The 56,323-nt window shown below is 68.6% G+C and carries 52 protein-coding genes, 4 tRNA genes and 1 pseudogene (1 of these 57 cut by a window edge); 22 read left to right on the forward strand and 35 right to left on the reverse strand.

What is annotated here, in order from left to right:
• Positions 1–184: 184 nt before the first annotated feature.
• Both ABD225_RS03415 and ABD225_RS03420 read left to right on the forward strand, forming a co-directional pair.
• A complete protein-coding gene (locus ABD225_RS03415; RefSeq protein WP_344081311.1) occupies positions 185–853 on the forward strand; it encodes an SGNH/GDSL hydrolase family protein in 669 nt (222 codons plus the stop codon).
• Positions 854–962: 109 nt separating this feature from the next.
• Positions 963–1,331, forward strand: a complete 369-nt coding sequence (locus ABD225_RS03420; protein WP_344081313.1) for a sterol carrier family protein — start codon at positions 963–965, stop codon at positions 1,329–1,331.
• Between the two features lie 112 nt (positions 1,332–1,443).
• Here ABD225_RS03420 and ABD225_RS03425 read toward each other — a convergent pair whose 3' ends face one another.
• Both ABD225_RS03425 and ABD225_RS03430 read right to left on the reverse strand, forming a co-directional pair.
• Complete coding sequence (locus ABD225_RS03425; RefSeq protein WP_344081316.1) at positions 1,444–2,478, reverse strand: Gfo/Idh/MocA family protein; 1,035 nt, start codon at positions 2,476–2,478, stop codon at positions 1,444–1,446.
• Positions 2,475–3,983: a M1 family metallopeptidase gene (locus tag ABD225_RS03430; protein ID WP_344081319.1), complete on the reverse strand. Its 1,509-nt coding sequence runs from the start codon at positions 3,981–3,983 to the stop codon at positions 2,475–2,477. The genes ABD225_RS03425 and ABD225_RS03430 overlap by 4 nt, the downstream gene beginning before the upstream one ends.
• A gap of 103 nt (positions 3,984–4,086) precedes the next feature.
• Between ABD225_RS03430 and ABD225_RS03435 the strand changes: the two genes are divergently transcribed.
• The 8 genes from ABD225_RS03435 to purM all read left to right on the forward strand — a co-directional run bounded on the left by ABD225_RS03435 (position 4,087) and on the right by purM (position 14,164).
• Positions 4,087–4,311, forward strand: coding sequence for a hypothetical protein (locus ABD225_RS03435; RefSeq protein ID WP_344081322.1), 225 nt, complete (start codon positions 4,087–4,089; stop codon positions 4,309–4,311).
• 164 nt (positions 4,312–4,475) lie between these two features.
• Positions 4,476–5,573, forward strand: coding sequence for a channel-forming protein ArfA/OmpATb (gene arfA / locus ABD225_RS03440; protein ID WP_344081325.1), 1,098 nt, complete (start codon positions 4,476–4,478; stop codon positions 5,571–5,573).
• Positions 5,574–5,580: 7 nt separating this feature from the next.
• A complete protein-coding gene (arfB, locus tag ABD225_RS03445) occupies positions 5,581–5,733 on the forward strand; it encodes a channel accessory protein ArfB (protein ID WP_344081328.1) in 153 nt (50 codons plus the stop codon).
• Positions 5,733–9,116: a channel accessory protein ArfC, sunset domain variant gene (gene arfC, locus ABD225_RS03450; protein ID WP_344081331.1), complete on the forward strand. Its 3,384-nt coding sequence runs from the start codon at positions 5,733–5,735 to the stop codon at positions 9,114–9,116. The genes arfB and arfC overlap by 1 nt, the downstream gene beginning before the upstream one ends.
• Positions 9,117–9,335: 219 nt before the next feature.
• The gene (gene purF / locus ABD225_RS03455) at positions 9,336–10,835 is read left to right on the forward strand and encodes an amidophosphoribosyltransferase (protein ID WP_344081334.1); all 1,500 of its coding nucleotides are present in this window, start codon (positions 9,336–9,338) and stop codon (positions 10,833–10,835) included.
• Between the two features lie 57 nt (positions 10,836–10,892).
• The gene (locus ABD225_RS03460; protein WP_344081337.1) at positions 10,893–11,273 is read left to right on the forward strand and encodes a DUF6394 family protein; all 381 of its coding nucleotides are present in this window, start codon (positions 10,893–10,895) and stop codon (positions 11,271–11,273) included.
• Between the two features lie 8 nt (positions 11,274–11,281).
• Positions 11,282–13,027 carry a potassium channel family protein gene (locus ABD225_RS03465; protein ID WP_344081340.1) on the forward strand — a complete coding sequence of 582 codons (1,746 nt, stop codon included), beginning with the start codon at positions 11,282–11,284 and terminating at the stop codon, positions 13,025–13,027.
• 9 nt (positions 13,028–13,036) lie between these two features.
• Positions 13,037–14,164 carry a phosphoribosylformylglycinamidine cyclo-ligase gene (gene purM, locus ABD225_RS03470; protein WP_344081343.1) on the forward strand — a complete coding sequence of 376 codons (1,128 nt, stop codon included), beginning with the start codon at positions 13,037–13,039 and terminating at the stop codon, positions 14,162–14,164.
• An 11-nt stretch (positions 14,165–14,175) separates the two neighbouring features.
• Here the strand turns inward: purM and ABD225_RS03475 are convergent, their stop codons facing one another.
• The 6 genes from ABD225_RS03475 to ABD225_RS03500 all read right to left on the reverse strand — a co-directional run bounded on the left by ABD225_RS03475 (position 14,176) and on the right by ABD225_RS03500 (position 18,981).
• Positions 14,176–15,366: a hypothetical protein gene (locus tag ABD225_RS03475; RefSeq protein WP_344081346.1), complete on the reverse strand. Its 1,191-nt coding sequence runs from the start codon at positions 15,364–15,366 to the stop codon at positions 14,176–14,178.
• Complete coding sequence (locus tag ABD225_RS03480; RefSeq protein ID WP_344081349.1) at positions 15,363–15,980, reverse strand: phosphatidic acid phosphatase; 618 nt, start codon at positions 15,978–15,980, stop codon at positions 15,363–15,365. Before ABD225_RS03480 ends, ABD225_RS03475 begins: the two co-directional genes overlap by 4 nt.
• A gap of 9 nt (positions 15,981–15,989) precedes the next feature.
• Positions 15,990–16,532, reverse strand: a complete 543-nt coding sequence (locus tag ABD225_RS03485) for a cysteine hydrolase family protein (protein WP_344081352.1) — start codon at positions 16,530–16,532, stop codon at positions 15,990–15,992.
• Positions 16,529–18,046: a purine-cytosine permease family protein gene (locus ABD225_RS03490; RefSeq protein ID WP_344081355.1), complete on the reverse strand. Its 1,518-nt coding sequence runs from the start codon at positions 18,044–18,046 to the stop codon at positions 16,529–16,531. Before ABD225_RS03490 ends, ABD225_RS03485 begins: the two co-directional genes overlap by 4 nt.
• A 125-nt stretch (positions 18,047–18,171) precedes the next feature.
• Positions 18,172–18,369 carry a DUF3073 domain-containing protein gene (locus ABD225_RS03495; RefSeq protein ID WP_344081358.1) on the reverse strand — a complete coding sequence of 66 codons (198 nt, stop codon included), beginning with the start codon at positions 18,367–18,369 and terminating at the stop codon, positions 18,172–18,174.
• A gap of 96 nt (positions 18,370–18,465) precedes the next feature.
• Positions 18,466–18,981, reverse strand: a complete 516-nt coding sequence (locus tag ABD225_RS03500; protein ID WP_344081361.1) for a hypothetical protein — start codon at positions 18,979–18,981, stop codon at positions 18,466–18,468.
• Here ABD225_RS03500 and ABD225_RS03505 point away from each other — a divergent pair.
• Together ABD225_RS03505 and ABD225_RS03510 are read left to right on the forward strand one after the other, a co-directional pair.
• Positions 18,965–19,549 carry a L,D-transpeptidase family protein gene (locus tag ABD225_RS03505; protein WP_344081364.1) on the forward strand — a complete coding sequence of 195 codons (585 nt, stop codon included), beginning with the start codon at positions 18,965–18,967 and terminating at the stop codon, positions 19,547–19,549. The two genes, ABD225_RS03500 and ABD225_RS03505, sit on opposite strands and share 17 nt — an antisense overlap.
• Positions 19,550–19,697: 148 nt before the next feature.
• The gene (locus ABD225_RS03510) at positions 19,698–20,651 is read left to right on the forward strand and encodes a sigma factor (protein ID WP_344081367.1); all 954 of its coding nucleotides are present in this window, start codon (positions 19,698–19,700) and stop codon (positions 20,649–20,651) included.
• A gap of 12 nt (positions 20,652–20,663) precedes the next feature.
• Here ABD225_RS03510 and ABD225_RS03515 read toward each other — a convergent pair whose 3' ends face one another.
• The 4 genes from ABD225_RS03515 to ABD225_RS03530 are packed head-to-tail and all read right to left on the reverse strand — an operon-like array spanning position 20,664 to position 24,764.
• Positions 20,664–21,767, reverse strand: a complete 1,104-nt coding sequence (locus ABD225_RS03515) for a glycosyltransferase (protein WP_344081370.1) — start codon at positions 21,765–21,767, stop codon at positions 20,664–20,666.
• Positions 21,768–21,770: 3 nt separating this feature from the next.
• The gene (locus ABD225_RS03520; protein WP_344081373.1) at positions 21,771–22,628 is read right to left on the reverse strand and encodes an ABC transporter ATP-binding protein; all 858 of its coding nucleotides are present in this window, start codon (positions 22,626–22,628) and stop codon (positions 21,771–21,773) included.
• Positions 22,615–23,505: an ABC transporter permease gene (locus ABD225_RS03525; RefSeq protein ID WP_344081376.1), complete on the reverse strand. Its 891-nt coding sequence runs from the start codon at positions 23,503–23,505 to the stop codon at positions 22,615–22,617. The genes ABD225_RS03520 and ABD225_RS03525 overlap by 14 nt, the downstream gene beginning before the upstream one ends.
• Entirely contained in the window at positions 23,502–24,764 is a 1,263-nt protein-coding gene (locus tag ABD225_RS03530; protein WP_344081379.1) for a nucleotide sugar dehydrogenase, read from the reverse strand. The genes ABD225_RS03525 and ABD225_RS03530 overlap by 4 nt, the downstream gene beginning before the upstream one ends.
• Before the next feature lie 215 nt (positions 24,765–24,979).
• Between ABD225_RS03530 and ABD225_RS03535 the strand changes: the two genes are divergently transcribed.
• From ABD225_RS03535 to ABD225_RS03560, 6 genes are read left to right on the forward strand one after another with little or no spacing between them, the layout of a single operon-like run.
• Positions 24,980–26,095, forward strand: a complete 1,116-nt coding sequence (locus ABD225_RS03535) for a glycosyltransferase (RefSeq protein ID WP_344081382.1) — start codon at positions 24,980–24,982, stop codon at positions 26,093–26,095.
• Entirely contained in the window at positions 26,092–26,682 is a 591-nt protein-coding gene (locus ABD225_RS03540; protein WP_344081385.1) for a hypothetical protein, read from the forward strand. Before ABD225_RS03535 ends, ABD225_RS03540 begins: the two co-directional genes overlap by 4 nt.
• A gap of 34 nt (positions 26,683–26,716) precedes the next feature.
• Positions 26,717–27,685, forward strand: coding sequence for a glucosyl-3-phosphoglycerate synthase (locus ABD225_RS03545; protein ID WP_344081388.1), 969 nt, complete (start codon positions 26,717–26,719; stop codon positions 27,683–27,685).
• Complete coding sequence (gene folP, locus ABD225_RS03550; protein ID WP_344081391.1) at positions 27,682–28,545, forward strand: dihydropteroate synthase; 864 nt, start codon at positions 27,682–27,684, stop codon at positions 28,543–28,545. Before ABD225_RS03545 ends, folP begins: the two co-directional genes overlap by 4 nt.
• Positions 28,542–29,219 (forward strand): class III extradiol ring-cleavage dioxygenase family protein, encoded by a 678-nt coding sequence (locus ABD225_RS03555; RefSeq protein WP_344081394.1) that lies wholly within the window; start codon positions 28,542–28,544, stop codon positions 29,217–29,219. Before folP ends, ABD225_RS03555 begins: the two co-directional genes overlap by 4 nt.
• Positions 29,220–29,278: 59 nt before the next feature.
• Positions 29,279–30,043 (forward strand): SDR family NAD(P)-dependent oxidoreductase, encoded by a 765-nt coding sequence (locus tag ABD225_RS03560; protein WP_344081397.1) that lies wholly within the window; start codon positions 29,279–29,281, stop codon positions 30,041–30,043.
• Between the two features lie 173 nt (positions 30,044–30,216).
• On the opposite strand, the gene ABD225_RS03565 is transcribed toward ABD225_RS03560, so the two are convergent.
• The gene (locus ABD225_RS03565) at positions 30,217–31,128 is read right to left on the reverse strand and encodes an acyl-CoA thioesterase (protein ID WP_344081400.1); all 912 of its coding nucleotides are present in this window, start codon (positions 31,126–31,128) and stop codon (positions 30,217–30,219) included.
• Positions 31,129–31,262: 134 nt separating this feature from the next.
• Here ABD225_RS03565 and ABD225_RS03570 point away from each other — a divergent pair, with 134 nt between their 5' ends.
• The gene (locus ABD225_RS03570) at positions 31,263–32,426 is read left to right on the forward strand and encodes a thiolase family protein (protein ID WP_344081458.1); all 1,164 of its coding nucleotides are present in this window, start codon (positions 31,263–31,265) and stop codon (positions 32,424–32,426) included.
• A gap of 308 nt (positions 32,427–32,734) precedes the next feature.
• Here the strand turns inward: ABD225_RS03570 and ABD225_RS03575 are convergent.
• From ABD225_RS03575 to ABD225_RS03615, 9 genes are all read right to left on the reverse strand, one after another.
• Positions 32,735–32,808: transfer RNA gene (locus tag ABD225_RS03575), tRNA-Phe, on the reverse strand.
• A gap of 309 nt (positions 32,809–33,117) precedes the next feature.
• Positions 33,118–35,067, reverse strand: a complete 1,950-nt coding sequence (locus ABD225_RS03580) for a SulP family inorganic anion transporter (protein WP_344081403.1) — start codon at positions 35,065–35,067, stop codon at positions 33,118–33,120.
• 212 nt (positions 35,068–35,279) lie between these two features.
• Positions 35,280–35,353, reverse strand: a tRNA-Asp gene (locus ABD225_RS03585).
• 20 nt (positions 35,354–35,373) lie between these two features.
• Positions 35,374–35,446 (reverse strand) — tRNA-Glu (locus tag ABD225_RS03590).
• Positions 35,447–35,562: 116 nt separating this feature from the next.
• On the reverse strand, positions 35,563–36,618 hold the full coding sequence (locus ABD225_RS03595; RefSeq protein ID WP_344081406.1) for a PHP domain-containing protein: 1,056 nt from the start codon (positions 36,616–36,618) through the stop codon (positions 35,563–35,565).
• 7 nt (positions 36,619–36,625) lie between these two features.
• Positions 36,626–37,459 carry an SDR family NAD(P)-dependent oxidoreductase gene (locus ABD225_RS03600; RefSeq protein ID WP_344081409.1) on the reverse strand — a complete coding sequence of 278 codons (834 nt, stop codon included), beginning with the start codon at positions 37,457–37,459 and terminating at the stop codon, positions 36,626–36,628.
• Between the two features lie 177 nt (positions 37,460–37,636).
• Positions 37,637–38,848: a cysteine desulfurase-like protein gene (locus ABD225_RS03605; protein ID WP_344081412.1), complete on the reverse strand. Its 1,212-nt coding sequence runs from the start codon at positions 38,846–38,848 to the stop codon at positions 37,637–37,639.
• 44 nt (positions 38,849–38,892) lie between these two features.
• A complete protein-coding gene (locus tag ABD225_RS03610; protein ID WP_344081415.1) occupies positions 38,893–40,329 on the reverse strand; it encodes a GuaB1 family IMP dehydrogenase-related protein in 1,437 nt (478 codons plus the stop codon).
• Positions 40,330–40,374: 45 nt separating this feature from the next.
• Entirely contained in the window at positions 40,375–41,181 is an 807-nt protein-coding gene (locus ABD225_RS03615; RefSeq protein WP_344081418.1) for a maleylpyruvate isomerase family mycothiol-dependent enzyme, read from the reverse strand.
• A 135-nt stretch (positions 41,182–41,316) separates the two neighbouring features.
• Here ABD225_RS03615 and ABD225_RS03620 point away from each other — a divergent pair, with 135 nt between their 5' ends.
• A complete protein-coding gene (locus ABD225_RS03620) occupies positions 41,317–42,561 on the forward strand; it encodes a DUF445 domain-containing protein (protein WP_344081461.1) in 1,245 nt (414 codons plus the stop codon).
• A gap of 27 nt (positions 42,562–42,588) precedes the next feature.
• On the opposite strand, the gene ABD225_RS03625 is transcribed toward ABD225_RS03620, so the two are convergent.
• The 3 genes from ABD225_RS03625 to ABD225_RS03635 form a co-directional block, all read right to left on the reverse strand.
• Positions 42,589–43,911, reverse strand: coding sequence for a hypothetical protein (locus tag ABD225_RS03625; protein ID WP_344081421.1), 1,323 nt, complete (start codon positions 43,909–43,911; stop codon positions 42,589–42,591).
• A 636-nt stretch (positions 43,912–44,547) separates the two neighbouring features.
• Positions 44,548–45,132 (reverse strand): hypothetical protein, encoded by a 585-nt coding sequence (locus ABD225_RS03630; RefSeq protein WP_344081424.1) that lies wholly within the window; start codon positions 45,130–45,132, stop codon positions 44,548–44,550.
• 62 nt (positions 45,133–45,194) lie between these two features.
• Positions 45,195–45,560, reverse strand: coding sequence for a TFIIB-type zinc ribbon-containing protein (locus tag ABD225_RS03635; RefSeq protein ID WP_344081427.1), 366 nt, complete (start codon positions 45,558–45,560; stop codon positions 45,195–45,197).
• A 111-nt stretch (positions 45,561–45,671) separates the two neighbouring features.
• Here ABD225_RS03635 and ABD225_RS03640 point away from each other — a divergent pair.
• A tRNA-Lys gene (locus ABD225_RS03640) sits at positions 45,672–45,743 on the forward strand.
• 613 nt (positions 45,744–46,356) lie between these two features.
• Here ABD225_RS03640 and ABD225_RS03645 read toward each other — a convergent pair.
• The 8 genes and pseudogenes from ABD225_RS03645 to ABD225_RS03680 form a co-directional block, all read right to left on the reverse strand.
• Positions 46,357–47,397: pseudogene (locus tag ABD225_RS03645) on the reverse strand (recombinase family protein); the annotation flags it as partial.
• 181 nt (positions 47,398–47,578) lie between these two features.
• On the reverse strand, positions 47,579–47,806 hold the full coding sequence (locus ABD225_RS03650; RefSeq protein ID WP_344081430.1) for a hypothetical protein: 228 nt from the start codon (positions 47,804–47,806) through the stop codon (positions 47,579–47,581).
• A 4-nt stretch (positions 47,807–47,810) separates the two neighbouring features.
• The gene (locus tag ABD225_RS03655) at positions 47,811–48,350 is read right to left on the reverse strand and encodes a hypothetical protein (RefSeq protein WP_344081464.1); all 540 of its coding nucleotides are present in this window, start codon (positions 48,348–48,350) and stop codon (positions 47,811–47,813) included.
• Positions 48,351–48,387: 37 nt separating this feature from the next.
• Positions 48,388–48,828 (reverse strand): single-stranded DNA-binding protein, encoded by a 441-nt coding sequence (locus ABD225_RS03660; protein ID WP_344081433.1) that lies wholly within the window; start codon positions 48,826–48,828, stop codon positions 48,388–48,390.
• An 80-nt stretch (positions 48,829–48,908) separates the two neighbouring features.
• A complete protein-coding gene (locus tag ABD225_RS03665; protein ID WP_344081436.1) occupies positions 48,909–50,687 on the reverse strand; it encodes a TraM recognition domain-containing protein in 1,779 nt (592 codons plus the stop codon).
• On the reverse strand, positions 50,684–51,229 hold the full coding sequence (locus ABD225_RS03670) for a hypothetical protein (protein ID WP_344081439.1): 546 nt from the start codon (positions 51,227–51,229) through the stop codon (positions 50,684–50,686). The genes ABD225_RS03665 and ABD225_RS03670 overlap by 4 nt, the downstream gene beginning before the upstream one ends.
• Positions 51,226–52,710: an ATP-binding protein gene (locus ABD225_RS03675; protein ID WP_344081442.1), complete on the reverse strand. Its 1,485-nt coding sequence runs from the start codon at positions 52,708–52,710 to the stop codon at positions 51,226–51,228. The genes ABD225_RS03670 and ABD225_RS03675 overlap by 4 nt, the downstream gene beginning before the upstream one ends.
• Positions 52,707–53,540: a hypothetical protein gene (locus ABD225_RS03680; protein WP_344081445.1), complete on the reverse strand. Its 834-nt coding sequence runs from the start codon at positions 53,538–53,540 to the stop codon at positions 52,707–52,709. The genes ABD225_RS03675 and ABD225_RS03680 overlap by 4 nt, the downstream gene beginning before the upstream one ends.
• 159 nt (positions 53,541–53,699) lie before the next feature.
• On the opposite strand from ABD225_RS03680, the gene ABD225_RS03685 reads away from it, so the two are divergent.
• The gene (locus tag ABD225_RS03685) at positions 53,700–54,467 is read left to right on the forward strand and encodes a hypothetical protein (protein WP_344081448.1); all 768 of its coding nucleotides are present in this window, start codon (positions 53,700–53,702) and stop codon (positions 54,465–54,467) included.
• 77 nt (positions 54,468–54,544) lie between these two features.
• Here ABD225_RS03685 and ABD225_RS03690 read toward each other — a convergent pair whose 3' ends face one another.
• Together ABD225_RS03690 and ABD225_RS03695 are read right to left on the reverse strand one after the other, a co-directional pair.
• Entirely contained in the window at positions 54,545–55,168 is a 624-nt protein-coding gene (locus ABD225_RS03690) for a hypothetical protein (protein WP_344081451.1), read from the reverse strand.
• Positions 55,169–55,421: 253 nt separating this feature from the next.
• Positions 55,422–56,323: the 3' portion of a PrgI family protein gene (locus tag ABD225_RS03695; protein ID WP_344081454.1), read on the reverse strand. The gene runs 568 nt beyond the window's last position; only the last 902 of its 1,470 coding nucleotides appear in the window; its start codon lies off the right edge, out of view; the stop codon is at positions 55,422–55,424.

Genomic DNA, 56,323 nt, shown 5'->3' on the forward strand with positions numbered 1-56,323 from the left:
CGTGCTCAACCTCGACGGCGACTCCTACCGGCTCCGCGCTCACCACGCCCGAGGCGAAGCCCTCCGAGCGACCACCACCGGCACCCGCCAACCACTACGCTGACCCCGCCACCAGGTGAGGACAATCAACGATCAGACCTGGGGACATTCGATGAGCGCCATCACCTGCGCGCTACCCTCGTGGATGAGCAACTGTTATGGCGCGATCGACAAAGCAAATGCCTACATCAACAACACCCTGCCCAGTGCCCTGAACACGCTGTATGCCAGCATCCGCGCCCGCTCGCCGCAGGCGAAGGTCACCGTCGTCGGCTATCCGCGAATCTTCAATGGCGAGGACTGCAACGCCTTCACGTGGTTCTCGCCGACCGAGGAGTCGCGCCTGAACGCGACCGCCGATCTGCTTAACAGCAAGCTCGCCAGCGCGGCGGCGGCTCGAGGCTTCGCCTTCGCCAATCCCACCTCCCGGTTCGTCGGCCATGCTGTCTGCGACAGCCCGGAGTGGATCAATGGGCTGTCGAACCCGATTTCGGAGTCCTACCACCCCAAGGTTGACGGCCACGCCTACGGTTATCTGCCGACCGTCAGTCCCTATGTCACTGGCTCGGCGCTGCGGATGTCCGCCGGCCTCAAGGCGACCGCGGCCGCCTCCGCCGATCGGCTCGCTCGCCAGCAGAGTGCGTATGCCGCCGCCGACCGCCGCATCCAGCCCAAGTCGTTTGTTGCACCGGACCTGAGCACCCCTGCCGCGAAGGCCGCTGCCGCCCGCGCCGGGGTGGACTTGTCCTCGCGCGCGAGCATCGACGCCGCCGACGCTGCGTATGACGTCCGCCAGCGGGCCGCCTTGCGCTGAGGATCCTCGCTGACGCTCGCCCGCGCGGCCGGGAAGGTGGCTGGCATCGGCCACCCTCCCGGCAGGCGGGCAGGCCGAGCCCTTCCGTGATGACTGGGAAGATGTGCACATGCCTCCTCGTCGTCGGATCCGTCCCGCAGACGGCCAGGCGGCTGTGCAGCGGGTCAAGGCTGCGGCGACGGAGACGGATATGGAGCGCGACGACCTGGCTCTGGCGGTGCGCTACACGCTCGAAGAGCTCGCGCAACGCCATCCCGGACGCAGCGTCGAGGTGCGCGTTCCGCCCTTTGGGGCGGTGCAGTGCATCGACGGCCCCGTCCACCGGCGCGGCACGCCGCCCAATGTCGTCGAAGCCGATGCGTCGACCTGGCTGGACTTGGCCGTCGGAGCCCTGACCTGGCAGGACGCCGTGGAGGACGGCAAGGTGCGCTGGAGCGGCACGCGTGCCGATCTCTCCGAATACCTGCCCCTGCAATGAGCGCTTTGCAATGGGCGCCCCCCGGCCATGAGCCGGAGTGCACCCCGGCCCTAACACTCAATGGCGAGGGCGGCATTCGAATGTGATGCCGCCCTCGCCGATGACGTCCCGGCTATTCGCCCGGATAGGCGACACCGATCTGAGCCCGGACCTCATCGAGCGTGCGCATGATCGACAAGGTGTCGCGCCAGGGCATGATTGGGCTCTCTAGCTCGCCAGCCGAGAGCCGACGGGCCGCCTCGGCGGCTTCATACCGCAGCCCCACATGGCGACTCCCGAGGTCGTAACCCCAGGTCCCCAGCACCGCACCGTCGGGACTGACCAGGCGAACCTTGTTCGGCATATAGAAGTCGCCGTCAATCTCGATCCTGGCCTGATCGCCTGCCACGCAGGCGGTGGTCGGGGTCTTGGCAGCCATGGTGGCGTTGAGGATCGCCTGGGCGCCCCCGTCACCGCCCCGGGCCACGATGCTCACCGTCGCATCGACGCCCTCCGGGGTCAACGTCCCGATGGCCTGGACGTCGCTCAGGTCGCCGAGCACCATCTGCGCGAAGGACGCCGGATAGATGCCGAGATCGAGCAGCGCCCCGCCAGCGAGCGCTGGATCGGACAGTCGCTGGGGACCGCCCGGCCACAGCCGCTGGCCGTGATCGGCAAAGACAGTGTGTACCGTGCCGAGATGCCCGCCTTCGACAAGCTGGCGAACGACGTCATAGTGCGGCAGGAAGCGGGCCCACATCGCCTCCATACAGAACAGGCCGGCAGCCCGTGCGGCGCCGAGGAGCCGCGAGGCTTCGTCCGCGTTGCGGGTGAAGGCCTTCTCGACCAGCACCGGCTTGCCAGCCTCCAATGCGAGCAAAGAGTGCTCGAGGTGCGCCGAGTGCGGGCTGGCGACGTAGACAATGTCCACGTCCTGTGCCGCCACCAACTCTGCATAGCTGCCCACGCTGCGGGCCACCCCATGCTCGGTCGCGAAGCGGGCCGCGGATTCGGCGTTTCTCGACCCCACGACGGCGAGAGTGGACCGGGTGCCGGAGCGCACGGCATACGCCATGGCCCCGGCAATCAGACCGGTCCCGAGGATGCCCCACCGGACCGGTGGGGCATCCATCGGGTCGGGGACCCGGCTCTGCGGCAGTTCGCTCACCGCGCCCCGCGCATCATCGCGTTGCGCGCAATGATGTCGGCCGATGCCGGACGGATGCCGTCGAAGCGGGCCGGCAGGAAGCCGTTCTCGGCGGTCTTGGCCGGCTTGGTGCGGGCGGTCAGCCAGTTGTAGAAGAACGGGCTTAGCTCCTTGCCGGAGATCCGCTCGGCCATGGCGGTGAACTCCGGAATGCTGGCATTGCCGCCCTTCTTGGCCGCAGTCCACGCCTTGAGCAGCTTGGTCATGTCCGCCTCACCGATGACATTGCGCAAGGCTGCGAGAGCCATCCCGCCGCGCAGATAAACCGCGCCATTGAATTCATTCTTGGCGCCGGGATTGGAGATCGGGACCTTCCAGAAGGTGGGGTCGCCGCCGAAAGCCCCGTAATACTCCTCTAGGAGCTGGTTGGTCGTGCCCTCACCCTTCTTGTCCGACCACAGGAACTCGGCATAGGTGGCGAAGCCCTCGTTGAGCCAGATGTCGCGCCAGTTGCGGATGCTCACCGAGTCGCCGAACCACTGGTGGGCGTTCTCGTGGACGACGACATACATATTCGTGCCGCCCTCCCAGAAGTCGGGGGTGTAGACGGGCCGCTGCTGAGTTTCCAGGGCGAAGCCGAAACTCTGGTTGGCGATGACGCCGCCGACCTGCTTGAAGGCATACGGACCGAACTGTGAGGCGCCCCAGTTGATGACCTCGGGCGTGCGCAGCACATCGGCCTTCGCGCGGGTGATCGCCGAGTCCGAGCGCGTCGTGGTGATCGCCGTGGTGTACGGCCGTTGGTTCATCGTGCCCGTCAGCACATCGAACTGCCCGACGGCCATGAAGGCGAGATAGGTCGCCATCGGCTGGGACGAGGACCACTTCCAGACGTCCTTGGTGGTCCCGCTGGTCTTGCCCACGAAGTCCCCGGCGCCGATGGCCTCAAGGCCCTTGGGTACCGAGAAACTCATCTGGTATGTCGCTTTGTCGCGCGGGTGGTCGTTGCTGGGGAACCACCACGCGGCGATCTCGGGCTCGCCGAGCGCGATCGCCTCGGTGCCGCTGCCGATCCACGGGCTGACCCCGTTATAGCTGAGCCGACTCGGGATGCCGGTGTAGGTCACCTTGACGACCATCGTTGAGCCGTTCGCGAGCGGCAGCGTCGGCTTCACGACGAGCTCGTGCGGGTCCGGCTTGGCGAACTCGGCGGGCTTGCCGTTGACCGTCACCGTCTTGGCATCGAGCATCAGATCGAGGTTGAAGGACGAGAGGTCCTGGGTGGCCTTGGCCGTGATGATCGCGGTGCCCGTGATCCGGCCGGAGGTCGGGACATAGTCGACGAACAGGTTGTAGTTGGAGACGTTGTAACCGCCATTGCCATAGGCGGGGTAGTAGGGATCGCCGATCCCGCCCGCGCCGGGGGTTGGGGCGGCGTTGGCGGCGGTCGCGACGAGCATCGCGACGGCGGTCCCGGTCGCGGCGCTCCCCATGAGCCGGTGGCGGGTGGTGGTTGAAAGGGTCATAGCCTGGTCCTCTCCCTGGTCGTCCATGGCCAGTGACACACTAGGACCCGGGACCGACAACCGCATGGGGTCGGCCCGAGATTCTGCGAAAGGGCGGTTGTCGATGACCCGCAAAGCAGTGGTTCGTCGGGAACCGCGGGTGGCGACCTTCATCGTCACCGGCGCGCTCGTGGGCTTTCTGGCCGGCTCGGCCATCTACCTTCTCAATGACGACAACGGCCTGTATGACAACCAGACGGCCTTGGGCTATCTCGCGATCCTGGGCCTTTTGCTCGGTGCGCTGGGGGGTGCCGCGGTGGCGGCTTTGGTTGCTGGCGGGCGCCGCTGACATACCCCGGTCTCGGGTCCGGCAAACCCCCGTGAGCAGCCGCGCTGGGCGCAGGTGATGTATGCCGCCTACCCCACCTCCCGCTCGTCCCGCGCGCTGTCGGTCCGGCACCGTATCTTTGTGCTCGCGAAGCGCGGCAGACGCTTCTAGCGAACGGAGTGGCAATGGCATACGACGGGTCCGGCGAATATCGCGAGGACGGCGACGAGGTCTGGGAAGGCGACGGCGAAGGCCGCATCGTCGGCCATGAGCGCGTCGCGACCTGGGCGGAGGAGACGCGTCGCTACCGGCGCAATCCCGGTGGCTGGTGGTGGGGCGCGCTCCTCGGGGTGCCGGCTGTCTTAGCCGCCGCGGGTCTGGCGTTCGGCGGCTCTGGCACGACCGCGAACTCCGGATCGGCAGGCAAGACCTCCCCGACCTCCACGACGTCCAGCGCGGGGCAAACCTCCGGCAGCTCATCGACGTCCAGCTCGAGCGATTCGAGTTCCTCGTCGTCATCGGGCTCGCCGGCCACGGGCGACGGCACGGTCGCCAGCAGCGCTTTCGCCATTACCCGCGCCGGTGATGCCGTCACCGTCCGCGCCGATGTGCCAGACGAGGCGGCCAAGACCGCGCTGATCGACTCCGTGAAGTCCGCCCTCGGCGTTTCCACGGTCGTGGACAAGGTCACCGTGGCCGCGAGTGCGGCGGGGCCGGCGCCCGCTGCCGTCGGGAGCGCGCTTGCCGCCTTGAAGGATGCCGGCGACTTCGGCCTCGCCTGGGACCTGAAGTCCCTGGTGGCAACCGGAACGGTCGCCGCCGAGGATGCCAAAACCAAGGTGGCCGACGCGCTCGCCGCGGCCTGGCCGGGCGCGTCCGTGAGCAATGGCATCACCGTCGGCACGGATGCAGCCGCCGCCTGCGCGAACCTCGGCGACTCGATCAAGGTCGCGCTCGCCGACACCAAAATCACCTTCGTCAAGTACGGCACCGACCCCAATGACGACTCCGTTGCCGTTCTCAAGAGAGTCGCCGCCATGGCCTCGAAGTGCGCCGATGCCCGGCTGACGGTGACGGGTTATACCGACTCCTCGGGCTCTGATGCCGAGAACAAGCGGCTCAGCGAACAGCGCGCACAGTCGGTGCGCAAGGTGCTCGTGAGCAATGGCGTCGCGGACACCCAGGTCACGGCCGTCGGCAAGGGCGAAGCGGACCCGATCGCCTCCAACTCCACTCCGGCGGGTATCGCCGCCAACCGTCGCGTCGAGATCACGGTGAACTGAGGAACTCATGGAATTCGTTACTGCCTGGCTGTGGTATCTCCTGGCCTTCGCCCTCGGAGCCCTCGTCGCCTATCTCGTCGCGCGGATGTCCGTCGGCCCCACCAATGAGAACGAGGCCTTCGCCGACGTTCCCGAAACTCGTGCGATCGGAGACCTGTGATGAAGTGGTGGCTCTTTGTCCTGGCATTTGTGCTGGGCGCCCTGCTGACCTGGATTTATATGGTGCGCCGCGCCACCCGCGAGGTGCGCATCATCCAGGAAGTGCCGATCCGCTCCCGTGAGGGCGGCCTGGCCGCCGGTGCTGCTGCGGCGAGCGCGGTCGGCGCTGCCGCGGTCTTGGACGACGACGATGTGGATGCCGAGTATGCCGAGGCGGACCTCGATCTCGCGGCGGCCGATACCGCTGTGGACCTCGAGCCTGCCCTGCCGGCGGTGGACGTGGACAAGACTGTTGTTCGCGAGCACCCTGCCGTCGACCTCGACGGCCCAGCCGCGGATATCGACCTGGACGGGGGCGTTGACCTGGATGCGCCGGACGTGGACTTGGATGCTCCGGACGCGGGGATCGATCTGGATGCTCCCGCTGCCGACATTGCCTCCCCGGCCGTAGATCTGGATGCCCCGGAGGAGGGCATCGATCTGGATGGTGGTTTGGATCTCGACGCTCCGGTCGTCGATCTCGATGTCCCCGCGGTGGACCTCGACGCCGCAGGCGGCGGTATCGACCTGGACACGCCCGCCGCCGACATCGCGGTCCCGGCCGCTGACCTCGACGCTCCGGATGCTGGCATTGACCTGGATGCCTCGGCCGTGGACGTCGCGGCGCCGGACGCGGGGATCGATCTGGACGTCCCCGATGCTGGCATTGACCTGGATGCCCCGGCGGCGGATGTTGCGGCGCCAGCCGTGGATCTCGACGCGCCGGATGCCGGGATCGATCTGGACGCGCCGGATGCGGGGATCGATCTGGATGCCCCTCCTGCGGATGTTGCAGCGCCAGCCGTCGACTTGGACGCGCCGGACGCTGGGATCGATCTTGATGCTCCGGCGGAGGATGTTGCGGCGCCAGCCGTCGACTTGGGTGCTCCGGATGCTGGGATCGATCTGGACGCGCCGGATGCTGGCATTGATCTTGATGCTCCGGCGGCGGATGTTGCGGCGCCAGCCGTCGGCTTGGATGCTCCGGATGCTGGGATCGATCTGGACGTGCCGGATGCCGGCATCGACCTGAATGCCCCGGCGGTCGACGTTGCGGCTCCTGCCGTGGATGTCGATGGGCCAGCGCTCGATGCGGACGCTGCAGAGGACTCCGTCGGTCGGCACGCGACCGTCGACCTCGATTCGGGTGACGCCCCGGCCATCACCGGTCCAAGTTATGCACCGGTCGTGGCCGTCGATGCGACGGATGCCGATGTGGACGCCGACTCTGGCCTCGACCTTGGCGCCCTAGACCAAACGACCGACGACCAAACTGTCACCAGCCAGGCCGGGCTGTTGGACGACGACACTCCAGTGATCGCTGAGGTCGACGATCAGTCCACTGAGCTGCCGGACTACGACAGCACCCCAGCGATTGCCCAGGAAACCGAGGTCGAGTCCGAAACCGTGGACGCCGGCGTCGACCTCGATGCCAGTGCGTCGGCCGTTGACGCCGAGCTCGACTTGGACTCCACCCAGGTCGACGGTGACGCGGCAGAAGCAGCCGTTGAGGAAGAGCTCGACCTGCCTGCCGCCGACGTGGTGGAACCGTCCGATGACCCAGAGCCAGAACTGGCCGGTGCCGATGCCGCGGGACTGGACGTCGATGCCCAAGAAGCAGCGTCAGAGGCCGCTGATGAGGAACTGGACTCGGGCGTCGCTGCGGGTCTTGGCCTAGCCGGCTTTGCCGCTGCCGCCTATGGCGCGGGATCAGTCCTGCCTGCTCGCGACGGATCCGGTCCGGAGGGCTGGGAGGTCAAAGGCAACGAGGACTCGATGCTTTTCCACACCCCGCAGAGTCCGTCATATGCCCGGACCAAGGCCGAGGTGTGGTTCGAGGACGAGGCCACGGCAGCAGCCGCCGGCTTCGCGGCCTGGAATTGGCGCACCCGATCGGCTCCGTCTGAGGCGGCCGCCGTTCCGAGTGGGGACGAGGTTCAGCCCGGCTCCGAGGACGGGACCGTCGAGGCGACCCCGGCTGACGATGCCCAGGCTGCCTTCGCCGGTCTGGACATTGATGCCACGAACGACCTCGCCTCCGAAACCGCCGAGGGTGAGCCGGCCTCGGCCGCCCGAGGCGAGTCCGAGTTGGTGGCCGAATCGGCCGTCGAGGACGGGACCGTTCAGGCGACTACGGAAGCCGATGCACGGACCGCCTATGCCGACGTGGACAGCGATGCGCCGGACGACACGGGGCCCGAGACGGCCGGGGCCGCGGCCGAGCCGCTCGCCGAGGTCGAGCCCGCGAGTGCCGGTGCGCTCGATGAGGTTGCTACTGAGCTCGAGCCGGAGCCCGAACCCGAACCGGAGGCTGAGCCGCTGGCTGAACCCGAGCCGGTTGTCGAGCCGGAGCCCGAACCCGAGCCCGAGCCGGTCGCGGAGCCCGAACCGGTCGCGGAGCCCGAACCCGAGCCCGAGCCGGTCGCGGAGCCGGAGCCAGATCCGGAGCCCAAACCCGAGCCGGAGCCGGTCGCCGGGCTGGAGGGGGTCGTTGAGCCGGAGCCGGAGACCGAGTCGGTCGTTGAGGCGGCCGCGGCCCCGCACGTCGCCTTCTCGCTAGCCTCCTATGGCGCGGGCTCGGCGGTGCCGGCGTCCGATGGTTCCGGGCCGCAAGGCTGGTCGGTCAAGGGCAACGAAGACTCGATGCTCTACCACACCACCGAGTCGCCGCACTTTGAGCGGACGATCGCGGAGGTCTGGTTTATCGATGAAGCCACGGCGGCCGCCGCAGGCTTCTCGCCCTGGAACTGGAAGACGCGGCGTCCAAGCCCGTCTGCCGACACCCCGGTGACTGGCACCCCGGCGGCGACCGACGTCGACACGTCAGAAGACGCGACGAGCGATGTTGAGCCCGACGAAGCGCAGACCCTCGAGGTCGAGACCGTCGCGACGGACACCGCAATCGAATCCGCGGCGCCGGACTCGACCACGTCCGATCTGGAATCCCCCGACGACCTGCTGGATATGGGCTCAATTCACGCCCCGGCCACGCGAGCTAGCGCGCTCGTGGACACCGAGCCGGCCACTTTGGCAGGGCTCGAACTCCCCGGTGCCGCAGCCGAAGAAATGGAGGTCCCGGCAGCGGCCCCCACCGCAGAACCGGCGGCACCGGCACCTGTCCCGCTGAGCGAGGTCGACGAGGGGCCATACGGCCGCGGTTCGGTCAAGGCCGGCCCGCGCGGCAAGGGTCCGGACGGATGGACGATCAAGGGTAACGAGGACAGCATGCTCTTCCACACGCCGGAGAGCCCGTGGTTCAAGCGCACCCGCGCCGAGGTCTGGTTCTTCGATGAGGAGAGCGCGGTGGCCGCTGGGTTCACCCGCTGGGATCGCAACAAGGATTGATCCCGCAGCCCGCCCGACCCCCGTCGGGTGGCACCGGACGCGCCCTAGGTGCACGAGGACCCCGTCTGCTCCAGCAGACGGGGTCCTCGCTTTGGCGCGCAGTTTCGCGCCGAAGCGCTCAAATGCCAGCCGAGCGCAGGTATAGCTGCGCTCGGCCGCAATTTCAGGGCTCCGCGACGAGGACGCTGTACCCGTCCGACGCTGTGGGAGACTAAGGCCGTGCCAGGAGGAGACGGCCAGCTCACCCACGACCTACTGCCCGGGGAGCGCGGCCCGCAGGATGCGTGCGGGGTGTTCGGGATCTGGGCGCCGGGCGAGGATGTCGCCAAGCTGACCTACTTCGGTCTCTATGCCCTGCAGCACCGCGGCCAGGAATCGGCCGGCATCGCTGCCTCCGACGGCCGCCGCCTGCTGGTTTACAAGGACATGGGCCTGGTCTCGCAGGTCTTCGACGAGCGCTCGCTGTCCGGGCTGGTCGGGCATATCGCCGTCGGGCACTGCCGCTACTCCACGACCGGCGGCTCGACCTGGGAGAACGCCCAGCCGACGCTCGGCGGCCATAGCGGCTTCACCGTCGCCCTCGCCCACAATGGCAACCTGATCAACTCCGCGGAACTGCGCGAGCTCGTCATGGAGCGCGCCGACGCGGGATTCGATGTGCACGCCGGGGAGTTGCGTCGCGGCAACACGACCGACACCGCCCTCGTCACAGCGCTCCTTGTCGACGACCCGTCCCGCAGCATCGAGGAGCGCGCGCTGGAGCTGCTGCCCCGGCTGCGCGGCGCATTCAGCTTCGTGTTCATGGATGAGCACACGTTGTATGCCGCCCGCGACCCGCAGGGGATCCGTCCCCTGGTCCTGGGTCGAGTCGAGCGCGGGTGGGTGGTCGCCTCCGAGACCGCCGCCCTGGACATCGTCGGCGCCTCCCTGATTCGTGAGGTCGAGCCCGGTGAACTGATCGCCATCGACGAGGACGGCCTGCGCTCGAGCAAGTGGGCGATTCCGGAGCCCAAGGGTTGCGTCTTCGAGTACGTCTATCTCGCCCGGCCGGACACCACGATCCGCGGCCGCGTCGTGCACGAAGCACGAGTGCAAATGGGCCGCACGCTGGCCCGTGAGCATCCGGTCGAGGCGGACCTCGTCATACCCACCCCCGAGTCGGGCACGCCCGCAGCCATCGGCTACGCGCAAGAGTCCGGGATCCCCTACGGCCAGGGCCTGGTCAAGAATGCGTATGTCGGGCGGACCTTCATCTCGCCGAACCAGACGATTCGCCAGCTCGGTATCCGGCTCAAGCTCAACCCGCTGAAGGACGTTATCCACGGCAAGCGGCTGGTCGTCGTCGACGACTCGATCGTGCGCGGCAACACCCAGCGCGCGCTCGTCCGCATGTTGCGCGAGGCCGGTGCAGCCGAAGTGCACGTGCGCATCTCCTCGCCGCCGGTGCGCTGGCCGTGCTTCTACGGCATCGACTTCGCGACCCGTGCCGAGCTGATCGCGACGGGCATCGGGGTCGATGATGTCTGCCGGTCGATCGGCGCCGACAGCCTCGGCTATATCAGCGAGGCCGGCATGGTAGCGGCCACGAACCAGCAGCCCGATCAGCTGTGCAGCGCTTGCTTCACCGGCACCTACCCGATTCCGTTGCCCTCGGAGGACAAGCTCGGCAAGGGCCTGCTCGAGATGCAACTGCCGATGGACCTCAGGCCGCTCGACTGAGCAACCAAGAGCTCCGGCCCACAACGCAAGCGGGGCCGAGGCGGTAGTTTCGGCTCTGTGAGTCTTGAGAAGGTCGTCTTCGGCTTCTTCGTCGTCCTCGCGGCGACCTTGAACTTCGGGTACTTCATCGGCGAGTTGACCGACCCGAACGTTCACAACAAGTACGAACTCTTCGCGGCGGTCGTCGTCAATATCATCGCGGTCATCTTGAAGTTCGGGGACCGCACGCAGATCGGCGCACTCCATCTCGCCACGAGCTTGGTCGCCGCCATCCAACTCCTCGCCGCAACCGTGACCTGGCTGCTCGCCGATGCCGATGGCGTCGTCAGTGGCGCCGAGATGAGCGCGGTGGTCTCCATCTCCGGTGGCGCGCTGATGGCCAATGTCGTCTCCATCGTCCTGCTCGTGGCCGAGACGATCACCTACCACCGCCGCTGAAGCCCGCCGTGGTCAACCCGCTGCTCCTGGTCCGTCCGCGCCGGCGGCGCTCGACCGACCTACGGCAAAACCACGTCGCCATCCCCTCGGCCGCACCCGGATCTGATGCGATTTTCTTGCTGCTGCGCCGGATGCGGATGCCCCTGGTCGTCCTCGTCGGGGTCTTCACGGTCAGCGTCTTCGGCCTGGCCGCCATGCCCGGCACGGACGCGGACGGCAATCCGGCCCGCATCGGCGTCTTCGAAGCCTTCTACGTCATGAGCTACACCGCCACGACCATCGGCTTCGGCGAGATCCCCTATCCGTTCAGCATCCAGCAGCGACTGTGGGTGACCGGATGCATCTACGCCACCGTCATAGCCTGGGCGTATGCCATCGGCATGGTTCTCGCGCTCAGTCAGGACGAGGGCTTCCGCGATGCCGTCGCCGCCCAGCGCTTCGGGCGCAAGGTGCGCCACCAGAACGAGAAGTTCCACATCATCGCCGGCTATGGCGGGGCGGGCCATCGGGTCGGCAATGCCTTGGACCTGATCCGATCGCGCTTCGTCGTCATCGACTCCGATGGCCTGCGCATCGACCGGCTCGCCACCGAGCAACTCTCCTCCGAGGTGCCGGGCGTGCAGGGCGACGCCGCGGCGCCCGCTGTGCTCGGCCTGGCCGGTCTGGGGCACAAGCACTGCGTCGGCGTGCTCGCACTCGCCGGGGATGATCTCACCAATCTCGGGGTCGTCCAGGCTGTGCACCTCCTTCGCCCGGAACTGCCCGTCATCGCCTGGGCGCGCGATCGCGAACTCGCTGAGCACATGCGCGAGTTCGGGGCGACGGCCGTGGTCAATCCGTATGACCGGTTCGGGGCCTATCTCGCTATCGGGCTGCGTCGGCCCGTCACCTTGCAACTCATGCATTGGCTGATGTCACCGCTTGGCAGCCCCGTCCCGGAGACGGCCCACGCCGTGCCAGATGGCACCTGGCTGGTCTGCGCCGAGGGCGCCTTCAAGGCCGAGATCGAGCGGGACCTGCGCGGCGCCGGATACAACGTGGTCCACCGCGACCCGAGTGATGGCATCGGCGACTGCCGGGATTATGTCGGCTTCGTCGCCGGCGCCGATCACGACACCGTCAACCTCGCGCTCGGCGCGGAAGTGCGGCGCCAGTCGCCGAGCATCTTCTTGTGCCTGCGTCAGAGCAAGGCCGCCAGCGCCCCGCTGTATGACGCCTTCGCCCCTGACTCGATCTTTCTCGCCACGGAACTCGTTGCGCGCGAGTGCTATTCGCGGATCGTCACGCCCCGAATGTGGAAGTTCCTGGAGTTCTGCGGTGAGCAAGACGAGGACTGGTCGCAGGCCTTCCTCGATCATCTGCTCGACCGCTGCGGGCCGGGGTCACCCAATGGCTGGCGCTTGAGCATCGATGAGGCGGGGGCGCCGGGTCTGGTCCGTTGGCTCGCCCACGACCCGATGACGATCGGCCAATTGCTCCGCAATCCCGCTGACCGAGAATCCTTCGCCCCGGTCGTCGCCCTGGCGCACAAGCGCGGCAGCGAGGTCACGCCAACTCCAGACGAGGACACCCCGCTGCGGGTGGGCGATGAGCTACTGCTGGCCTCGCCCGCCCGCGGCTACGCCTTCCTCCACGAGACGCTGTTCAACGAGGCCGTTGCGGAGTATGTCGCGACCGGGCGCGCCGTGCCCACCACCTGGCTCTGGCGTCGTCTGACTCGGACACGGAGCCGGCGCCCCGCGAGCACGGCATAGGGTCGGCTTGTGACTGACGCGCCGATCACCTATACCGCCGCCGGGGTCGACGTGGAGGCCGGTGACAAGGCCGTGGAACTGATGAAGTCCGCCGTCGCGCGGGCCACCCGCCCGGAGGTGCTGGGAGGGCTCGGCGGCTTCGCCGGCCTGTTCGACGCCTCCACCCTTGCACGAATGGACCGCCCGATCCTCGCGACCTCGACCGATGGGGTTGGCACCAAGGTCGCCATCGCCCAGGCCCTCGACCGACACGACACGATCGGCTTCGACCTGGTCGGCATGGTCGTCGACGACATCGTCGTGTGCGGCGCCGAACCGCTTTTCATGACCGACTACATTGCCTGCGGCAAGGTCGTCCCGGAGCGAATCGCCGCCATCGTCTCCGGCATCGCCGCGGCCTGCGAACAGGCCGGCACCGCCCTCGTCGGCGGGGAGACCGCAGAGCACCCCGGCCTGCTAGGGGAGCATGAGTATGACGTCGCCGGCGCCGCCACCGGGGTCGTCGAGCACGCCGACATCCTCGGCCCGCACCGGGTCGCCCCGGGCGATCTCGTCCTCGGCCTGGCCGCGTCGGGCCTGCATTCCAATGGCTACTCCCTCGTGCGGCGGGTCATCGCCGCCGCGGGCTGGGCGCTCGATCGGCAGGTCGAGGACTTCGGACAGACGCTGGGGGATGAGCTGCTCACCCCGACCAGGGTGTATGCCGCGGACCTGCTCACGCTGATCCGGGATCCGCAGGTGCGGGAGGCGGGCGGCGTACACGCGCTCTCGCATGTCACCGGCGGTGGCCTCGCGGCCAACCTCGCCCGCGTGCTGCCCCCCGGCGTGCATGCCCGGGTCCACCGCGAAAGCTGGTCGCCGCCAGCGGTTTTCACGACCATCGGGGCACTCGGCAAGGTCCCGCCTCTCGACCTTGAGCGCACGCTCAACATGGGCGTGGGCTTCGTCGCGGTGCTGCCCGAGTCGGCCGCTGACCGGGCGGCTGCGCTGCTCGCCGACGCGGGAATCCCGGCCTGGGTGATGGGCGAAATCCACGCCGCGCAGGCTGCGCCGATCGAGGAGGGCGTCGAGGTCGTGCGCGGCTCCAAGGGCGTCCATGGCGGCTCGGTGCAGATCCTCGGCAACTACGCCACCTGACAACGCCTAGATCAGCCGCGCGCGGACCAGAGGGCCACGCGTTCCTTGGCCGTCCCGGCCAGCCACACCCGATCCCCCGCGACCGCCACCGCGGTCGGGCTGCCCGGCACCTCGAGTTCCAGCATTCCGCCGTCGGTGCCCGCCGTGCTGCGCGGGAGCGGCCAGCGCCATACCGTCCCTGCACCGCTGCCGTCCGCGAGGGCCAGCCAGGCATAGGCCGCGCTGACACCGGTGCCGACCCATTCGGCCTGGTCAGGCACCAGCGAGGTCATCGTGTCGCCCGCCTGGGCCGATCCGCGGACCGGCGCGCGCACAGTGTCGACCGTGAAGGTCCCGTCCGCGCTGAACCGGCCGAGCCAGGCCCGCAATTCACCGTGATCGCGCCCGGCGAGCACGCACCATACGGGTCCACAGGAGGCCGCCTCGACACCGGTGCTCACCCCGTTGGCGCTCTCAGCAGCCAGAAGGGTGGGCAATTCTTGGGCGTGCCACTGACCATCCCGCTCGACCCAGGCGAGCGGAGCCACCCGCACCCCCTGCTGTAGATCGGTGGCCGCCCCGGCGAGCAGGGCGCGCCCTCCCGGCGCGGTGGCCGCCGCGCTGATCTGCACCAGCCGGTCGGCGCGGTTGGCCAACGCGGTGCCCGCGGACTCGGCCCGCACCCACCGCGTGCCCTCCGGGCGCCAGATCGCGGCGTCCAGCCCCGTCACGGCCGACTTCCAACTGCCGACCAGCAGCGGCCCGGTCGCGTCATAGGCCACCCCGGTCAACGCTCCCGCATCAATCCCTCCGAAGGTCTCGAACGTCTGCGGCTGCTCGAGCACCGGGCCAGCGCCGCGCCATACCGCCCACCGGACATTGCCGTGCGCGCCGCCCGAGATACCGGTCAGGCCGGTGACCTCGTTGCCATCCGTCGCGAGATAGCGGAAGCGCCCCTCAAAGGCATAGGGCGAGCTGGCCGTGATGTCGAGGGGCACCAGATCGTCGGTCGATGAGACTCGGAACAGCCCCGCACGAGGGCGAGCGGATACGTCATAGGTCCCGAGCAGGGCCTCGTGACCGAGGGCGGCCATCGCCGTGACCGGCCCGGGGAGCCGCACGTCGACGGGCGAGAAGACATCATCGAAGCGCTCCCCGCGCGAGCATCCGGCCGGCCCGGCGAGGGCCAGGATTAGGGCGCCCGCGAGCGCGCGACGTCTCACCGCAAGCCCGCGAAGGTCAGCCCCGCACTCGCCGCGCCGAGGGCCGCACCAAGCGCCACCTGCCAGCCCGTATGCCGTCCCGCCCGCCACCGCGCCCAACCCACCAGCGCGACCAGGGGGCTGAGCAGCAAGGCCCCCGCCCCGAGCCGGATCGTCAGGATCGTCACCGCGCCCGCGATCACGGCTGTATGCAGTGAGGCCTTGCTCATCGTCGTCACCAGCCCGAGCGTGGCCACGCCCGCGACGAGCGCCCACACCAGCGCCAGCAGGTCGCGTGGTGCGTTCAGCGCGGTCAACACCAGCGTGCCCACCACGACGCTGACCAGCGCAATAAGGGCCGGAAGATGCCGCTCATCGCGCCGGATGACGTGCCGATCCGCGACCCGGCCGGTGCGCACGAGGAGGGCGAGGGCGGCATACGGCAGCAGCACGGCGAAGGTGACGATGAGCGCCGACCAGCCGAGAGCGGGCAGCCAGCCCGGGCTGGCGGCACGCGCGACCGCGAGGACCAGGGCGGCGACGACGATTCCCGGATCGAGCAGATTCGACATCCGGTCGGCGATGGCGGAGGGCCGGGCGCGCTCCTGCCGGATCAGATCGGGGTGCGCCGTCACCGCGCGGGCCTAGCCGATGACGATCTGGGGGCCGAAGAGCGCCATCGCGTCCAGGGCCCGCTGGTGATTTTCCGGGGTTGAGCCGGCACAGGCCGCGGCGGCGATGCGGATCGTCGCGCCCGCGTCCGCGGCAGGCAGAGCGGTGGCGATCACGCAGCAGTCCGTCGACACCCCGGCGAGCGTGACGCGGGGCTGCTCCCCGAGGACGGCCCGCAGCCGATCGGACCACTTGCCGAATCGTGGCTCCGTGACCACATGCCCGGCGAGGCCGTCGAGGGCGGGCACCACGGCATACAACGGATCGGTGTCGGGGACCAGGGCGAACGGCCAGTCGTCGTAGTAGGAGCCCCACGATCCGCCGAGGCCAGGCTCAGCGACGAAGCGGGTGATCACCGTGCGTTCCGGGCCGTATGCCGCCGCGAGGGCGACCATGTCCGGCAGCGCGCCGGCGAACATCGGCGACCCCCAGGCGCTCGTCGTCGGATCGGCGAAAATCGCCTGCGGGTCGATGATGACCAGCCAGTCGTCGGTGCCGAGCGGGGCGCTCGTCATGCGCGGTCGGAGTAGGTCGTCGTGCCGCGCGCCATTTCCTGGTTCGCGACCTTGCCTCGCCGGGCCAGGAAGGTGATCAGGAAGGAGCCGACCAGGGCGAGCAGCACGCCGAGGTTGGCATAGGGCCAGTTGCCCTCCCAGTAGCCGTCGGTGGCATTCCAGGTGCCGAGGTTCAGCGGCTCGAGCAGGAAGCCCTGCCAGTTGTTCCAGCTGGCGTCGGCAGCGAAGTTGTTGACCACCAGGCCCCAGCCGATGACGGACATGACGATCATCGTCCCGATCGAGACCCAGTCCACGGCGCCATAACGACCCGTTGTGGTGAAGAGCGAATCGTCGTCATAGTCGCGCTTGCGCAGCGCGATGTCGGCGATCATGATGCCCGCCCAGGCGGCGAGGGGCACGCCGAGGGTGATGAGGAAGGACTGGAACGGGCCCAGGAAGTTCTTGGCGAAGAAGACGACCCAGATGGTGCCGAGGGTCAAAATGACGCCATCGACCAGGGCCGCCATCGGCCGCGGAATGCGCACGCCCAGGGAGAGCAGGGTCAGCCCGGAGGAGTAGATGCCGAGGACGGCGCCGGAAACCAGGGACAAGATGACGGCGATGAGGAAGGGCACGAGGAACCAGGTCGGCAGCACCTGGGCCAGGGCGCCGATCGGGTCGGCGGCAATGCCCTCCTTGACAGCATCGTCCGAGCCGGCGAGCAGCAACCCGAAGATCACGAGGAGCGTCGGGGCGATGGCGCCGCCGAAGGTATTCCAGAAGACAATCGCCGAACCCTTGGCGTCGCGGCGCTGGTAGCGGGACCAGTCCGCCGCGATATTGATCCAGCCGAGACCGAAGCCGGTCATCAGCATCACGAGGGCGCCGACGACGGCCTGCCATGGGCCAGAGGGGATCGCCGACACTTTGCCCCAGTCGATGTGGGAGGAGGCGATGACGACGAAGAGGATCGTCACGATGCCCGTGATCCACGTGAGATAGGACTGCATCTTCATGATGATGTGATAGCCCGCGACGGAGGCGAGCACGATCATCGCCGCCACCACGATGGCCGCCACGATCTTGATGCCGGTGCCGCCACCCCAGCCGAGCCGTTCGAAGACAGTGGCCGTCGCGAGCACCGCCATGATGGATAGGAAGGTCTCCCAACCGATCGAAACCAGCCACGAGATGACGCCGGGCAGCTTTTGCCCGGTGACCCCGAAGGGGGCTCGCGACAGGATCATCGTCGGGGCCGAGCCCCGCTTGCCCGCGATGGCGATCACACCGCACAGGGCGAAGGAGATGACGATCCCGAGCACGGTGACCAGGGCCGCCTGCCAGAACGAGATCCCGAAGCCGAGCACGAAGGCGGCATACGAGATGCCGAAGACCGACACATTGGCCGCGAACCACGGCCAGAAGAGGTCCTTTGGGGAGGCGGTGCGCTCGGCCTCGCCGATGATCTCGATGCCGGTGGTCTCGACACCGAGCGAGCGCACCCGTTCGGCGCTCGTGCTATTGGCAGTCATGCTCAGAGCGTGCCAGATCAGCACGCACCCGTGGGGGACCCCACGGTCACGAGATGATGCCACTCACCCGCCGCCAGGGCAGCGGCCCCGGCGACGTGAGGGTCAGTCAGGTGCTGAAGGCGACTTCAGCGACTGGACGCCCAGCGGGCGTAGTCGTCGTTGTAGTCGTCGTCATCCGGCTCGTCGGCGGCAACTGCCCGCTCGGTCGTCCGTGTTGCTCCGTGAAGCTCTCGCTCAAGCGCGCTGAGATCGGTGTTCGGGGAGTAGTACTTCAAATCCCGAGCAACCTTGGTCTGCTTGGCTTTGGCCCGGCCGCGCCCCATGGCGTGACCCCCTCATGTCCTAGCGGGATGGCATCACTCCGGCCAAGTCGGCCTTAACGCAGCGATCCCGGTGAATGTGTGTTCGTGGGGATAACGCTACATGAGGCTCGAAGGATTCCGCGCCTCGTCGCCAGCCGGCGCCGTGATGCCTTCGTTACGAAACCACCGACAACCCTCGTCACGCCTCATACGTCGGAGAGGGAAAGGGCCCGGAACGGGTTCGGAAAGCGACGACACCAGGGGTTTGATCAGCATGAATGCAAAGATTTCCACCGCCGCCACCCTCCTCGCGGCCGGTCTGATCGGTTTGACGGCGTGCAGCCCGGCGGGTACCGATGGTGCGTCCGGGCCGGCAACGTCCCCCACCAGTGTCTCCACCTCGAGCACGTCCTCAACGACCAGCCCGAGCCCCTCCTCCACGACGAAGCCGTCGCCCTCGGCGACGACCCCGTCCTCCTCGACGACCACGCCGTCACCGACAGCGACCAAGCCCTCACCGCCCACGACCAAGCCGACGCCCCCGAAGCCAACCCCCACGACCCCCAAGCCCACGCCGACCACTCCCACACCGCCCCCGCTCAGCGACACCTCCACGATGAAGCAGGGCGACAAGGGCCCCGCCGTGCAGCGGATGCAGCAGCGGCTCTCCGACCTCGGCTACTGGCTCGGCACGCCCGATGGCGAATATGGCTACCTGACCTCCCAGGCCGTCATGGCCCTGCAGAAGACGGCCGGCCTGGGCCGCGATGGCGTCTACGGCCCGGCCACCAAGGCCGCCCTCGACAAGGGCATCCGGCCGACCCTGCACGTCACCGGCACCGCGGTCCAGATCAACCTCGCCACCCAGGTTCTGACCGTCGTCGAAAATGGCGCGATCGTCGCGATTCTCAACACGAGCACGGGCAGCGGCCAGACGTATGTCAGCCAGGGCCAGACCAAGACCGCGATCACCCCCAAGGGCACCTTCTCGGTCATCTTCGAGGTCAATGGCCTCGACCACGGCCCCCTCGGCACGCTCTACCGCTCGAAGTATTTCGTCGGCGGCATCGCCGTCCACGGCTACACCTCGGTCCCCGCCTATCCCGCCTCGCATGGCTGCGCCCGCGTGAGCAACCAGGCCATGGACATGATCTGGGCCCGCAACCTGATGCCGATGGGCCGCACCGTCGTCGTCCTCTAAGCCCGCCTGCGCCGGTGCCGCCTGCGCCGGTGCCGCAGCCCGACAGCGGCACCGGTCGGGAACGGCCGCCCCAATCGGGAACGAATGGGCCCCCTCACGTGCTCTATCAAGGTAGGACGCCAGAGCGATGGGACCGGAAGGGGGCCACGTGGCGCAACACGCCGACTTCGAGCAGTTTGTTGCCGCGCGGTATGCCGCCCTGGCCCGGACCGCCCTGCTGCTGACCAGCTCGCGCGCCAGCGCGGAAGACCTGCTCCAAGAGGCCCGTCTCAAGACCTATGTCGCCTGGTCTTCGGTGCGGGCCCGGGAGGCTGCGGAGGCCTACGTCCGCACCACCATGGTGCGGCTGCTGATCCGGGATCGGAAGCGCCGGTGGAGCGGGGAGATCCCGCACGAGCAGTTGCCGGAGAACACGGCATACGAACCGGATCGGGCGGGGGGACTGGCCGTCCGCGCGGCGCGGCGGCATACCTGGACCCGGGCCGGTGCGGCGGCGGCCGGGGTCGCAGTCCTCGCGGGGGGTGGGGTCGGCGCAGCGCAGCTGCTCGGCGGGCCGGGTGCGCCGACCCCGCCGGCGTATGCCGTGGCCGCCTCCGCCGCCCCGCAGTGCGTGCGCGATCAGCTGGCTGAGGCGAACTCGCTCGCGCGCAGGGGCATCTACAGCGCGGTGGTCGTCGACCTTCCGGGTTCGCCAAAGGACTTCCTCACGCGGGGAGTGACCAGGGGGTACGGATGGGCGAACGCCCAAGCGGTGGCGACTGTCCACGACCTGCCCGGTCTGACTCCGGGCGGAAGTTTCCGGCTCTGGGAGGGTGTCACCCCGGAGATGAATCCGGCCCCGGGGCGCTACCTGATGTTCCTCTTCCTCGACGTGCGTCCCGGCCCGCCCAGCGACCAGGTCGGCTCGCCGACGTGGAGCTTCGCGACCGCGCCGGTGCTGCCGGTGGTTGGCAATGACGTCCTCGTGCGCTGCGCGGATGGGAGTCTCACGCGCGTGGCCTGGACCGATGCCTCGACCACCTGGCTCGCGCCGAATGCGCCGGTCGCCCCGGTGACCCCGCTGCCCCCCGGCGCGGCGTCGACCGAGTCGCCGACCTCCTGAGGCGTCGGGCGTTCAGGGGGCAGCGAGGAAGCCGCGCAGGGTCTGCGTGAAGTGTGCGCCCTGCACGCTCCAGTCGTATGCCGCCCGCGCGGCCTCGTGCCCGGCTCGCCCCATCGTGGCGGCGCGTTCGGGGTCGGCGCGCAGCGCCAGGATCGCGTCGGCGGCGGCTACCGGATCATCGAAGGGCACGACGATCCCGGCGTTGGCGGACTCGACCAGATCGACGGCCACGGGCAGCGGGGTCGTCACGACCGGCACGCCGTGCGCGAGATATTCGACGATCTTGGTCGGGCGTGAATGGCGATAGTTCGGCAGGTTCTGCAGCAGGGAGAGCCCCGCCAGCGCCCCGGGCAGCATCGCGAGCGCCTCAGCCGCCGGCACGAACCCGTGCCAGGTCAACACGCCATCGCGCTGGCCTGCCTCGAGCAGATCGCGGGATGCGTCATCGCGCGCCCCACCAATGACCTCCAACCGGCAGGAGCCCTCGGTCGCCGCGGCGATGCGGCGTGAGGCCTCGACCATGACGCCGGTGCCGCGCGCCATCGTGACGGTGCCGAGATAGACCACGCGTTCGGTGCCCGGCGGCTCGATGGTCGCCGGCACCGTCACGGCATTCGGCACAACGGCGTGCTCGCGAGCGAAGCGCTCCTGATAGGCGTATTCGGCGAGCAGCAGGCGATGCCGCCGCTCGGTGAGTCGCTCGGTTCCGCGCCACAGCCGCCCGATGACCCCCTTCGCGGGGCGGGGCAGCCAATCCTTGGCCACCAGCGCAGCGGCCGGATCCTCGTGGACATCCCACACGAGATTGCGCAGCCGCAGCCCCGTCACGGCGGCCACGATTTCCGGATCATGGACGAGGACGAGATCGTGCTCGCCGCCTTGGGCGGCGATGAGCGCGCGGGCCACCCGGTCGGCGGCCAGCCGGTCGCGGCCCAGCGCCCGGGGCAGGTCCATAGTCCGTAGCCCGGGCAGCAGCGGTTGGGGGCGGTCATACGCCGTGAACGGGGCGGCATAGGTGACCCGCCAGCCGTCGGCGAGCAGGGCCGGGATCTGGCGGTAGCGGATCCGCGAGTCCTCCGGATCGTGGACGACCGTCACGACGAGGATGCTCGGCACGCGTCATACCTCCGCAGGGGGCGGCGCGCCCTGGACCGGAGCATCCTGGACCGGCGCGGGCGCCGGTTTCGACGCTACGGCTTTCTTGGGCAGCGTCTTTTCGTAGGCCGCGACGACCTCCTCGGTCGGCCCGTCGGCGATCAGCCTGCCCTTATCCATCCAGATCACTCGCGAGCAGATCTGGCGGATCGTGGAGTTCGAGTGTGAGACGAGGAAGACGGTCGACGCCTGCTCGCGGATCTCGGCAACCTTTGCCGTCGAGCGCTCGCGGAAGTCGGCATCGCCGGTCGCCAGGGCTTCGTCGATCATCAAGATGTCGGGCGAGGCGGCGGTCGAAATGGCGAACCGGAGGCGGGCGGCCTGCCCGGAGGAATAGGTGCTCATCGGGCGATAAACGGCCTGGCCGATGCCGGAGAAGTCGACGATCTCATCGAAGCGCTCTCGCACCTGGCTGCGGCTAAGACCCATCGCCTGGCCGCCGATATAGACGTTGCGCTCGCCGGAGAGTTTGCTCATCAGGACAGCATTGACGCCGAGCAGGGCCGGTTCGCCATTGATCCAGATGTCCCCGCGGGTCGGGGGTATGACGCCGGCCAGGGCTCGCAGCAGCGTCGACTTGCCGGAGCCATTGCGGCCGATGATGCCGATCGACTCGCCGTGATAGGCGACAAAGGAGACATCCTTGACCGCCTCGACCTTTTGCTGCGTCGCGAGATCGCGGCCCTTCTTGAACAGGCCGGCGAGCAGTGATTCGTCGTCCGGATCGGCCACCGGGGCGGCGGCCTTCTTGGCCCCGTGCACCTGATAGGTGATGTCGACATGGCTGGCGATGAGGGAGGGTATGCGGTCAGCCGCGGCCATAGTTCGCCTCGTCCCGCCAGAAGATCCACAGGCCGACCAGCAACAAGATGACCGACCAGGCGGCGCCGGCGGCCCAGTAAGTCCAGTTGATGCTCAGTTCGTCGAGCAACGCCTGCCGGGTCAAGGTGATCGGCAGGGCCAGGGGCTGCAGATTCAGGATCTCCCGCACGAGGGGGTGCCCATCGGCATACACATCGATGCTGAAGAAGACGCCCGAGACATACCGCAGCAAGCGGATCGCGACGGGGATGAGGTTGCCGATATCCCGCGAGACGCTCAGCACGCGTGCCCCGACGAGCACCAAGCCGCCAACAATGCCGATGTGGATCAGGAAGGCGACGGGCACGAGCAGCCAGGAGAGTTTCGGCAATTCGCCGGTCGCCAGCATGACGACGAAGAGCACACCAAAGGCGGGCAAGGTGGCCAGCGCCTCAGCGATGACGACCCCGATCGGCAACATCGCCCGCGGGAAGCGCAAGGCTCGCACGAGATTGAGATTGCCGACCACGGCCTTGGAGCCGGTCGTGATCGCCGAGGATGAGAAGCCGAAAACCACGACGCCGATCGACAAGAAGGCGATGAAGTTGTCGACGCCCTTGCGGGTGTCGAGCAGCAGGCCGAAGATCAGGAAGTAGCTAACGACCAGGAAGAGCGGGTTCAGCAGGTGCCACAGCACCCCGAGGCGGTCCTCGGCATTCTCGTTGGACGCCTGGGCCTTGGACAGCGTCCACAAGAAGGAACGTCGCTGCCAGAGCCGCCGGATATAGACGCCGAACGGCGGCCGCCCGCCCAGCCGCTCGAGCCCATGGCGCTGCGCGAGCGCCATGGCCTCCTCTGCGGTCAGGGCGGGCGGGGCCCCGTTCGGGGCCGGGGTCACAGGCGCGAAACCTTCTCACCGTCGGTGACGACACCGCGCGTGTCGAAGAAGCGCTGGCTCTTGTCGGCCAGGGCATCGACCTCGTAGTCGCGGTGGTTCTGCAGCAGGATGACCAAGTCTGCGGCGGCGACGGCCGCTTCGAGGTCGTCGGCCCGGCTGACCCGGTCGCCCAGCGCGCGCCACTGCGTCACGTGCGGGTCGTGGAACTGGACGGTTGCGCCCTTGTCGGTCAACTGCTTGGCCAGCGGCACGGCCGGGCTCTCGCGCTGGTCGGCGATATTGGGCTTGTAGGTGACGCCGAGCAGCAGGATCGTCGAGCCGCGAAGCGCCTTGCCGTCCTCATTGAGCAGATCCTGCGCGCGGGAGACGACATACCCAGGCATTCCCGCGTTGATCTCCTGGGCGAGCTCCACGAAGCGGAAGGGGTAGCCGAGGCGAGCGCGGACGTTGTGGCTGAGGTAGTTCGGGTCGATCGGGATGCAGTGCCCGCCGACGCCGGGGCCCGGGTAGAACGCCTGGAAGCCGAAAGGCTTGGTCTTGGCCGCTTCGATGACATCCCACAGGTCGATGCCGAGGTCGTGACAGAAGCGGGCCATTTCGTTGACGAGGGCGATATTGATGTGCCGGTAGGTGTTCTCCAGCAGCTTCGCGGTCTCGGCCTCTCGGGTGCCCTTGGCACGCACGACCGTGTCGACGAACTGGCCGTAGAAGGCCGCCGCCGCGTCACCGGACTCCGGCGTCTGCCCGCCGACGACCTTGGGGGTGTTCTTGGCGCCGAACTTCTCGTTGCCCGGATCGATGCGCTCGGGGGAGAAGGCAAGGTGGAAGTCCTTGCCCGCGACCAGGCCGGTCTCCTCGAGGATGGGGCGCACAACCTCATCCGTGGTGCCGGGGTAGGTCGTGGACTCCAAGATGACGAGCATGCCGGGCTTGAGGTTGTCGCGGATCGTGTTGACCGCCGACACCACCGGGCCGAGGTCGGGGCCACCGTCATCGGAAAGGGGGGTGGGGACGCAGATGACGATGGTCTTGGCCTCGGCCAGCCGAGAGGAGTCGGTGGTGGCTTCGAATCCCGCAGCCTGCATCTCGGCGATGTGCTCGTCGGTGAGGTCATCGACGTGGGACTGGCCGGCGTTCAGGCCGTCAACGACCCGCTGGCCGATGTCGAAGCCGAGGACCTTGAGGCCGACGCGCGAGGCTTCCTGTGCGAGCGGCAGGCCCACATAGCCGAGGCCGACGATGGCGACGTCAACAGACATATGGTCTTCAATCTCCTAGGGGCGGGGCTGAATATGCGCTGTGCGACCGGCTGTGGGCCTGGAGTCGGCCCGTTCCCCAATCTGGCAAATTCTACAGCCTGGGCCCCCCCATCCTGGCATCGGCGATATGTGGCCCGCAGCGGCCGCGACGCGCGCTCGCCGCGAGTGCCGATCGCCGGGTCGGGTGCGGGCGAGCGTGACATGATCGGCGCACCATGTCCAGCCCGTCGCAGCACCCGTCCGGCAGCGCGCCGGGGCACGCCGATCGTGATCGCGTCTTGTTCATGTCGAGCAATGGGGCCGGGATGGGCCACCTCACCCGGCTGCTGGCGTATGCCGCCCACCTCCCGGACTCGATCGAGCCCTATGTGCTCTCGCTATCCCAGGCGGTCCCGGTGGTCGCGGAGTTCGGTTACCGCTACGAATATCTGCCCTCCCATGGGGCCTTGGGCATGACGTCCGCCCTGTGGCAGCCGCTCTTTCAGGAACGGCTGATCGAGATCGTTGACCGGGTGGCCCCGAAGGTCGTCGTCTTCGACGGTACCCACCCCTACCGCGGGATCGACGCGGCGCGGGAAGCCTTTTCCGACGCGCGCTGGGTCTGGTCACGCCGGGGCATGTGGAAGCCCGGACGCAATGCCGACCAACTGGCCAAGTCGGCGTGGTTCGATGAGGTCATCGAGCCGGGGGACCTGGCCGCGGAGGCCGATCACGGGGCATCGGCGAGCGCCCCGGCATACCGCGTGGGACCGGTGACGCTGACCGGACCTGAGGAGATGGTCAGCCGTGCGGAGGCGCGGGCTGCGCTCGGCCTGCCGGTCGAGGGGCGGATGGGCCTGGTGTCCCTTGGCGCGGGCAATATCAACGACACCGCAGGGGAGCTGGGCGCCGCCGCGGCCGCCCTGCGCGACCAGGGGTGCGCCGTCGCGGTTACCGAGGTGGCGATTGCCGAGCAAGCGAGCGGCGGCGGGGTGTATGCCGTGCGGGCCTACCCTCTCGCCCGCTATTTCCGGGCTTTCGATCTGGTCGTCACGGCGGCCGGATACAACTCCTTCCACGAGGTTCTGCGGCTCGGTGTCCCCGCGATCTTCGTCCCCAACACCGAGACCTCGCTCGACGATCAGGTGGCCCGCGCGTCGTATGCCGATCAGCAAGGCTGGGCGCGAACGGTCACCTCGGCCACCGAGCCGGACTTCGCTGAGGCGGTCCGCTTGATGCTCGCGCACGGGGCCGACATGGTGGCGGGTGCGGTCGCCGCCGACCCGGGTAATGGCGCCGCGGATGCGGCAACGCGCATCGTCTCGCTGGTGGCGGGAGGCGACGGCCGATGAAGCTTCGCCGCAGCAGTGATGGCAAGCCGGCGTGGCTGGTCTCGGCGGCCCGCGCCGTCCGCTCCTCGGATCGACTATCTGGGGTCGGAAATCGTGCGGTCGAGGGCGTGCAGGGCAACCGGACTCTGGTCGACATCGCCACGCGCGTCTTCGCCTTCTCCGGCGGCGTGCCGGTGATCTACCTGCGCGGGGGCGCGCCGCTCGACGGCGTCGAGCATCAGGAGCGGCTTCCGGTGGTGCTCGTCAATGCGGTGGGCGTCGAGGAGGCGCACCTCGCGGGCATACTGCAGCAGGTCGCCGAGGTGCAGCAGCGCACTGTGGGCTTCCGTCCGCTCCTCTTGCTGTCCGTGCCCGCCTTCCGTGAGGTGCGGGCATATGGCTGGCCGATGGAACTTGTTGTCGCGCAGCAGGACTGGGACTTCCCGCAGCAGTGGGATGACTATCTCGCGCAGCGCTTGGCGATGATCGCCACGCGCTACCGCATCTGGTCGACGGTCGGCTGCGGCGATGGTGCACTGGACCCGATGGGCGCGCGGATCCTGGAACGACTGGCGACCTATCGGCCGTGGGAGACGAGCTTCCTCTGATGCGCGGCACAGGTGGGGTCTTAGGGGGTATGGCATGAGTTTTCTGCTTCCGGTTCGGCGGTATGACGAGTGGGACGTCCCTGCCCTGCTGGCCGCAAAGCGCGACCGGCGGGTGTCGGTCGTCATCCCGGCCCGCGACGAGGCGGCGAGCGTGGGCGGTGTTGTCGAAGGCATCGCCGCAGCGTGGACCGGGGAGGTGCCGCTCGTCGACGAGATCGTCGTCATCGACAGTGACTCGGTGGACGAGACGGCGGCAGTGGCGCGCGCTGCGGGTGCGATCGTCTTCTCCGCTAAGGAGATTCGCCCCGACCTGGGTCGCGCCGAAGGCAAGGGTGAGGCGCTCTGGAAGGCCCTGCATGTCGTCACCGGCGATCTGCTCGTTTTCGTGGACGCGGACCTGGTGGATTGGGGGCCGCACTTCATCTCCGGCCTGCTCGGCCCGCTGCTGACCAATGACGACATCCAGTTGGTCAAGGCCGTCTATGACCGGCCAATGTTGGCGCCCGACGGCTCGCAGGCCGAAGCCGGGGGGCGCGTCACAGAGCTCGTGGCGCGCCCACTGTTGGCCTTGCACTGGCCGCAACTTGGCGGGCTGGTGCAGCCGCTGTCGGGGGAGTGGGCGATCCGCCGGGCGACCTTCGAGCGACTCTCGGTGCCGATGGGTTATGGCGTCGAGATTGCCGCCGTGCTCGATATTGCCGAGCGCCACGGGGTCACCTCGATCGCTCAGGTCGATCTCGGACGGCGCACCCACCGGCATCGCCGGCACGACACGCTGGGGCCGATGGCGGTTCAGGTGATCGCGGCAGTCGAGGCGCGGCTCGGGTGGCGCACCCCGGATCGGCGACCGGATCCCATCACTCTCGTCCAATTCGACCGCACGACAACCGGTTTCGTACCGTGTGAGCAGCACCCGGACACCGGGGAGCGTCCTCCGGCGAGGAGTGTGCGGTCCTACCGCGACGATCCCGATGACGGCACGCTCGGATGGGGGCCACGATGACGCTCCATCTTGGGCGCCACGTGTTCGAGCCGTCGGCGCGCCTGGTCATGGCGATCGTCAATCGCACCCCGGACTCCTTCTATGACAAGGGCGCGACCTGGGCCACCGACGCGGCCAAGGATCGGGTTCGGCAGGTGGCCGACGAGGGCGCCGAAATCGTCGATATCGGCGGCATCAAGGCCGCTCCGGGCGCCGAGATCGACGCCGAGGAGGAGATGCGCCGCGTCGTCGATTTCGTCGCATGGACGCGCTCGGAATTTCCCGACCTGATCATCTCTGTCGACACCTGGCGGGCGCAGGTGGCGCGCGCCGTCGCTCAGGAGGGCGCCGACCTCATCAACGACGCCTGGGGTGGCGCTGACCCCGAACTGTCTTCTGTTGCAGCAGAATTCGGAATAGCCCTCGTGGTCACCCATACCGGCGGCGTCACGCCACGCACCCGACCGTTCCGGATGGAGTATGACGATGTCGTCGCGGACATCCTGGAATCCGTTGTGGGACAAGCCGAACGGGCTGTTGCCTTGGGGGTCGAACGCGAGCGCATTCTCATCGACCCCGCTCACGATTTCGGCAAGAACACCTGGCACTCCCTCGAGGCGACTCGCAGACTCGGCGAACTCGTCGCGACCGGTTGGCCGGTCCTGGTGTCGTTGTCCAACAAGGACTTTGTGGGCGAGAGTCTCGATCGACCGGTCGGTGAACGCCTGATCGGAACGCTCGCGACGACCGCGATCTCCGCCTGGCTCGGGGCGCAGGTCTATCGCGTTCACGAGGTGGCCGAGACCCGCCAGGTGCTCGACATGGTGTCAACGATTGCCGGCGACCGGAGGCCCGCGCGCACGGTTCGGGGGCTGCAATGAGACGTGCCGTCGAGACCGAGCCGACCATGGTGCGCGGCGCGCTCGTCGTGCCGAGCCCGCCGATGCAATTGCCGGAGTATGTCGGGCTGACCGACCCCGCGGCCGAGATCCGCGACCGCTCGGTCGCTGCCCTCGCCGAGACCATCGCCGAATGGCAGCCCACGGCCATCGCGGTGCTCGCGGGCCACGATCCGCTGGCCGAGCATTCGCTGGGATCGGTGGCGGCCCGGGTGGCGGCGCTGCTGTTGGCACAGGCGGGATGGACCGAGACGGTCCGGCCCATCGCCATACCTTTCGACGCTTCAGCGGTGGAACTCGACGCCGCGGCGGCTCGGGTGCTCAATGGCCGCAATCCGGGAGGCACCCTCTTGCTCGTGCCGGCAGATCTGTCCGCCAAGCGCACCGAGGCCGCGCCCGGTCACTTCGATGAGCGAGCCGCCGGCTTCGACGCGGCCGTCCTGGACGTCCTGTCAAAGGGCGATGCGGCGGCCTTGCGAGATGCAGATCTATCTCTGGCACAAGACCTTTGGGCCACCGGGTTAGCGCCGCTTCAGGTGATGGCGCGGTGCCTGCCCGCACCCGTGCGCAGCGAGATTCTGTGGAGTTCGCTGCCCTATGGCGTGCAGTATGTCCGCGCGCGCTGGTGGGGACGCCGCCCCGGCTCGCATGGGTGAGGAGCCCCGATAGCCTTCGAAGGATCGCGCACCCGCGCACTGATGTCAGGAGAGCCGCCATGAAGTTGACCGACCGTTCCGCCCTGGTGACCGGAGGCGCCTCCGGACTCGGCGCTGCCACGGTTCGCCGACTGCACGCCGACGGCGCGGCGGTCGTCATCCTCGACCTCCCGTCCTCGGACGGCGCCGCCCTGGCCGACGAACTCGGCGAGCGCGCGGTCTTCGTGCCCGCTGATGTCACCGACGAGGCCCAGGTCGGCCTCGCGATCGAGCAGGCCACTCAGCTCGGCACCTTCAGCATCGTCGTCAACTGCGCCGGGATCGGGACCCCCGGGCGCGTCGTCGCGAAGAGCGGCGACCCCCTCGCTCTGGACGCTTTCGCCCGCGTCATCCAGGTCAATCTCATCGGCTCCTTCAATGTGATTCGGCTGGCGGCGGCGGCGATGGTCGCCGCACCCTCGGACGGCGAGGAGCGGGGAGTCATCGTCAATACGGCCTCGATCGCGGCCTTCGACGGCCAGATCGGGCAGGCGGCCTACAGCGCCTCCAAGGGAGGCATCGCCGGCATGACCCTGCCCATCGCGCGCGATCTCGCCCAGCACCGCATCCGGTGTATGACGATCGCCCCCGGCCTCTTCCTCACCCCGCTGCTCATGGGCCTGCCCGAGGATGCGGTCGCCGCCCTGGGTGCCGGCGTCCCGCACCCGAGTCGGCTCGGCGATCCGGCGGAGTATGCCGCCCTCGTCGCCCATATCGTCGCCAACCCGATGCTCAACGGCGAGGTGATCCGCCTCGACGGCGCCCTGCGGATGGCGCCGCGCTGACTGGCGCGGGCGGCATACTGCTGCGCCCCGCCCTAACCACCGACCCGCGCCCTAACCACCGGCCTACCGCCTGGTATCGGCCGTGATGACAACCGATACCAGGCGGTAGCTGGGTCGATAGAAGGGGCTAGCGGGTCTTAGAACCTTGCTCAAGCGGCGCGCTAGGGCTTGTCTTAGGAGGGTCGGTGGGTGTTGCGCAGCAGGCCCTCTTGCATCGTCGAGGCGCAGAGGGTGCCCTGCCGATCGAAGACCAGCCCGTGGCACATGGCGCGGTCGTTGCCGGTCCAGTAGCCCTCCATGTCATAGAGGAACCAGTCACTGGGATCGAGCGGCGCGTGGTACCAGATCGAATGGTTGATCGTCGCGAACTGCAGGGCATTATCGCTGAGGGTGCGCCCGTGCGGCCCCAGCGCGGAGGAGAGCAGCAGCAGGTCGGAGAAGTAGGCGAGCGCGGCCGCCTGGGTCAGCCGGTCGGAACGGATCGGCTTGTGGCCCCGCAACCAGGCGCGTTGCCGGGGTCCGGCGGGCTCGCCCTTGGCGAGGAGCACCCTCGTGGGCGGCTCGGGAAAGCGCAGGTCGACGGGCTGGTGATCGAGGGTGAACCGCACCCAGGCGAGGGCGTCGGGGACGTCGGCATACTCCTGCAGCGGGTCGGGGAGAAGGTCCGGGTCGGGGGCGTCCATGACCCGGGACTGGTGGGTCATCGCCGCGGCTGGGGGGCGTTGGAAGGAGGTGGTGGCGGTGAAGATCGGCCGGTCGCGTTGGCTGGCGGTCACCGTGCGGGTGGTGAAGGACCCGCCGTCCCGGTCGCGCGCCACGTGATAGGTCACCGGGAGCGCGGTGTCCCCCGGGAGCAAGTAGTAGGCCTGGGCCGAATGCAACTCCCGGTCTTCCGGCACGGTCGAGCCGGCGGCGATGATGGCCTGGCCGAGGACTTCGCCGCCAAAGGTGCGGGTCGATACCCCGCCGCGGGAGCGGCCCTGGAAGAGCGAGTCGTCCAGGCGATTCAGCGCGAAGATCTCGCCGAGCGATGCCTTGGCGGTGAACGTCGGGCGCGTCTGCGGGCGGAGACTCGGGTCCGGCATACCGTGATCATGACAGGTGGCTCGCGGGGGACTGAGGCTGTCGTTACCCCCGGCTCGGCATTGCCCGGCCCGCGCGCCTGTGACAGCGTGGGGGCAATTGCGCCGGTGTGGCCGGCACCCTTGTTCCGAAAGGTATGCCCGTGTCCGCTCGTGACGCCGTCATTGTCGAAGCCGTCCGCACCCCGGTTGGCCGCCGCAAGGGCTCGCTCGCCGAGGTCCACCCGGTGGACCTCTCCGCGCACGTCCTGAACGCCCTGGTGACCCGGGCGGGTGTCGAGCCGGGGGCCGTCGACGATGTCATCTGGGGATGCGTGCAGCAGGTTGGTGCGCAGAGTTTCAATATCGGGCGCAACAGCGTGCTCGCGGCGGGATGGCCCGAGTCGGTGCCCGCGACGACGATCGATCGGCAGTGTGGCTCGTCCCAGCAGGCCGTGCACTTTGCCGCGGCCGGGCTGATGTCGGGGCAGTATGACGTGGTCGTCGCCGGCGGCGTCGAGGCCATGACGATGATCCCGATGGGGGCTGGCGTGAGTTCCGGCGTCGGCTTCCCCTATCCGCCGAGCCTGCTCGGGCGCTATGACGTCGAGACCTTCAACCAGGGCATCGGCGCCGAGATGATGGCGGCGAAGTGGAGTCTGAGCCGCGAGGCGTGCGATGAGTTCGCGGCGCTCTCGCACTCGCGGCTTGCGTCGGCGATCGACCGCGGGGTGCTGGAGGCGCAATTGGCGCCGGTGACGCTGCCCGATGGCTCGGTTCTGGCGGCGGACGAAGGGCTGCGGCGGGGCACCACTGTCGAATCGCTGGCCGGGCTCAAGCCGGTCTTCCAGGAGGATGGCGTCATCCACGCCGGCAACTCCTCGCAGATCTCCGATGGGGCGGCGGCCTTGTTGATGATGACCTCCGAGAAGGCTGCCGAACTGGGGCTGACGCCGATCGCGCGCTTCCACACCGGTGTCCTGGCCGGCGACGACCCGGTGATGATGCTCTCCGCCCCCATCCCGGCGACGCAGAAGGCGCTGTCCCGCTCGGGGCTTTCGGTCGATGACATCGGGGTCTTCGAGGTCAACGAGGCCTTCGCGCCCGTCCCGATGGCCTGGCTCGCCGAGATCGGCGCCGACCCGGCCAAGCTCAACCCCAATGGCGGTGCCATCGCCATCGGCCACCCGCTCGGCGGCTCTGGCGCCCGAATCATGACCCAGCTGGTTCACCACATGCGCGACAACGGCATCCGCTATGGCCTGCAAACCATGTGCGAGGGCGGCGGCATGGCCAACGCGACAATCCTCGAATTGCTCTGAGCGCCAGGGGGTTTCACTAACCTCTGCTAGCAGAGGTTAGTCGAATCCGCACACCTTGCACGGTCTGCGGATCCGACTAACCTGCGCTAGGACACCCCACGAAGTTCGCCCACGCAGAGCGTGGGACCCACGCTCGTACCGCCCACGCAGAGCGTTGGACCCAACGCCGAATACTTCGCGGGGACCCCGTCTACGACCTTCGTAACAGGGCCCAGCAGAAGTTGCTCGGCCCCTTCGCCGCGTCTCGAAGGGTGCACGCGGCAACGGCACAGGCCGCGAACCGGGGTGGGTTCACGGCCTGTATGCGGTGGCTAGGGACGGGGTCGAACCGTCGACCTTCCGATTTTCAGTCGGATGCTCGTACCAACTGAGCTACCTAGCCGAGGTGCCGGATCGCTCCGGCCCGGCAACTATACCCGGATGCCGAGAGCCCACCAAAGCAACGCCCTCGCCCACGCGTCCCGGTGCCCAAGTCAGCAGAGGTTGGTCAACAGTCCATACCGTGCAAGCTCTGCGGATTCGGGCATGTCACGTATGTCGTGGACGGGGTCCCCGCGAAGTATTCGGAGCTGGGTCCCACGCTCTGCGTGGGCGGGACGAGCGTGGGTCCCACGCTCTGCGCGGGCGAACTTCGTGGGGTGTCTTAGCAGACTTTAGTCGAACCCCCTGCCGCGCAACCGGATTCGGCGACTCACGCCTCGGGCGCGGGCTGGGAGGGGAGGGGGTGGGCGAGGGCCCACGCGACATACGCCTCCTCCACCACGGGCAGGGTGGGAAAGAGCATGTCTTCGCCGATCAGTTGGACCACGCCGGCCTTGCGGAGCGGGACGTACAGGTCCTGGCGCAGGCGGACCAGGCCCAGCCGCACGCCCTGGGCGGCGAGGTCCGCATACAGATCCTTCAGCCCGTCGCAGGCGGTGATGTCCACCTCGGTGTTCGCCTCGACATTGAGGATGAACCAGCGCGGCGGCGCCTGCGGGTAGGACGCGAACTCCTTGTCCACCACGCGTTGCGCCCGGCGCAGCAGGTCACCGACATTGGCGAAGAAGAGCGGCGCCTCATAGCGATAGATCACCAGCCCCGGGAGCGTCTCGGCGTCCGGATAGTCGGCCGTGTCATGCATGCCCGCGAGCCCGGGCACGCGGCCGAGCACGGCATCTTTCGGACGCGCGAGCCGTTGCGCCATCTCCAGCAGCGAGATGGCGATCGCGACGCCGATCCCGACGAGGAGGCCGAGCCACACGGTCCCGACCAGCGTGACGCCGGCGAGCAGCACCTCGCGGCGACGGAAGCGCCACATCCGACGCACCTCACCGACTTTGATCAGCTTCGTCGCGGCATACAGCACGACCGCGCCGAGCGCGGCCTGCGGCAGCTGCGACATCAGCGGCCCGGCGACGAGCAGCACGAGGACGACACATCCCGCCGCGACGAGCGAATACACCTGAGAGTGGGCCCGCGAGCTCAGCGCGAGCGCGGTGCGCGACCCGGAGGACGACACGGGAAAGCCGCCGAACAGCCCGACCCCAGCGTGCACCCCGCCCAGCGCGACGAGTTCGACCTGCGGATCCACCGCCCGCTCGCTCGGCCGCTCACCCTCTATCTCGGGGGAGGGGAAACCGCGCGCGGCCAGCATATTGTCGCTATAGGCCAGCAAAGCCACGCCGAGCGCAGGCAGCGCGAGCGACTGCCACTCACCGGCCGACAGCAGCGGCAGGCCCGGCAGCGGCAGCCCATTGGGCACCTCCCCGACGACGCGCACGCCCTGATCGGAAAGGTTCAGCCACGCGGAGGCGATCGTCGCGCAGGTGACGGCGATCAGCGCGGCGGGCCAGCGCGGGCGCACCCAGTGGATGAGGAAGATGAAGCCGGTCGTGGCGGCGGCGACATAGAACGTCATCGGGTGGGTCGCGGCGAGGTGGGTCAGGAACGACCGCATTTGCTCGATGATCGAATGCCCGGCGACATCGGTCCCGGTGAGTTTCCCGAGTTGCCCGACCACCATCAAGATGGCCGCTCCCGCGAGGTAGCCGACGAGCAGCGGCTGGGAGAGCAGGTCGGCGAGCACGCCCAGCCGGAACATCCGCGCGAGGAGAAGCCACCCCGCGACCAGCAGCGACAGGGCCGCGCTCATCGCGATGACGCGACCCGGGTCCGCGTCTGGCCCAACGAGCGGGGCAATCGCCGCGCCGGCCAGCAACGCGATCGTCGACTCGGGCCCGACGGACAGCACGCGCGAGCTGCCCATCAGGGCATAAATCACCAGCGCGACAAGGGCGGTATAGAGGCCATAGACCGGCGGGACCCCGACGATCGCCGAATAGGCCATCACCTGGGGGATGAGGTATGCCGCCACCGCCAGCCCCGCGATCGCGTCGCCTCGCCACCACGTTCGGTCATACCGGTGGGTGAGGAAGTGCAGGCCCGGCGTCGCCGCGGCGAGCACCTCGACCACCCAGGGCGTGCGCTGCGGGTTCAGGTCGTAGTTGATCGCGTGATGTCGGGCGAGTTCGCCGGACGGCGTGACGCCGGGCACCGGGTCCGTGTGCTGGGTATAGGGCACCGGCTTCTCGGTCTTGACCCGGCGCTTGGGGCGAGCCGCCCGGGTCCGGCCAGTCGTCAGATCGCCCAGCGGTCGCACCGTGCGCAGCGGGACGCGGGGGCTGTCCGTCGGCGATACGTCGGGGGGAGCCCCGTCCGCTCGATCAGCCTCGCCGTTCACCAAAGACCTCTGTTCCGTTCACCTGCTGTTCACCCGGAAATGTAGACCTCGGCGGGCCCTCGGCGCACAGCGGGTACTGCAAACGGGCGGCCTTCCGATGAGGAAGACCGCCCGTTATCGCGTCTGAAACGCGACCCCGACGGGGCTCGAACCCGCGACCTCCGCCGTGACAGGGCGGCGCGCTAACCAACTGCGCTACGGGGCCTTGTTGGTGCAAGACCTGCGTATCCCCAACGGGATTCGAACCCGTGTTGCCGCCGTGAAAGGGCGGAGTCCTGGGCCGCTAGACGATGGGGACCCGATCCTCTCGGATGCCCATCCCGGCGAAGCCCGGGCTCGGGTAATCCGTCGAGGACTCCGAAAGCATAAGGGTCGCGCGCGCCAACACCAAACCGAATGGGCGCGACGCCCCAATCAGGCGGGGCGGGCCCAGTCGCGCAGCCGGTCGACATCCCAGGTCGTGACGATGCGGTCCGGGTCGATGCCCAGCCGAGTGGCGCGCTCGCAGCCATAGGACTTCATGTCCAACTGCCCCGGCGCGTGCGCGTCCGAGTCGATGCTGAACAGGCAGCCCATCTCGTCGGCGAGCCGGATCAGCTCGTCGGGCGGGTCGCAGCGCTCCGGGCGAGAGTTGATCTCAACCGCGGTCCCGGACTCGGCGCAGGCCTCGAAGACGGCGCGCGCATCGAAGGCGCTCTGCGGGCGGGTGCCGCGACTTCCGGTGACCAGGCGGCCGGTGCAATGGCCGAGGACATTGACCCGCGGACTGCGCACCGCCGTGACCATCCGCTTGGTCATCGGGGCCGCATTCATCTTCAGTTTGGAGTGCACGCTCGCGACGACGAGATCGAGTTTGTCGAGCATCGCCGGCGTCTGGTCCAGCGAGCCGTCGTCAAGGATGTCGACCTCGATGCCTTTCAGCAGCGTGAAGGCGCCCCCGAGCGAGGCGGTGATCGCGTCGACAATGGCGATCTGCTTGGTGAGCCGCTCGGCCGTTAGGCCGTTCGCCACCCGCAGTTGCGGGGAGTGGTCGGTCAGCACCAGCCAGTCGTGATCGGTCTCGACCGCGCTGAGCACCATCTCCTCGATCGGGGAGCCGCCGTCCGACCAGTTGGAGTGGCTGTGGCAGTCGCCGGTCAGCGCGGCATACAACTCCTCCCCGCCGCTCGCCAGGGGGGCGGCGCCGCTGCCCTCCTGCAGGCTCTTGAGGTATGCCGGGAGCTCACCGTCGAGGGCCTCGCCGATGACTCCTGCGGTCGCCTTGCCGATGCCCGCGAGTTCGCCGAGGGTGCCGGCCGTATGCCGAGCCTGCAGTTCGCCGGCGGGCAGCGCCGAGACCGTCGCCGCGGCCTTGCGGAAGGCCTCGATGCGATACGACCCGGCGCGCTCGCGCTCCATGAGGAAGGCGATCCGGCGCAGCGCCGAGACCGGATCGACGGGTGCGGTCAGGGGCGGAGCGAGCGCGACCACGGCGGCCTCAGCGCGCGAACTGGCGGGCGATGATCGCGTCCCACACCAGGTCGCCCCCGAGCCGTCGGGCATGCACCATCGTGCGAGCCGCCGCGGTCACGAGATAGCGCGCCTTGGGTGGGTCGGACTCGACGGCCTTGAGGATGGTCTTGGCGACGGCTTCCGGGCCGACGGAGAGCAGCTTGCTGTCATAGGCACCGGCATTGACCTCCTGCACCTTGGCGACGAGATCGGCATACGGTGATTGCGAATTCCCCACTGCCGCAGAGGTATTGATCGTGTCCTCAAACTGCGTGCGGATCGGACCCGGCTCGATAAGGGTCACATCAATGCCGAACTGCCGCACCTCATTGCGCAGGGCGTCGGTGATGCCTTCGACGGCATACTTCGTCGCGTGGTAGTAACCACCGACGGGGAAGGTGATGCGTCCGCCCATCGATCCGATGTTGACGATCAGGCCAGTGCTGGCCGCGCGCATCCCGGGCAGGACGAGTTGGGTCATCCGCGCCAGGCCGAAGACATTGGTCTCGAACATGGTGCGCACGGCGTCGAGATCGGTCTCCTCAACGGTGCCGTATTCGCCATATCCGGCGTTGTTGATCAGGGTGCCGACGTGGCCGTGCGCACGCTCGACCTCGGCGACCGCCGCGGCCATCGACTCCTCGTTCGTGACATCGAGGGCGAGGATCTGGGCGCCGGCGGCGGCGAGTTCGACCAGGGTTTCCGGTCGACGGGCGGTGGCATACACCGTGTAGCCAGCCTTGAGCAGCAGGTCGGCGCTCGCCCGGCCAATGCCCGTTGAGCAGCCGGTGATCAGGACTGGGTTGCGTCGCAGCGTCACCCCGCCAGCGTATGGTGCGGCTCGCCGCCGAGCCGTCCGGACCCGCCGTGTCCGTCGGTGCCCGCGCGGACCAGAGAACTTCCCCCGGGAAAGTTGAGGTTCGAGCCGCCTAGAAAGTCACCCGAACCTCAACTTTCCGGCAGCCGGAGAGAAATGGGTGACTCGTGAGGGCGGGGACTAGACGAGGAGGTCACGCAGGGCGTCGAGCAGGCGGACGATGTCGTCCTCGCTGGTGTAGGGCGCCAGGCCGACGCGCACCCCGCCCGCATCCCCAAGACCGAGATGCCGCGAGCACTCGATGGCATAGAAGTTGCCTGCGGGAGCGTTGATCCCGCGCTCCGCCAGGGCACCGCGCACCTGCTGGCTGTCCCAGCCGTCGACGGTGAATAACAGGGTAGGCGTACGCCGCTGAGCGTTCGAATACACCTGCACGCCAGGCAAATCGCGCAAGGTGGGCTCCAAAAGTTCGCGCAGCCGCCGCTCGTGCTGGTGGATGGCGGCGTATGCCGCGATGAGCCGCTCCCGCCGGGTTCCGGTGCCGATATGCAGACCCGCCAGGTCGGCGTGGAAGTCGATGGCGGCGGTGACCCCGGCCATCAGTTCATAGGGCAGCGTGCCAAGTTCGAATCGCTCCGGCACCTCATTGGTCGAGGGCAGCAATTTGTCCGGTTGCAGACTTTCGAGCAAGGTCGGGTCGGCGGCCACGACGCCGCAGTGCGGCCCGAGGAATTTGTAGGGCGAGCAGGCCCAGAAGTCGGCGCCGCTGGCCGGCAGGTCGACGCTCTCGTGCGCGGTGTAGTGCACGCCATCGACATAGATCCGAGCGTCCGTGCGCTGGCGAACCAGCGCCGTGATCGCCGGGATGTCCGGCATGGTGCCGATGAGATTCCCGGCAGCGGTCACGGCGACGAGGCGGGTGCGCGGCGACAGGTGGGCCGCGATGTCGTCGGGAGCGAGTTCGCCGGTCGTCGGGTCGAAATCGGCGAAGCGCGGCAGGGCGCCGACGGCCTCGGCCGCTTGCACCCAGGGCCGGACATTGGCGTCATGGTCGAGTCGGGTGACGACGATCTCGTCACCCGGCTGCCACGTCTTGGCGAGCGTGCGCGCGAAGTCATAGGTCAGGTCGGTCATGGACCGGCCGATGACGACGCCGCGCGGGTCGGCGCCGAGCAGGTCGGCGAGCGCCGAACGGCATTGCGCCACAGTCTCTTCCGCGCGACGCTCGGCCCGTGTGATGGAGCCGCGGTTCGCGACCGCGCTCGTCAGCGTCCGCGCCATCGCCTCGCCGACGACCCGCGGCGCCTGCGTGCCGCCAGGTCCGTCGAAGTGCGCCGCGCCCTCCTCCAAGGCCGGGAAGTGCGCGCGAACCGCAGCCACGTCATACGTCATGGTCCGAGCCTACGAAAAGTGCGGCGGCGCCGTGGCCCCTCGCACTACCAGGAGGTATGCAGTGGCCGGCCCTCCGCGAAACCGGCCATCGACTGCACCCCGACGACCGCGCGCTCAACGAACTCCGCCACGGTCGAGGCGCCGGCATAGGTGAAGGAGGACCGAACGCCCGCGGTGATGGAGTCGATGAGGTCCTCGACGCTGGGGCGGGCCGGGTCGACATACATCCGGGCATGGCTGATGCCCTCCTCATAGAGCGCCTTGCGGGCTCGGTCAAAGGAGGTCTCCGCGGCCGTGCGGTTCGCGACGGCGCGAGCGGACGCCATTCCGAAGGACTCCTTATAGGACCGGCCGTTCTCGTCGGTGAACAAGTCGCCGGGCGACTCCAGCGTGCCGGCGAACCACGAGCCGACCATGACATTCGAGGCGCCGGCGGCGAGGGCCAAGGCCACATCGCGCGGGTGACGCACACCGCCGTCGGCCCAGACGTGCTTGCCGAGTTCCGAAGCTGTCGAAGCGCATTCGAGGACGGCGGAGAATTGCGGACGCCCGACGGCGGTCATCATCCGCGTCGTGCACATCGCGCCCGGCCCGACGCCGACCTTGACGATGTCCGCTCCCGCCGCGATGAGATCGCGCGTGCCATCAGCCGTCACGACATTGCCCGCCGCGATCGGCACCCCGAGACCCAGCGCTCGCACCGTGCGCAGCGCGTCGAGCATCTTGGCTTGGTGCCCGTGTGCCGTGTCCATGACGAGGACATCGACACCCGCCTCAACCAGCGCTTGCGCCTTGCCCGGCACATCGCCATTGATCCCTACGGCCGCCGCAATTCGCAGCCGGCCGTCGGCATCGGTGTTCGGGCGATAGACGGTCGCGCGCAGCGCCCCCTGCCGGGTCAGGATCCCGACGAGCCGGCCGTCGGTGCCAACGACGGGGGCGAGGCGATGCCGGGCGGAGGCGAGGGCGTCATACGCGGCCTCGGGGGAGGTGCCATCGGTCAGAGTCGACAACTGCACCGACATCACGGTGCTGACCTGCGCGAAGCGATCCACCCGGGCCAGGTCCGCCTCCGTGACCAGCCCGATCGGCCGGCCATCGTCCACCACGACCGCCGCGCCGTGCGCCCGCTTGGTCAGCAGCACGATCGCCTCGCCCACTGTCTGCTCGGGGCGCAGCATGATCGGGGTGTCAAAGACCAGATGCCGCGACTTCACCCATCGCACGACATCGGAGACGACCGGCTGCGGGATGTCCTGCGGGATGACGACCAGGCCGCCGCGCCGCGCGACCGTCTCGGCCATCCGGCGGCCAGCGATCGCCGTCATATTCGCGACGACGAGCGGGATCGTCGTGCCCGTGCCGTCCGCGGACGACAGATCGACATCGAAGCGGCTGGTCACCTCCGAGCGGCTGGGGACCATGAAGACGTCGTCATAGGTCAGGTCGTATGCCGGTGCGGGGCCGGGGAGGAAGCGCATGCGCCCAGTCTCCCCTGCGCGGGGCGTAGGTGGGCCGGGAGCGGCCTAGGGCGTGACGGCGAGCCCGCGCAGGATCGCGTCGCCGAGCTCGAGATCGCCGCTGACCTGGGCGTATGCCGTGGCCGGCAAGTCATCGGGAAGCCGCCGGCCGGCGCCGAGCACCGTGAACGCCTCCCGGTCGAGATCGATCCGCACATCCGCATCGTCCGCCGGGGGGACGACATGGGCCCGGCCGCCCGCGTCGACGAACAGGTCACGACGCGCGTCGCCCACCTGCACGATCACGCGGGTGCCGGCGGGCGCCCCGGCGCGCTTCGCAACGACATACGGCAGGGCATCGAGGAAGATCTGCTCGACGATGGCAGCGGCTGGAGCGTCCATTCCCCCCGGGCGACCAACGGCGCGGCGGATGTCCTGCTCATGCACCCAGACATCGAGCGCGCGATTGCGCAGCAGCGTCCCGGTGTCCCAGGGGACGCCGCCGGGCGTGCGCGGGGGAGCGGCGTCGGGGTCGGTGGGCGGGTCGGCCGCCAGGTGCCGACGACGCTCGTCGACGGCTTCGGCCCACGCCGCACGAAGGGTGTCGGCGTCGGCGCCCCGGTGCTGCGCGACCCCGGCCTCGGTCCACCAACTCGCCAGCGAGCGGCCCTCGAGCGGCACGATGCCGGCCGGCTGCTCCCCGGTGTTGAGGCAGTGCTCGATCGAGAGCAGGTGCGCGACGACATCCTGGACGCTCCACCCGGGGCAGTCGGTGGGGGCTAGCCAGTCGTCGTCCCCGAGCCCGGCGAGCAGGTCATCGAGGCGGCGGCAGCCATCGGACCAGGCATCGACATAGCCGGCGAGTTCATCCATGTCGCGAAGTCAAGCACGCGGCCGCTGCCTCGGACAGGCTGCCCCCGGAATCTCCAGGCACCGCCGGGAGTTGGGAGTGCGGGGCGCCGGGCGCGAACGCGCGCGCCATCGGGAAGGATGTCGATTGTGAGTTTCATGGAGGCCACCCCGGCGGATGCCGCGCGCCGGGCCGGGCTGCGGCGTATGCGGATCGTCGCGACCTCGCTGCTGGGACTGGCGTTCGTCGTCTTCGTTCTGACCAACGGGCGCGACGAGGGAGCCTGGGGCTACGTCCATACGGCATCGGAAGCGGCCATGGTCGGCGCCCTCGCGGACTGGTTCGCGGTGACCGCCCTGTTCAAGCACCCGATGGGCCTGCCGATCCCGCATACGGCCCTGGTCAAGAAGCGCAAGGACGAACTCGGCCGCAGCCTGGAGGAGTTCGTCAGCGACAACTTCCTCACCGAAGAGATCGCCCGCGAGCGGCTTGCCGCCGCCCAGGTCGGGCTGCGGCTGGGGCACTGGCTGGAGGAGCCGGCGCACCGGCAGCGCGCGCTGACCGAGATCTCGCGGGTGGCGACCGCCGCGCTGGGGCGAATGCGCGATGCCGATGTCCGCGATTTCGTGGTCGGCGTGCTGCTGCCGCGTCTGCAGCAGGAGCCGGTCAGCCCGATCGCCGGGTCGTTCCTCAAGGGCATCGTCGAGGACAAGGCCCATCACGGTCTCGTCGACCTCGGGCTGACGGAGATCCACGACTGGCTCGTCGACAATCCCAAGGTCTTTTCGACGCTGATGAACGAGCGGGCGCCCTGGTGGACCCCGCCGTGGGTCGACGATCGGGTCATCAACTGGACCTATCAGCAGGCGCTGGCGTGGCTGCGGGATATGCGAGCCGATCCTGAGCATCGCGCCCGGGTCGCCCTGGACAATCTGCTGACCAAGCTCGCGGACGACCTGCACGACGACCCGCAGGTGCAGGCCCGGGCTGAAGCGCTCAAGGAGCGCGTCCTGTCGCACCCGCAGGTCGGCGAGACCGTGCTCTCTCTGTGGGCCAGCGTGCGCACCTCACTGCTGGCGGCGATCGGCGACCCCACCAGCACCTTGTGGCAGCGCGGCGACTCCTGGCTCGCGGAGGCGAGCACGATGCTGCTCACGGACGACGCGACGCGTGAGCGGCTCGAGGGGCACCTCGGCGACATGGTCGCCTTCTTCGTCACGACCTATGGCGACGAGTTGGCCAATGTCATCAGTCACACCGTGGACCGGTGGGATGCCGACGAAGCCTCCGAGCGGATCGAATTATTCGTCGGGCGCGATCTGCAGTTCATCCGCATCAATGGCACCATCGTCGGCGCGCTCGCGGGCGTCGTCATACACGCGATCTCCACGGCCATCGGCTAAGCCGTTCCGCCCCGACCGCGAAGCGGATCAGGGGTTGCGGCCCCAGGCGTTCGCGACATCGACGGCGTCCACGGGGACGGCGGTCTTGTCACGCCCGTCGAGCGCCTCGAGGAAGGAGTTGCGGCAGTACATCTCCGGGGCGCTGGTCCAGCGGTTGCGCCAGTCCGAGGAGGTGCAGTCCCAGGCGACATCCCGGCCGCCCATCCGGCCATACGAGCCCTCAACGATCCGGTAGAACTGCAACACGCCCCACTCATTGGCCTTAGGCCGCAGAATCTGCGCGAGGCGCGAGGGCGGGGCGGTGCGCTTGTCGTTCTTGACCGGCATCGAGTAGCACGCGAGGTTCTTGTTGTTGCACTTGCCGCCCATGACCGAGATCGTCTTGACCAGATAGGGGTAGGTCATGACCTGAGCCCGAGTGTTGATCGACGTGCCGTACTTGCGGCCGAAGGCGAAGCTTTGCGAGACAACGCGATTGGCGTCCGCATTCATCTTGTCGTTGGGGTAATTGAACATCCCCCAAGCCCGAGTGAAACCTTTGCTGTTCAGGATCGGCAAGGTCGCGCCGCTCTCCTGGAAGCGCTGGCTGTCCGTGGTCATCTTCGTCATATCGGCGTAATTCATGCCCTGCGAGACCGCGGTGAAGCCGTAGGTGTCGCGCAGCCGCGCGAGATCGGCCCAGGACGGGTGCAGGATCTGCTGCTGGTAGCACGACTGGGTCGTGGCCTCGGTGCGGTTGACGACCACGCCGCCCTGCGCCGAGATTCCGCGAGCCTTCAAGTCGATGAGGTTCTCTTCCAGGGTGCGGGCCCCGACGGGGACGACATTGCAGTTGGTGCCCGTGGCCACCGACCACTGACTGCGGCCGAAGCCGATCGAGATGAAGCCCGCGGTGGGCGGCGGGGTCGTCTCGTTCTTGAGGGTGAAGCTCACCTGAGTCGGCGTGCCCTTCGGGGTGTCACTCGAGACGACGAAGGCTGCGGCCTTGTATGCCGCGGGCTTGAGCCCGAGGGCCGCGAAGGCGTAGCTGCCGGCGGTCTGGGAGCCGGGCGTCAAGGTCGCGGGGATCGAGCGGTAGGAGGTGACCATCGCGCCGGTCGTGGGGTTGGCGACATATGCCGTGCACTTGCCCGCCGTGTCCAAGGTGCAGATCGCGACGCGCACTTCCTTGACCGAGGCGCTGGCCCAATAGCCGCCCTTGACGGTCACGGACGTCCCGGTCACCGTGCTGCCCGCGGTCGGGGCGGTGATCGTCGTCTTCGCCTCGCTCGCCATCGCCGGGGCCACGCCGACGGCGAGGGTCGCCGCGCCGACGACGGCCAGGGAGGCGGTTCGCACGGTGTTTGTCATCGCGGGGGGTCCTTTTGCTCGGGCGGAATGGCTGCGGCCAGTGTGCACGGGGGATGGCTCACAAGGCTCAGCGCGGACAGGTCGATCGAGTCACCGTGCTGGGCGTGGCGTTTTTCAGAGTACCTGCTCCGACGCCGCCCCGCGAAACCTCCGTTCGACGCTCTGTGCCGTTGACCTGCCACAAAGTCGACTCACGCCCCTTTCGCGCGAGTGCGCCGAGGGACGCGGCCAACGTCTGGCCTACCGCCTAGTACCGGTCGTGATCGCGGCCGATTCCAGGCGGTAGGTCGGTAGTTAGTGCCCCGTTTGGCCGTCCAGGCGGCTCGGTCTGAGAGGCCGGTCGAACCTTTCGGACGGCGTTGCGGCCCGAGGTGGGCTAGAGTTTTCCGCGCGTCGGGCCGCGGCAGCCCCGGGTCCCAACTAATAGCCGCTACGAGCGGCCACGCGCCGTGAGGCGCTCCCGGCCCGGCGCACTACTTCCCCCCGGCCACCCCGCGCCCGCGCCACGTCAGCTCGCCGTGGGGCGCCGACTTCGCGCCGGAGCGCTGACATCGCAGCGGAGCGGCGCTATAGCTATGCCCGGCCGCGACATGAGCGCTCCGCCGCGAGACGAGCGCTCGGCCGCGCGACATAAGATCAGGTCAAGCTGCCGGCCCGCCAGGCGGCGGCCGCGCGCTCCAGGTCCAATCCCGTCGCCAACATGGCCGCAGCGGCCTCGGTCTCGTGGCGACCAAGGTCGGCGTCGCGCAGATCGGTCTCGTGCGCCAGATCGGAGCGGCCGACGGAGATGACCCGGCAGAAGGCGCCAGCGCGGTTGAGGGCGACGTCGAACTCCCCGTCATACACCCCGGTGAGGATCGCGTCGACCAGGGTCGAAAGCTCTTGCGGCCCAGGGGGTTCCGCAACCCCGGCGATAGCGTGCGCGGTCTCCGCGGCGCGCATGCCCGCGGCATACTCCCGGCTCGCGGTGGCGGGCGCCCGCCGCACCCATTCGCGCAGCGCATACAGCCGCCACAAGGCGCCCGGCAACGAGCGCGCCGGCCGGGCCGACCACAATTCGGCGATGGTGTCGAGACCGAGTTCGTCGACGAGCGCCACCAGTCGCGCCGTCGTCGCCGGGTCGCGGGCGGCGCGACCCACCCCGACCACCGCGGCGGCCGAGTCGTGCGCGACCTGCGTGACCTCAGCCGGCCCGGGCGAGGTCGCGCCCAACGCCTCCATCGCCGCCATGCTGAAGTGCGCCGGCCGACGCGGACGGCCGCGCCCGGGTGCCTCGCCCACGATCAGTCGTCGAAGAGTTCGGACAGGAACGAGCGGCGCCGCTTGCCATAGTGCTTGGAGTACTTCGCGTAGGGCGCCGAGCCGTAATGCTGCACCGGAGGCTGCTGGTATGCCGTGGGGGCACCCGGCCCGGTGGCGTGCGAGCCGGGCGCCGCGGCATACGGCTGCGGGGCTCGATCCTGCGGCCCAGGCGCCGGCTGAGCCGCCGGGGGCTGGTGCCACGCGGTCTCGGCCGCCACCAGGGCTTCGAGTTCGCCGCGGTCCAGGAAGAGGCCACCGCAGCCGGTGCACTGATCGACAAGCACCCGGTTGCGCTCGTAGGAGCGCATGGTGCTGCCGCACTTGGGACAGGTCAGTGTTGTGTTCACGATCCCTGAACGTAGCGCGTCAACCCGTGCGTTCCCTCGCGCCATCCTGTCCAGATCTTGTGCAGACCGAGCGGCCAGGGCGGGATACCCTGTGGGGGCTCTTCGGAGCCGGGACCTCTAGCTCAATGGCAGAGCTGCGGACTTTTAATCCGTAGGTTGTGGGTTCGAGTCCCACGGGGTCCACCCCACGCACAAGGCTCGAACCCTTGCCAACGGAAACGTTGGTTGAGGTTCGGGCCTTGTCGGCGTCTGCGGCCCAGGTCAGGGCGTTGGCGTTGACCTGCGGATCGAGGAGCATCTCGAAGGGCCGGTTGTGCTCGACGCGCAGCTCGTTGTCCTCGTCGATGAAGACCTTCGTGAAGAACGCCTGGTTGCACAGCCGCCTGTTGGTGTCGTCGCAGCGGGTGTAAATGTCAGCGCAGTTGGCGAGCAGTCCGAGGGCGTCGTCGAGGTGGGCTCGGGCGTCGGCGTAGTCGCCGAAGTGCGCATCGATGCGGCGGGTCACCTGGTCGAGTTCGGCGACGATGCGGTCCTGCTCACGCTTGAGCACGGAGAGCGGGATCGCGTCGGCATAGTGGGCCTGCATGAGGCGGTCCTGCTCGCTTTCGAGCCGGTCACGGTTGGTGGTGAGGCGTTCCAGTTCCTCGGTTTCGACGGCCATGAGCCGGTCGAACTCGTGGTGGAGCATCCCCGCGAGGGCGTCCTGCTGAGCGGGCGTGATCTGGACGCGGGTGTAGTAGTCCTCGACGAGCTTCTCGACGTCTTCGATGAGCATCGCCTGGCGTGTGCAGTCGGTGCGCTTGGAGTGCCGACCGGAGCACACGAAGTAGCAGTAGACGTTGCCGTGGCGGTTCTTCGCGTTGGAGACGATGAGCCGGGAGCCGCACTGACCGCAGTGGATGGTGCCTTTGAGGTAGTGGCCGTGGACTTGGGTTGCCTCGACGGCGCACTGGTGCGCGGTGAGCACGGACTGGACCTGGTACCAGACCTCGGCTGGCACGAGTGCCGGGTGGTTTCCCTTGTAGCGGGTACCCCTGTAGATGACATCGCCCTTGTAGTACGGGTTGGTCAGGAGCCGGTGGATGGTGGATACCGCCAGAGGCTTCGCCGGCCTCTTCGGCGTGGGCAGGCTGCACAGCCCGCGCGAGGTGAGTTCGTCGTGCAGCTGGCTGACGCTCCAGTTGCCCGAGGCGTACGCCTTGAACGCCCACTCGATCATCGGTGCCCGCTCCGGATCGAGCTCGATGGTGCGGACTTCGCGCCCGAGCTCGTCGCGCTTGCGGACGTTCAAGTAGCCGATGGGCGCGCGCCCGTTCGTGCCGCCGCCGATGGCCTTTTGGTTCATACCCTTGGCGACCTCGGTGGCGAGGTTGCGGGAGTAGAACTCGGCGATGGTGGACATGATGCCGTGCAGCAGCATCCCCGAGGGGGTCTCGTCGATGTTCTCCGACGCGGACACGAGCATGACCCCGCACTGTTGGAGCGCGAGGTGGATGCTCACGTCGTCGGCGCGGTTCCTGGCGAGCCGGTCGACCTTGTGAACGATGCAGTACGCGACCTTGTTGGCCTTGACGTACTGGATCATCCGCATCAGCTCGGGCCGGTCGGACGACTTGGCCGAGGCTCCCGCGTCGACGAACTCCTCGACGATGCCGGCGCCGAGCTGCTCGGCCTTGCGCCGGGTCGCTTCGCGTTGGGCAGGGATCGAGAAGCCCTCGTCCGTGCCGCCCTTCTCGGCCTGCTCGCGGGTCGAGACCCGCAGGTACGACACGGCGGCAGCCGCAGTCTTGGGCGGGTCGATGAGGCTGGCAGCCGGATCGTCGGCAATGGTGGTCATCGGGGGCTCACTCTCACGCGGTTCGACCCTCGCGCTCCCACTGTTGGTGGGAGGGGTGTTGATCGTGAGAGCAGCCGTTGAAGGCTGTAGGGCGAGACCCGATGGTCTCGGTGCGTGTTGCCCGCCGAGCGGCGAGGTTTAGGCCACAACACCCCGCATCGCGAGGCTTGCACGGCTCATTCTACCGGGCGGCTTCAGAGGCGGCCAGGCCATCCGTCGCCGCCCGGTAGGTGTCGGGCACCCGCTCGGCCTCGCGGGCCGCGCGGCTTTCGCCGGTCTCCTGCAACGTCAGCCGGATGAGAACCTCGGCGAGCTTGTGCAGGTCGGCGCGTTCGCGGTGGACGGCTCGGACGGAGAACGACCGCTCCTCGTACGGGCGACGGTCGGTCTTCTTGGCGTAGCGGCTCATCGGTCTACTGCGCTTCGTCGTCGTCCAGGTTGGCGTAGAACTCGTCTTCGGCCTCCTGGCGCTTGCGGACTTGCGCGATGACGAACTCGACGAACTCGGTGTCCCGGTCGGTGAACGTGAAGTCCTGGATGGTGGGCGCTGGCTCCTCACCGGGCCAAGCAGCTTGCCGGGTCGGGCGGTCGCGGTCGCCACGAGTGCCGCAAGCGGTGACCCAGTAGCGAAGGCGCTCTCGTGCGTCGGCGAAGTCGCGGTGCCAGCCGAGCGGCGCGGAGGCGTTCTGCTCGGGGTCGTACGCCGCGAGCCAGTGCAGGTGCAGCGCCGACAGCTCCCAGACCATCTCCGGGTGGTGGTGCCAGAACGGCGGCACCACTGCGACGGTGAGGCCGTAGGTGCGCCGCAGCCAGTCAACCCAACGGTTCAGCGCGAGCCATTCCTGCTCCAGCTCGTGCGCTGTCAGCAGGTTCCAGTTCACGGGGTGAGGCGGCTCGGGCATGTCCGCGTTGGTGACGCGGGGCGGTCCGTCGAATACGTCCGGCTCATCCATCTCATGCTGATCGCTCATGGTGCTGTGGCTCCCGAACTCACATGCTGACCGGGGCGTGCGCCGCGGTCGCTGCTCGCGGCGCGGGGTCGTACGCCGCCGCGTCCCGGCCGACCCCATTGCGCGGCGTCCGGTCCACCTCGTAGCGGGTCCGCGCGGCGTCGTGTCCGATCTTCTTGGCGACGAACTCTTCGCCCTCGATCGCCTGACCGTTGCGCTCGTAGTTGACCGGCCGCGTGTAGCCCTCGGCGACGAAGTTGTCGCCCTGGGCGAAGTTCGCGTGCGCGTGCTCAGCGGAACGCCCGAACATCACCAGGTGGTGGTAGGTCGTCTCGGTCTGCGTGAACGAGCCGTCGTCCTCGCGGCGGAAGTGCTCCTTGCCGATACGGGCGAAGAACCTGGCGTCTCCCTTGGTCGTCTCGGTGAGCAACGGCTCCGAGGCGATGAAGCCTGACAGCGATTCCTGGGTGTGAATGGCCATGATGGCCTCCTCCTGACTCGGGCGACCAACTGCGTGTGGTCGCTCTGTCAGGCAGGTGCGCCCCGGATTCCCAAGCGTCGTCAGGACGTGGGACGGTGGCGCAGCAGTGCTTCGAGTTCGTCGCGATCCCTGCGGAGCTGCGCGGCGTCGGGCCGGGTGGGCCAGGCGCGTAGGTCGGTGACGATGGGTGGTGCGGAGCGGAGCATGGTGATGCCGGTGCCGAAGGGCAGGGTGCGGATGCGGTCTGGCGGCAGGATCGGGACGCGGCGGATCGACCGCTGGTTGGAGCGGGTGCCGTGGTCGCCGAGTGTCACGCTGTCGGTGTACTCGTCACGCTCTCCGATGAGGGTGGAGAGGTCTTGAAGGTCGCGGCTGTTGGATGCGCCGCCGAGGATGATCTTGACGATGCTGGCGTCCCAGATCGCGCCGGCCTGGTGTTCGCTCCACTTGGCGCGAGCCTGGGCGAGTGACTGCAAGACCGGCATGGTCGTGATCCCGGTGCCGCCGCCTTCGGCCATGAGCGTCGGCAGTGACGGCAGCGGCGCGAGGTTCCCGATCTCGTCGAGGGCGAGCAGTAGCGGCGGGTCGAGCCGTGCTCCGGGTGAGCGTGCGGCGAGTCGCCGGGCGGTTTCGATGAGGTCTTCGACAAACGCCGCGACCAGCGAGGCAGAGGCTCCTGCTCCGGCACCCGTTGCGAGCAGGTAGAGGGTGCCTTGCTCGGTGAGGAAGGTCTCGGGGTCGAAGTGCTCGTGCGGACCCGGCGTGACGGCATCGAGCACGCGCGGGTCGGCCAGTGCGGAGAGGGCGAGGGAGACGCCTTGCCAGATGCTGTCGCGGGTCTTGGGGTCGGCGTCGATCATCGCGCCAAGGGAGTCGTCCCAGCCCATCGCCGCGTTCGGATGCGAGTTGAGGATCGCGACGGCCTCCGACGCCGCGCTGGGATCAAGAGTCCACCTGAACAGCTCTGCCGGCGGGCGGGCGTCGAGAGCGGCAGCGTGCAGCAACGACTGGAGTGCGGTGCGGGTCTTGCCCTCCCAGAACCCGCCGGACTCGACTCCTCCGGCGGACAGCCCGGTGGCGGCGGCGAGTCCGTTGGCGCGGATCATCGCGGTCAGCGGATCGTCGCAGCCGCGTATCGGTGACCAGCGCAGCCCGGCGGGGATGCCTTCGGCGAGGTGCTGGGGGTCGAACACGGCGACCGGCCCGCCCTTGCGGCGTCGGGCGCGGAGGGTCGCGGTGAGGTTGTCGGGCCTCGTGCTGGTCGTGACGACCGCGCCGGGTGCGTCGAGGATCGCGTTGATGACGACGTGCAAGCCTTTGCCGGAGCGGGGCGGGCCGATCAGCAGGATCGAGTCCTCGACCGATGCCCAGACCTTCGTGCCGCGGCTGGCACCAAGCAGGTAGCCGACATCCTGCGGGGCTGGTGACTCCAAGGAGGGTCGCAGCGTGGCCGCGCGGCGAAGCAGCGCCTTCGCGGTTGCTGCGGTCTTGACTTCATGGCTGGTCGCGATCCCGGCCAGTCGGTGCGGGTCGGTCTCGGTCTTCCGCGTGTGGCGGCGCAGCACGATCCACACCCAGACGATCCCGGCGGCGAGTCCGCCGAGCAGTGCCGTGCTGACAAGCCAGTAGACGACTGGATTGAGCCCGTCGGCACCGAGCGCGGTCGCCGGGTCGCCGGGGTTGAACAGTACGGCGAGCCCCGCCGCTGCGCCGGCGTCAGGCTGTGGTGTGCCGGTGAGGAACGCGGCGACGCTGCCGGCTGCGCGGAGGGCGAGAGCGATGCCGAACATGCCAATCAGGCAAATCAGGGCGGCGTTGGTGAGTTCGTCGCCCATGCCCCCGGCTTGCCGCTGGTTCATGTCAGCCGCCGCACCGCGAGCGTGCCCGAGATGCGCCCGAACAGGATCACCTCGTGTATGCCGTCGGGCAGATCGTCGAGGTCAATGAGTGCGTGGGCCCGCCCGGTTCCTGTGGCGTCGGTGTGGGAGACGATCGTCGCGACCGCGACATCCTCGCCAGGCACGAACCCATCGGCGGTGACCTCGGCCAGGCGCGGCATCCGTCGGGCGTGGCGACTCCGACGAGTCTCCGGCACAGGGGTCTCGGACGGAGCCACTGCGCGTCGGGGCTTGCGGGTGCGGAGGATGTCGGTGAAGACGCTCCCGTCGTTCTCGCGGACCTCGACCCGGACCGCGATGGTGCGGTCCTTGGTGATGGCATCCATGAGCGGCCCGAACGTCGCCCGTGTCCACTCGGTCGTTGCCTGTGCCTCGAATGGTGTTCCATCGACTGTCGCGGTGAGGGTGTCGTCTGCGGCGACGGTCACGAGGACGTGCGGCAGCTCGACGGGAGCGGTCGTGTCGTCGTTCGGGGTGGATCGGCGCGGGCTGGTGAGGTTCATCGGTGGCCTCCGGCTGCGCGGCTGCTGGTGTCGAACAGGGCGAGTTCGTCGGGGTGGAGCTGGTGCTGGCAGACGAAGCTCCTGGCCTTGATCCGCCACAGGCCCTGGCCGACGCCGAGGTTCGGCAAGAGCTGCTGCTCCGTGCCGGTCAGGCCGAGCGCGGTCGCGGTCGGCCCGAGCTGGTCGGACTCCTGCCGGTAGACGATCCGGGTCTCGGCGTTCGCAAGCAGCGAGTTCGCCAGGGAGCGCATGGCGGAGCCTTGGTCGCCCACGTTGTCGAGGTCGGTGAGCTTATGGAAGATCAGCATGTTCGCGATCCCGTAGTGCCGGGCGAGTCGCCAGTGCGCATCCATCCGCCGCAACAGAGCCGGGTGGGACATGAGCCGCCAGGCCTCGTCGTAGATCACCCACCGTTGCCCGCCGTTCGGGTCGAGCAGCGCGGACTCCATCCACGCCGACGAGCAGGTCATCAACACCGAGATGAGCGTTGAGTTCTCGGTGACCCGTGAGAGGTCGAGTGAGATCATCGGCAACGATGGATCGAATGCGACCGTTGAAGGTCCGTCGAACAACCCGGCCAGGTCGCCTGCGACGAGACGGCGCAGCGCGTGGCCGACGAGACGACCGTCCTCGGCCAGCCTGCCGTCGGCATCCGTGCTCGGGGCGAGGATGCGATCGACGACCATCGGCAGGATCGGTACGTCGTTCTCCCGCACGGTCTGGGTCAGGGCGATGTCGATCGCGGTGTGCTCCAACGGCGACAAGCCGCGCGCGAGCACGGTCTCCGCGAGCGCGCCGATCAGGTCACGCCGTCGCGCGGCGACAGTGGACGCCCACTGCTCATCCGACAGGCCACTGGGTCGGTGGCCTTCGTCGAGTGGATTCAGGCGAGTGTTGAGGCCGTGACCGAGGACGATGGCGCGTCCGCCGACGGCGTTGGCGACGGCGGTGTGCTCGCCTTTCGGGTCGCCGGGCACGTACACGCGCCGCCCGAACGGCAGCGACCGCGTGTAGAGCGACTTGGCCAGCGACGACTTGCCGGAACCGACGATCCCGGCCAGCACCACGTTGGGCGCGGTGATGATGCCGCGCGCGTAGAGCACCCACGGGTCATAGACGAAGCTCCCGCCCGAGTAGAGATCTTGACCGACGAACACGCCATCGGCACCGAGACCGCCCTCAGCGACGAACGGGTACGCACCCGCCAGCGTCGCCGACGTGTCCTGATGCCGCGTCAAATGGAACCGGCCCGGAGTGCGCAGCCGCGCAACGCCCGGCTCGCCGGCCTTCGGTAGGTAGACCGTGGCGCGCCGCTCGGCACGCTCCTCCTCGGCCTTCGCCTTCGCTGTAGCGAGCGCAGTCCTTCGCTGCTCGGCGTGGAGCCTCGCCTCGGCCTTGCGACGCTGCTTGCGGAGCCTGCGCCGCTCCTTCGACGGTGCCACCAGAACAGCAGTGTGCAGCCGCGCGCGATCCTCGGTCACAGCACCAGCCCCCGCGACTGCTTGACCGCCGTGATCTTGGCCGGCTCGAACCACGACCCATCGCGCTTCGGCGCGGGCAGGTCGGCCCGCTTCGGAGCGCCCGGCGACGAATACGACACCAGCAGTTCCGGCCCCGCCTGCACCGGCGCGGACTCGACCTGTTCGGCATCCTGGGGCGCTGCCTCTGGTTCGGTGTAGCGGCGCAGCAGCGACACGTAGCCGACGTGCGGATTGACGACCAGCGCGTAGTCACCCGAGAGCGCCACCCTGTCGTTCGTGCCCTCGCCGGGCTCGTCGTAGACGTAGCCGTTCTCCAGTGCGGCCTGCGTGGTCTCGTCTCCGTAGTCCCACTGCGCGAGGAAGTCCACCGCATCGACATGCCCCAGCTCACCGAGGATGCGCAACGGCCGGGCGGCCTCCTCGCCCTGGAGGAACACCACGCTGACCCACCGCGACGGCACGACCTTCTCGACGGCGGGCTCCGGGTGCCAGGCGATCCGCCCGGCGGCGATGAACCCTTTCGCGAGCCGGTCGTACGCCCGGTCGACGAGGTTCGCGGCCTGATGCAGCTCTTCCGCAGTGGCGAGGGCGTCTCGTACTCCTGCCTCGTGGCTGCCGTCGTCGTGAAAGGCGTGCGCGGCCTTGCGTTCATGGGAATCGGCGATCTGGTCGAGCGCCTGCCGCAGCGAGCGCATCCCCGAGGACAGATCACCGATCACCCCATACATCTCGGCGGGCTGATCGAACCCCCGGCTCGCGTGGGCCAACCCTCGCAAGGCTTCGGACGCCTCGGCGGCATCGGCAGTCGAATCAAAGAACGTGGGCATCATGGACCTCCTGGCATCTCGTGAGAAGCAGGTGCGCATCCTCCGCGCCGAATCGACGACCATGCCATGCTTGTCCTGGGACGGGCGTCGGCTCCGACTCCGACGTACGTACAGATGAAGAGGTGCAGCAGGGTGTCAAATCGCCGGGAGTACGAGGCGTACATGGCCAGCCTCTGGGAGGCTCATGCCCCCCGAGTCAGAGCGCACGGCCACTGGCGACGCCATGGCCCGTTCGACGACCTTTTCGGTTACGAACTCGACAGACTTGCCCGCTCCTGGCGAGTCGTGCGTGCCCTGGACAGCGGCGTGGACCCTGGGGCTTTCACGGACGAGTTCATGCGGCGAACGATGCAGGACACCGAGCAGGCCGTCAGACGGTCATCGGACGTCTTGCGTGAGGTTGATCTGCTTCCGCTGCTTGATCGTCAGTACGACCTGATGGCAGAGCACCTTCGTGTGGCAGACCTCCCGCCTCAGGAAATCCCAATCCTGGCCGCGCATGGATTCGACATCAATGAGAACGATCTGATTCGCGTCATCTATCGGGTTCGGCATACCGCACACCCCAACAGTCACCGTGAGATCACTCCCTCGCGCGCCTTCTCGCAGGCGCAGGAGTCCCTACAAGAAGCTCAGAGCATCTACGCCCAGAACGAGGCAGACCAACGACAGCACGCAGTAGCCCTCGCTGAGGCCGAGGGTGGTCAGGGCCGACGGCCAGAACCACCCGAGCGAAGGAAGCCACGGGTGTTCAAGGGTTTGGGTCAGCTTGTGCAAGGAGCCGCGATGACCCTCGCCGACGTTGGCCTCGCGGTCGGGGCGTTCCCCTTCCCTGTCTCGCCTGAGACCCAATCTTGGGGAGCCCTCGCGTCCATCACCGCTGGCGTCGGCTCAGTCATGAACGGGATCGGTGACCTGCGCGGAGAGTGAGGACGGCGCATACTCTGGGATGGCGACAGCCGATGTGCCCGTGGCCATCCAACGTCTGCGTCGGTGTGGTCAGCCCTCTACAGCCCAAGCATGTGGTTGAGCCAGACAGCGAGCGTCCCTCCCGCTGCGGCAATGCCGATCTCCGCAGCAGCGGTGCGCTGAGATCGCTCGAAGCCCTCCCGCGAGAGGACTGCACCTACTCCCCACTGGGGGTCTTCGCCCCCTTGTTCAAGGTCGGTGCTGATGCGGTGCACGACTTCAGCAAGTGACAAGCTTCGCACTCCGTGCAGCCGATCCGAGAGCGGCCCTGAGGCCAAGGACGGCCAGTCCACCTCGGGTTCGCCGTCTGCGTCATAGGTGGCCCGAACAACGACCAAGGTTGGCCGTCCGTCGTAGACGAATCGCCGCTGGCTCTGGCTCTCGACCTCATAGCGCATGACGTCGAAAGAGTCGTGGTTGAAGTACCAGTCGCCGAGGAAATCCTGGCCCGCGGGCCTGCGGCGTGCGGTGTCTGGCGGCGGCGCGTGCCGACTCATTCTGGCGGGGAGCACGAGCCTTGAGACGCTGTGCTCGCGGTCCCAGGAACTCTTGAAGTACCCAGGGAAGAACAGGTCCCACCTGTCGCCAGATCGCACATCCAGGACCCCACCACCGGCATCCAGTAGATCGAGGGCGTCTGCGGGCGGCGGCACGAACGCCATCGCAACGATCGTCTCCCACTCAGCACCCCCCGATGACGTGGGTCGGCGCTGACTGCCTCGATACCGAAGGCGATCCATGACAGACCACGCCTGGCGTCCGTCGGGCATGTACTCGCGCCAGTTGCGGCCAAGCTCATCCCAAGAAGTGGCGGCAAGCATGACTGGAGTCTATCGAGCGGACTTCCACCGGCGCTTCGGTCGCAGGCACGTAGTCGTGAAGCTGCGTCGGTCGTCCTCCGGAGAGAGGCACTCGCTACACCCGACGGCAGAGCGGGAGCGCGGCGGCGGTGAAGGCGGCGGCTTGCTGGCCGACGAGGAGTCGGGTTTCGCAGGAGGCTTGGATCGCGGCCTGCTCAATCGCGGCGACGGCGGCGTCGAGTTCCTCGACGGTGGGTGCGGAGACGGCGATGAGGCCGGTGTAGCGGAGGATGCCGTGTCCGGCGGTGAGGTCGGCTTCTTGCTGGAGAACGTCGTGGTACTCGGCGGTCTGGGAGGCGTCCTCGATCTGGCCGATCTTCGCGCGCTGGGCCTGGTCGGAGATGTGCTCGACCTTCTTCTTGCGGATGTCGCGAGCAGCGGCGTCGGAGCGCATCGGGGTGCAGATCAGCGAGAACGACCGCTGGATGCCGGTGGACAGCAGCACCGGTGACAGGAACCCCGGATAGACCAGCGACCTGGGCCACTCGCTGACCCAGAGCACAGCGTGGTGAGCGGAGTCGGTGCGCAGCCTGCCCCAGGTCTCGGTGACCGCAACCGGTCCGGCGGTAGCGAGCGACTGGCCGAGCCTGCCGTGGCGTTCCAGGGTCGCGGCGATAGCGGGGTCGTACGCCGAGCGCAGCATCACCGCGATCTGCCCTGGTGTCATCCATCCCGAGGGCGAGAGGTCGGCGGAGCGGAGCGCGGCGACGAGGGTGTTCATTTCCTGTCGCAGCACGGCGGCAGCACCGCGTATCCCGCCTCCGGCGGTCCTGATCTGCCGCGCTGCCGTCTTCATGTCCAGTGACAGCGAGAGCGTGGTCGCGTGGCGTTCGCCGGCGGGGCCAGCGCGGTCGATGAGTTCGGCGTAGGTGTCGGCCGCCCACGACCCGTCAGCCGTGCCGTGGGTGGCCCACCATTCGGCCAGTCCGGTGCCGGAGTCTGGGAGGGTGCGTTCGA

It is taken from the genome of Nostocoides veronense, from assembly GCF_039531185.1.
GTDB classification, from domain to species: Bacteria; Actinomycetota; Actinomycetes; order Actinomycetales; family Dermatophilaceae; genus Nostocoides_A; species Nostocoides_A veronense.

Excerpts from the sequence above, each read along its gene's own strand:
- ABD225_RS03415 (WP_344081311.1), top strand. The coding sequence starts at position 185 with ATGAGCAACTGTTATGGCGCGATCGACAAAGCAAATGCCTACATCAAC.
- ABD225_RS03420 (WP_344081313.1), top strand. The coding sequence starts at position 963 with ATGCCTCCTCGTCGTCGGATCCGTCCCGCAGACGGCCAGGCGGCTGTG.
- ABD225_RS03430 (WP_344081319.1), bottom strand. The coding sequence starts at position 3,983 with ATGACCCTTTCAACCACCACCCGCCACCGGCTCATGGGGAGCGCCGCG.
- ABD225_RS03435 (WP_344081322.1), top strand. The coding sequence starts at position 4,087 with ATGACCCGCAAAGCAGTGGTTCGTCGGGAACCGCGGGTGGCGACCTTC.
- arfA (WP_344081325.1), top strand. The coding sequence starts at position 4,476 with ATGGCATACGACGGGTCCGGCGAATATCGCGAGGACGGCGACGAGGTC.
- arfB (WP_344081328.1), top strand. The coding sequence starts at position 5,581 with ATGGAATTCGTTACTGCCTGGCTGTGGTATCTCCTGGCCTTCGCCCTC.
- arfC (WP_344081331.1), top strand. The coding sequence starts at position 5,733 with ATGAAGTGGTGGCTCTTTGTCCTGGCATTTGTGCTGGGCGCCCTGCTG.
- ABD225_RS03485 (WP_344081352.1), bottom strand. The coding sequence starts at position 16,532 with ATGACGAGCGCCCCGCTCGGCACCGACGACTGGCTGGTCATCATCGAC.
- ABD225_RS03490 (WP_344081355.1), bottom strand. The coding sequence starts at position 18,046 with ATGACTGCCAATAGCACGAGCGCCGAACGGGTGCGCTCGCTCGGTGTC.
- ABD225_RS03495 (WP_344081358.1), bottom strand. The coding sequence starts at position 18,369 with ATGGGGCGCGGCCGGGCCAAAGCCAAGCAGACCAAGGTTGCTCGGGAT.
- ABD225_RS03505 (WP_344081364.1), top strand. The coding sequence starts at position 18,965 with ATGAAGCAGGGCGACAAGGGCCCCGCCGTGCAGCGGATGCAGCAGCGG.
- ABD225_RS03520 (WP_344081373.1), bottom strand. The coding sequence starts at position 22,628 with ATGGCCGCGGCTGACCGCATACCCTCCCTCATCGCCAGCCATGTCGAC.
- ABD225_RS03530 (WP_344081379.1), bottom strand. The coding sequence starts at position 24,764 with ATGTCTGTTGACGTCGCCATCGTCGGCCTCGGCTATGTGGGCCTGCCG.
- ABD225_RS03535 (WP_344081382.1), top strand. The coding sequence starts at position 24,980 with ATGTCCAGCCCGTCGCAGCACCCGTCCGGCAGCGCGCCGGGGCACGCC.
- ABD225_RS03540 (WP_344081385.1), top strand. The coding sequence starts at position 26,092 with ATGAAGCTTCGCCGCAGCAGTGATGGCAAGCCGGCGTGGCTGGTCTCG.
- ABD225_RS03545 (WP_344081388.1), top strand. The coding sequence starts at position 26,717 with ATGAGTTTTCTGCTTCCGGTTCGGCGGTATGACGAGTGGGACGTCCCT.
- folP (WP_344081391.1), top strand. The coding sequence starts at position 27,682 with ATGACGCTCCATCTTGGGCGCCACGTGTTCGAGCCGTCGGCGCGCCTG.
- ABD225_RS03555 (WP_344081394.1), top strand. The coding sequence starts at position 28,542 with ATGAGACGTGCCGTCGAGACCGAGCCGACCATGGTGCGCGGCGCGCTC.
- ABD225_RS03560 (WP_344081397.1), top strand. The coding sequence starts at position 29,279 with ATGAAGTTGACCGACCGTTCCGCCCTGGTGACCGGAGGCGCCTCCGGA.
- ABD225_RS03565 (WP_344081400.1), bottom strand. The coding sequence starts at position 31,128 with ATGCCGGACCCGAGTCTCCGCCCGCAGACGCGCCCGACGTTCACCGCC.
- ABD225_RS03570 (WP_344081458.1), top strand. The coding sequence starts at position 31,263 with ATGCCCGTGTCCGCTCGTGACGCCGTCATTGTCGAAGCCGTCCGCACC.
- ABD225_RS03605 (WP_344081412.1), bottom strand. The coding sequence starts at position 38,848 with ATGACGTATGACGTGGCTGCGGTTCGCGCGCACTTCCCGGCCTTGGAG.
- ABD225_RS03610 (WP_344081415.1), bottom strand. The coding sequence starts at position 40,329 with ATGCGCTTCCTCCCCGGCCCCGCACCGGCATACGACCTGACCTATGAC.
- ABD225_RS03615 (WP_344081418.1), bottom strand. The coding sequence starts at position 41,181 with ATGGATGAACTCGCCGGCTATGTCGATGCCTGGTCCGATGGCTGCCGC.
- ABD225_RS03620 (WP_344081461.1), top strand. The coding sequence starts at position 41,317 with ATGGAGGCCACCCCGGCGGATGCCGCGCGCCGGGCCGGGCTGCGGCGT.
- ABD225_RS03625 (WP_344081421.1), bottom strand. The coding sequence starts at position 43,911 with ATGACAAACACCGTGCGAACCGCCTCCCTGGCCGTCGTCGGCGCGGCG.
- ABD225_RS03630 (WP_344081424.1), bottom strand. The coding sequence starts at position 45,132 with ATGGAGGCGTTGGGCGCGACCTCGCCCGGGCCGGCTGAGGTCACGCAG.
- ABD225_RS03650 (WP_344081430.1), bottom strand. The coding sequence starts at position 47,806 with ATGAGCCGCTACGCCAAGAAGACCGACCGTCGCCCGTACGAGGAGCGG.
- ABD225_RS03655 (WP_344081464.1), bottom strand. The coding sequence starts at position 48,350 with ATGGATGAGCCGGACGTATTCGACGGACCGCCCCGCGTCACCAACGCG.
- ABD225_RS03660 (WP_344081433.1), bottom strand. The coding sequence starts at position 48,828 with ATGGCCATTCACACCCAGGAATCGCTGTCAGGCTTCATCGCCTCGGAG.
- ABD225_RS03665 (WP_344081436.1), bottom strand. The coding sequence starts at position 50,687 with ATGAACCAGCGGCAAGCCGGGGGCATGGGCGACGAACTCACCAACGCC.
- ABD225_RS03670 (WP_344081439.1), bottom strand. The coding sequence starts at position 51,229 with ATGAACCTCACCAGCCCGCGCCGATCCACCCCGAACGACGACACGACC.
- ABD225_RS03680 (WP_344081445.1), bottom strand. The coding sequence starts at position 53,540 with ATGATGCCCACGTTCTTTGATTCGACTGCCGATGCCGCCGAGGCGTCC.
- ABD225_RS03685 (WP_344081448.1), top strand. The coding sequence starts at position 53,700 with ATGGCCAGCCTCTGGGAGGCTCATGCCCCCCGAGTCAGAGCGCACGGC.
- ABD225_RS03690 (WP_344081451.1), bottom strand. The coding sequence starts at position 55,168 with ATGGCGTTCGTGCCGCCGCCCGCAGACGCCCTCGATCTACTGGATGCC.